Source organism: Pelistega sp. MC2 (genome assembly GCF_900099475.1).
GTDB classification, from domain to species: Bacteria; Pseudomonadota; Gammaproteobacteria; order Burkholderiales; family Burkholderiaceae_B; genus Taylorella; species Taylorella indica.
In genome coordinates this window covers 57,672-115,342 of the sequence record NZ_LT628274.1, presented here as the reverse complement: position 1 = coordinate 115,342, position 57,671 = coordinate 57,672, and the positions used below count along the sequence as shown (strand labels likewise).

Genomic DNA, 57,671 nt, shown 5'->3' with positions numbered 1-57,671 from the left:
GCTACTATTAATGCCTAGCAATTTGTCTATAGTTTGACAACCAGCTAGAGAAACAACAATACCTGAAATCAGGAACAAACGATTTAAACGCATAACTCTTCCACATTAAGAAAAATTAAAAACAGTATGATAATGTCAAATTTATGAAGGAACTACAAATTTAACATTTTATTAGCTTTTTAAGACTTATTTTATGAAAATAAGCAACACTTGGCTATAGAAAACGTTCAAATGGTTTCAAATAACGCCACTGACCTTGTGGTAAATCAGCTAAAGCCACATTGCCCATACGTACACGTTTTAGACCTACAACCTTCAAACCAACCATCTCACACATACGACGGATTTGACGTTTCTTGCCTTCCCACAAAATAAATCGTAGTTGATCATCATTAATCCATTCTACCTCAGCTTCTCGCAAGGGTTGCCCATCCAAACTTAATCCGTGATTGAGTAACTTTAGACCATTACTAGATGTTTTACCCTCAACACGAACAATATATTCTTTTTCAACATCAGAGTCCTCACCAATTAACTGCTTGGCAATACGCCCATCTTGAGTCAATACTAATAAGCCTTGAGACTCAATATCCAACCGTCCAGCAGTAGCTAAACCTTTTAGATGCTGAGGATCAAACTTATTGTGAGCCTTGTCAAATTGTCGATCAGGTGTAATTAACGACACCGCTGCTTTATAGCCTTTTTCTGCTTGCGAAGATACATAACCAACAGGCTTATTAAGAATAATAGTGGCCTGTTGTGATTGTCGTGCCAAGGCTTGTTTATCTAGCGTTATATTTTGATAAGGAAAGGCCTTATCACCTAGACCCACTACCTTGCCATCAACACGCACCCACCCTCTTTCGATAAATGCATCTGCTTCACGGCGAGAGCAAATCCCCTGTTCACTTAATAATTTTGAAACTCTACTTTTTTCCATGCTTGTTTTTTATAATTAAAAAAATTAAGATAAGTCACTGTCTTCTAACGAATCAAAAAAATGTCACTTTCTATCTATTCTAGTATATGGCGTCCTCAGCCACCAGCCTCGTTAAGTAATTTACAACGTTATTGGCTCAAACGCCCAGGTATTTTAACAAAAGGCCTTAGACAAGTAGGCTCTTTAAAAATCAACGTATTAAAAGAATGTATAGAGTCTTTATCATTAGAAGAAAGTTTGGCTATTAATCAACCAATCAATACCCCTGTTTGGGTCAGAGAAATTGTAATGACAATAGACGATATCCCTTGTGTCTGGGCAAGAAGTCTTACGCCTCTTACTGCTTCACATTCTACATGGAAAGGTATTCGCCGTCTAAATACGCGTCCTTTAGCAGAAATTATTTATCATGATCCAACAATTCAACGTTCAGCATTTGAAGTAGCCAGCATTTATCGCTCAACACAAATTGCTCGCTCACAGCGAAAATACTTTCCTACGAATAAAGAACTATCATTAAATTATGCGAGGCGATCTATTTTTTATAAAAAGCACCAACCACTTATGGTAATTGAGTGCTTTTTACCTGCTTTTTGGCAATTATTAGAGCATCGCCCAAATTTGGCTTACTACTAAAGCTCACACACTAATCGTATAGTCTATGAGCCTTTTATAGTGCCTCATCATTAAGCTCACCCGTTCTAATACGAATAGCCTGCTCTACTGGTGTCACAAAAATTTTACCGTCACCTATTTTACCAGTTCGAGCAGCGCGTACAATCGTTTCTATAGCGGTTTCAACCAATTCATCTTTTACCACCATTTCAATTTTTACTTTAGGTAAAAAATCAACTGCATATTCAGCACCCCGATAGAGCTCAGTATGGCCTTTTTGACGTCCAAACCCTTTAGCTTCTGTGACAGTTAAACCACTAATACCAACTTCACTTAGTTCTTCACGAACTTCGTCTAACTTGAACGGTTTAATAATCGCCGTAATTAATTTCATCAACTTCTCCAAAAACTTATATGTTAATAACGATAACCATTAGTAATTGGCGCTCTCCAATCACGTCCAAAAGCTCTACGAGTTATTTTTGGGCCAGGAGCACCTTGACGACGTTTGTACTCATTAATCCGAAGTAAACGAGCCACTTTTTCCACTTCTTCTGGATTAAAGCCGGCTTCGATAATCTCATCACTCGATTGATTAAGTTCCATCATGCGCTCAAGAATATCATCAAGTACGGCATATTCAGGCAAGCTATCCTGATCTGTCTGATTATCACGTAACTCAGCGCTTGGTGGGCGAGTAATAATACGTTCTGGAATAACACGACCAAGTGTATTACGCCATTTAGCCAAACTGAATACCAATGTTTTAGGAATATCTTTGATAACTGCAAAGCCACCTACCATATCACCATATAGAGTGCTGTAACCTGTTGCTAACTCAGATTTATTGCCTGTATTTAAAATCAAATAACCAAATTTATTGGAAAATGCCATTAGAAGGACACCACGAATTCTCGCTTGAATATTCTCTTCAGTCGTATCAATAGGTAAATCATGAAAGACAGGAGCCAAATTACTTAAAAATGCCTCAAACATCGGAGCAATAGCAATTTCATCGTATTTTACCTTCAGTATTTTTGCCATTTCAGCGGCATCATTAACAGAAATATCTGCTGTATAACGTGAAGGCATCATCACCGCATGTACATTATCAGCACCAAGAGCATCTACGGCTATAGCCAATACAACAGCAGAATCTATCCCGCCAGATAAACCTAAAGCTACTTTTTTGAACCCATTTTTTTGGCAATAATCGCGAGTCGCCATCACTAAAGCTCGCCATACTTCTGACTCAATCCCTTCACTTAGATTTTTTTGCAAAGGTACGTCAATTACTGAAAAACTATTTGGGGCTAATTCAACAATGTCTTTTAACTCAATGCTGTCATTTTCTAACGAGTAAATGCCTAATGCATCCACAAAAGCATTTAACTCACCTGCACTTTTTCCTGTCTTATCTAGTGCAAAAGAGTTGCCATCAAAGACTAATTCGTCTTGTCCACCCAAATTATTACAGTAAAAAATATTCATCTCATGGCTAGAGACATTTTGACGAACAATTTCAATTCGCTGTTCGTCCTTGTGCATAGTATAAGGTGATGCATTGAGTACTAATAGTGTCTGTGCACCTGCTTTTTTTGCATTAGCCGGCGCTTCGGCTAACCATACATCTTCACAGATAACAACACCAAATTTATGACCATTAAGCTCAAAAACACAGGCCTCATCACCTGAGGTGAAATATCGATGCTCATCAAACACACCATAATTAGGTAAGGCATCTTTGTAATATGTACAAATTTTATTACCATTAACAACAACAGAAGCAGCGTTGTACAAAGCGTCTTTTTGCTTATCTAGATGTCCAACAAGAACATATAAATCCTTGAACTCGGCTAGTTGCTTCATCAATAAGACTAAAGCGGCATCATGGTCATTGATAAATTTATTACGATACATCAAGTCTTCTGGTTGATACCCTGTTAATGCAAGTTCAGGTAAAACAAGAATATTAACGCCCTTTTCTGCAGCTTTTCTGGCTGCATTGATAATTAACTCGATATTATGCTGGAACGCACCAACAACAGGATTAATTTGTGCTAAACCAATGAGAAATGAAGACATGAAGACTCACTTAAAAAATAATAGTAACTGCGAGAATTATCACACATTAGCACTATTTTTGCCTTGAATTTATTATAATCAAAAGGAAATTTTTAATATTTAAATCTTTAGGCATAACCCTATTTCTAACCTATCACTATGAGTCAAACACAAAATCAATTCGATAAAAAAAGTGAAGCTTGGTCTGCTCGTTTTTCTGAGCCTGTTTCTGAGCTAGTTAAACGTTATACAGCCTCTGTTTTTTTTGAAACTCGCCTTGCTCCTTTCGACATCCAAGGGTCATTAGCCCATGCAGAAATGTTAAGTCATGTGGATGTAATTTCTCCCAAAGATTATGAAGATATTCAAAAGGGAATGAAAGTTATTCTTGAGGAAGTCCAGTCTGGTAAGTTCTCATGGCAGTTGGATTTAGAAGATGTTCACTTAAATATTGAAAAAAGACTGGTAGAGTTAATAGGTGATGCAGGTAAGCGCTTACACACTGGTCGATCACGTAATGACCAAGTAGCAACGGATATCCGTTTATGGCTACGTCATGAGATTGATATTAGCGCTGATTTATTGAAGCAATTACGCAAAGCTTTAGCAACAACAGCTCTAGAGCATTATGCGACTATTATGCCCGGATTTACTCATTTGCAAGTAGCTCAACCCATTACGTTTGGTCATCATCTATTGGCCTATGCGGAAATGTTTGGTCGTGATTACCAACGATTAATAGATTGCCGTAAAAGAGTAAATCAACTCCCTCTTGGTGCCGCTGCCTTAGCTGGTACCTCATACCCTATTGATAGAGAACGCGTAGCGAAAACACTTTCTTTCGAAGGTATTTGTCGTAACTCTTTAGATGCTGTTTCAGACCGAGACTTTGCTATTGAGTTTTGTGCAGCTACAAGCCTTGTCATGACGCATATTTCACGTCTTTCAGAAGAATTGATTTTATGGATGAGCCCTCGTGTTGGCTTTATCAACCTTGCTGATAGGTTTTGTACTGGTAGCTCTATTATGCCTCAAAAGAAAAACCCGGACGTACCTGAACTTGCCCGTGGTAAAACTGGTCGCGTGAATGGTAATTTGATTGGCTTATTAACACTTATGAAGGGTCAGCCTTTAGCGTACAACAAAGATAATCAAGAGGATAAAGAAGGCTTATTCGATTCTGCTGATACCTTACGAGATACCTTAACTATCTTTATCGATATGGTAAGTGGTATTAAAGTTAGAGCAGATAATATGCGCCAAGCCGCTTTACAGGGCTTTTCTACAGCAACAGATTTAGCTGATTATTTAGTTAAAAAAGGACTACCCTTCCGTGATGCTCATGAAACAGTTGCGTTGGCTGTCCGTGAATGTGAACAAAAAGGGATTGATTTAGCCGATTTAAGCTTAGAAGAACTTAAAGCCTTCAATCAAGCGATTGATAAAGATGTCTTTGAGGTACTTACATTGGAAGGATCCGTCTCAGCCCGTAATCACATCGGTGGTACAGCACCTGAGCGAGTTAAGGCAGAAGCCGAACGTATCTTAGCTGAGTAGCATTGATTAATTAATTTAAAAAAGCTTGTTTAGATTGGTCATTATCTAATATAAACTAAGCTTTTTTTATTTCAATATTCGATCTAAAAAAGTTAATAAGGAAGGTAATACATCGTTGGCAATTGAGATGCTTGTCAAATCATCCTGAGTTTCTTTAGTTTTATTAGGCGAAAAAGCTAAGCGTTTCTCTTCCTCATTAATGGTTTGCCAACGTAAAGGAGTAGCCGATCGTTTACTGGGATAAAATCCTACCGTGTAATTATTTAAGGCACCAGCAATATGCAACGGCCCTGTCGATCCTCCGATAAACACGCTAGCACAAGCAATAGATCGAGCGAAATCTACCATTCCCTGATTTTTATCATAAATAAAAACCCTCTCTACATTTTTTTGGATAAGCGTTTTTAACGTATATGCCTTATCAGCTTCTGCTGGCCCCGCTGTCAATACGACTTGAGCATCATAATGATAGAGAATATGCTCAATAAGATTAGCATATTGATTAAGACTAAGATTATTTGCTGACCCCCCTGTTCCGGCATGCACAAATACCCATGGGGTATTACTATCTAGCCCTAATGCTGACACCAAGTGTGCTTTTTGATGGTCAAGTAAATCAGTGTCGAATTGCCAATATGGTGCTAATACTTCTTTAGGATGAACTTTTTCTAACTGTAAAAAATATTGCACCAATGCTATATTGTAAACATACTCTGGTTGTTTCGATTGGGAGCGTCGTTGCCATAAACGTTGGTTATAAAGGAATTGGAATAATTTTGTCGCTGGCGCTACTCTAGTGGGAATTCCTGCTTTGAATACCAAAGAAGCACTATAAAAGTCAGAAAAAAAATTAATACTTGCATCAAAATGATGTTGTGTAATCGTGTCTAAGAGCCGATTTTTAGCTTCTTTAGGTGCATTTTTACCTGAATCAATAATAATGTCATCCAGATATGGGCAAGCACGTGCAATTTCTGATGTATAAGCAGGTACCAAAGCGGTTAAATGACACTTAGGCAATGAGGCTTTAAGCATAGCCAATGCTGGCCATATCAGCATAAAATCACCAAGCTTATCATTACGTATAATTAGAATTTTTTTCATGGTTTATCAATAAGCAATTATTAATTTAAGCTCTATTTTAAATGACTGCAAACTCAAATAGCATTAGAATGACACTAAATTTTCGCAAAACAAAAGGATTATACTCATATGCCAAGCTTATCTGTAGCGATGATTGTCAAAAATGAAAGTTATCATCTTGCAGCCTGTTTAGACTCAGTCAAAGATTGGGTAGATGAAATTGTTATCCTCGATTCTGGTAGTACAGATGATACACCACTAATTGCTGAAAAATATGGAGCTAAATTCTATCAAAACACTAACTGGCCTGGTTTTGGTAAACAACGGCAACTTGCACAATCATATATAAGTAGTGACTATGTCTTATGGCTTGACGCAGATGAGCGTATTACACCCACTCTGAAAAAATCTATTTTAGAAGCAATACAGGCTGATAAAGACAACGCTATTTATCAAATGCCTAGATTAAGTGAAGTATTTGGTAAAAAAATATATCATTCAGGTTGGTATCCTGATTATGTTCGCCGTCTATATCGAACTCAAACAACACGTTATAACGATAATCTGGTGCATGAAAGTGTGATTATTCCTAAAGGTGTTGAGCTTATTAATCTCAAAGGAGATATCGATCATATTACGTATACCAGTCTACATCAATATTTAGTTAAATCGGCTAATTACGCAAAGGCTTGGGCTGAACAACGACACGAGCAAAACAAAAAAGCGACTCTCTTTCAGGCTGTCACTCATGCAATAGCAACTTTTGGCAAGATGTATATGTTAAAAGCTGGTTTTTTAGATGGCAAGCATGGTTTCCTATTAGCCGTCTTATCTGCCCATTCGACTTTTATTAAATATGCTGATTTATGGTTACGAAACCAACATAACACTAATAAGCAATAAATCTAATATAAAAAAAATTGTGTCTATCACAGTACAATTTTACGAATAACCTCACTACTAAAGCCACGACTACTTAAGAAACGAATTTGTTTTGCTTTTTCCTGAGGTGTTTGAGCTTTTTGGCCATAGAATTTTTTTTCCCATACAGCTAATGCTCTACTCATCTCTGTTTCTTTAAGTGTTTCTCTCAGATCATTCAAACTTTCAGAAGAAAGTTGATGTGTTTTTAAACATTGTAATATTTTCAGATTGCCCCATTTCCCTTGCCGAAAACTAACAAAATTATCGATGAAACGTTGATCAGACTGCCAATTTTCTTTTTGAAGGCGCTGAATCACTTCTTCAATTTTGTCACTATCAACACTATAGTTTGATAGTTTTTTACGCAACTCATGTGCTGAATACTCACGAGAGGATAATAGTGTTACCGCTTTTGTTAATAAATTTACTTCTTTTTGAGGGGGGGTGTCAGAAATAGAACGCTGAGCTCGTGCCCTTTGTTGTCGTTGATTATCACTTTGTGAACGTTGATTATCATCATCAGAACAGTTATTCATCGTAACCTAGTTTATCCTTATGACCATGGTAGATACAAAAATGATGGTTGGCACATAAATCTTTGCTTTACGAGAGAAAGTCTTAACCCACTATCCAGTGTTACTGAGTAAGTTGCTTATTGCCTGTGTATCATAAGGCATTTAATTTATGAGAGAGCTGATTAGTAAAAGCTATTAGATTTCATTTATAGTGCCGCTTGACCTTATCAACAAAGCTTTAGCCATCTAGCATAACACTCACTTTCATCACAATAAAGTGAGTGTTATGCCCTAAAAAATTACACTACTCTTCGACAAAATCCTCGTCTGCATCATCAGCATCGGTATCTGAACTATGAGCAAGCTCAATAATACCTAAATTTTGGCGAATTTTGTTTTCGATTTCACGTGCCATTTCTGGATGTTCACGTAAATATTCACGCACATTGTCCTTTCCTTGACCAATACGTGTACCGTCATAGCTAAACCACGCCCCTGCTTTATCGACAATACCAGCTTTAACGCCTAAATCAATAATTTCGCCCTCTCTAGAGATACCAGAACCATACATAATATCAAATTCAACTTGTTTGAATGGTGGCGCTACTTTGTTTTTGACTACCTTGACTCGAGTCTCATTACCAACAACTTCATCACCTTTTTTGATGGAGCCAATACGGCGAATATCAAGGCGTACAGATGAGTAGAATTTTAAGGCATTACCACCCGTTGTAGTCTCTGGGCTGCCAAACATTACACCAATTTTCATACGAATTTGGTTAATAAAAATCACCATACAATTTGTACGTTTGATGGATGCTGTTAATTTACGTAAAGCTTGACTCATAAGGCGTGCTTGTAAGCCTGGTAAATTATCCCCCATTTCGCCTTCAATTTCGGCACGTGGCACCAATGCTGCCACTGAGTCTACGACGATTAAATCTACTGACCCAGAACGTACAAGAGCATCTGTAATCTCTAGTGCTTGTTCACCAGTATCTGGTTGGGAAATCAATAAATCCTCAAGATTAACGCCTAATTTTGCCGCATATTGCACATCTAATGCGTGTTCAGCATCAATAAAAGCACATGTACCACCAATTTTTTGCATCTCGGCAATAACTTGTAATGTTAGTGTTGTCTTACCACTGGATTCTGGACCATAAATTTCAATGACACGACCTCTAGGAAGACCACCTACGCCTAAAGCAATATCTAAACCTAAAGAGCCTGTTGATACTACTTGTAAATCATGTGCTACTTCATTATCACCGTAGCGCATAACAGAACCTTTACCAAATTGTTTTTCGATCTGGGCTAATGCCGCACTCAAAGCCTTGGCACGTTCTGCAGAGGTCGCTTTTGATTGTTTGTCATCCATAATTAGGGTCCTATGAAATAATAAGTTAACTGCGATTTGTTAGAATATATGTTATTATTACATTAATAATACTGTATGTCTATACAGTGGATGTAAATATCCTACAAATTTATATTTCTACTGAAAGTAGATTCACTTAATTGCTTTGTATTCTAACTTTTTTCAGTAGTAGTTAGTTAAAATAATCCCCTTTCTTTATATAAATTGAGAGCTTTTTATGTGGTTTAAAAATCTAAAAGTATTTCGCCTTTCCCCCTCTTGGAAACCCTCTGCTGACGAGCTAGAGACTCTCTTGGACAAACAACGCTTTGTTGAAGGACAATTCTCAGGGGAACCACTTAATATGGGCTGGGCTCCTGTTTTTGAAGAAGAAGATACGCTAGTACACAAAGTTGGACACGTTTTTTTATGCCGTTTACTCATTGAGAAAAAGTTACTCCCTGCTTCTGTTATTACTCAATTTGCTAAAGCCAAAGCTGCCGAAGTTGAAGAACAGCAAGGCTATAAAGTAGGTCGCAAGCAAATGAAAGAAATTAAGGAAAATGTAGCCGCTGCTCTTAAACCGAAAGCTTTTAGTATTTATAGAGAGACGCGTATTTATTTTGATTTAGATAATCACTGGTTAATTATCGATGCTGGTGCTAGTAGCAAAGCCGATGAAATCATTGGTATGCTAGCCAAAGTATTAGAGCCATTACCTATTCTAAGCTTTATGACTGAAAAATCACCTACTAGCTGTATGACTGAATGGCTCATTAGTGATGAAGCCCCTGCAGATTTTTCGATTGATCAGGACACAGAGCTTAAGTCTATGTCTGATTCCCGTATTAGTGTGCGCTATGCTAACCATTCTCCTGAACAAGATGAGCTGAATAAACATATTACATCAGGTAAAACGTGTACAAAACTTGCGATGACATGGAATGATCGTGTTTCATTCGTCCTCAATGATGCGGGTGATATCAAAAAAATAGCCCCTCTTGAGGTATTAGCAGAGTCTCGTGAAAATGTTGGTAGTGATGATATTATTGAGAACTTTGATGCTGAAATGGCCTTGATGGTTGGTGAGTTTAATGGTTTATTAGTGAGTTTAACTGATGCGTTAGGTGGTGAAAAAGTCTCTAGATAAGCCCAATAACTTGCCTAAAACATAGGCCAACTAGTTATAATATTGTTCGTGTTAATCTTTCAGTAAATTCAAATAGGAGCATCACATGAAGGGACATTGCCAATGTAAGGCTGTTACATTAGAAATAGCTGACACAAAAAAACTACATGCTTGTCATTGTGGCATATGCCGTCGTTTAAGTAATGGTGGTCCTAGTTTTACCATTACGTGCGACAAAAATCCTATTAGTCAAGGTCACGATATGGTTCAACACTATGCTTCTTCGGAATGGGCTGAGCGTGGATTTTGCCAACAATGCGGTACGCCACTTTACTACCATTTGCTTGGAACAGAACAATATTTTGTCTCTGTAGGATTATTTCAAGAGAACCAAGAGTTTGAGATTAATTCACAAATTTTTATTGATGATAAGCCAGACTTTTATACTCTAGCCAATCAAACCCCAATGCTAACCGGCGAAGAAGTGATGGCGATGTATAGCAACGATACACCCATTTCCTCTTCTTCACTCACCAACTCGTAATCACAGCAAAACTCTTTTGTTTATCAATACCTATTCAATGAATGTAGTCAAAGGAGTTTTACTATCATTACTATTACTAGTCTACATATCTTTGCAAATCAAAGCCCTCTGTACTAATTTCTGGTGTTTGGTGAGTAATCAAATCAGAAATATACTTAGCTGATCCACAACTCATCGTCCAACCTAGAGTGCCATGCCCAGAATTAATCCATAAATTAGGGTAAGGTGTTTTACCTACAATAGGTGTCCCGTCAGGAGTCGCTGGACGTAATCCTGTCCAGAATGTTGCCTCATCTAAATTGCCTGCACCTGGAAATACATGATTAAACACCTCATGCAAAGTATCTCTATAACGTTGCTTTAAACTTAAATCAAAACCATTAACACCAGCCATACCACCCATTCGAATTCGATTATCAAAACGAGTTAAAGCAACCTTATAACTTTCATCCAAGACCGTTGATTGAGGAGCTTTTGATTCATCCGTAATGGGAATTGTCAGTGAAAACCCTTTTAAAGGATAAATAGGTACATTAATGCCAACAGACTTTAGCATCGCTGTACTATAAGATCCCAACGATACTACGTAAGCATCAGCTATTTCTAGCTCACCATCTATCCAAACCCCTTTAATTTGATTATTTTGTAATTCTAATTTTTCAATATTTTTATTAAAACGGAAATTAACACCGATATCTTTGGCCATTTGTGTTAATTTCTGGGTAAATAAAAAACAATCCCCAGTTTCATCATTAGGTAAGCGTAAAGCCCCCACAAATTCATTAATTTTGTCCTTTAGACCTGGCTCATACCGAAGAATACCTTCCCTATCCAATACTTCATACGGAGTTCCCATTTCTTTAAGAACATCAATATCCTTGCTAATACCATCTAATTGCTGTTGTTTACGGAATAACTGGATTGTCCCCTTTTGGCGATCCTCATAAGTAATGCCCGTATCCTGACGTAACTGCTGAATACAATAACGACTATATTCAGACATCCTCACCATCCGTTCTTTATTAATAGAATAGCTTTGCTCGTTACAGTTTGCGATTAACTGAGCTATCCATTTGTATTGGGTAATATCTGACGTTAATTTCATAATCAACGGAGAATGCTTTTGAAACATCCATTTGATAGCCTTTAATGGCACGCCAGGTGCAGCCCAAGGGGAAGCATAGCCCGGGGAAATCTGACCTGCATTTGCAAAACTTGTTTCTAGCGCTGAGCCGTCTTGACGATCAATAACGGTTACTTCACACCCTTTTTTAGCTAAATAATATGCGGTAGTCACACCAACAACACCACTTCCTAATACATAAATATGCATTTAGTATCCCCACAAAATAACTAATATCTTTCTTATGTTGAACAATACGGTATTTTAAGAAATGAAACAATAGGTTTTATCAAGTATTGTAATAAAATAATAAGCGAATTATTTTATTTTTAAAGCGGTTAGGTTTATAATCTTCATTCCATTGAAAGAAGGATTAGGTAATTTATGCAGTTGACGTCAAACTCCAAAAAACTCATTATAGCAATTGCAGCAGTAACAGTATTAGGAGTAATTTTGACTCAACCCTCTGCTGATAATTCATCCGAACAACCTTCAGAATCAATTGCCAATACAAGTGGACAGAGTCTAAACCAAAATAATGCTCTAGATCCGACCACTATTAAATCTTTAACCAACCTAACGCAACATGTTGAGTTCTTAGATCATCAGACAGCAGTTCAATATCGTGGCTATATTCAAGGCGTAGGTTATTCTTCTTATCAATTCTTAGCAGAGCAAGGCCAACAGCTACTGATTGAGTTAGAAGCATCAGATAAAATTGAATTACTATTGTATGGAAATACTATCGCACCAATTAAAAGTGGTGTGCCATATACTATTCCAGATAATGGTCTTTATGATTTGCGTGTCCTCTATAAGCCTGATATAGAAGCGGCACAGGCTCAAAAAGCAACTTCACCAGAGATGTATCGTATCTCATTTACCCTAAAAGCAGCACCAAATACCTCTGCAACAGAATCACTGAAACAACCACAATCTTAATACTTACGTTGATTTAAAAAATCACAATTAAGAATGAATTAAGGCTCTCTTCGCAAATGCTTGGAGAGCCTATCACTTATATTAAAACTCTGATTAATCGTATTTGATTAATTTTTTGGCGCTCTATGCAAGAACACTGCTTTACAAATTTCTAGACCAGCAGATAAACCACCGATAATAAAGAGCACGTCAGAAATAGTACGAATCCAACGTAAATTCTCTAAAAAGTCTTGTTGTAAAAATTCTTCACTACGAGCAGACCATAAACCTACATTCACACTTTCGTGGAATTGGAATAAACCGATAGGTAATAAACTAGACAATACCATACCAGCAAGACCTAAGTTTAATGCCCAGAAAGCTAATTTCATTACGCCATTGCTAAATACAAAATTAGGACGTAAATAACGAACAACTAATAAAACGAAACCTAGTGCTAAGAAACCATATACACCAAATAAAGCAGAGTGTGCATGTACTGCCGTTGTATTCAAACCTTGTAGATAGAATAAAGCAATTGGCGTATTAATCATAAAGCCAAATACACCTGCACCTATCATATTCCAGAAAGCAACTGCTACAAAGAACATTAATGGCCAACGTAATTTTTCCATCCATGCAGCTCTTGTACGTAAGCTCCAATGCTCATAAGCTTCATAGCCTAATACGACTAAAGGCACCACTTCTAATGCTGAGAAACTTGCACCTACAGCAACGATTGGAGTTGTTGCTCCAGTAAAATACAAGTGATGGAAAGTTCCTGGTACGCCACCAAGCATAAATAAGCAAGCAGAAACTAAAGAAGCTGTTGTTGCTGTTCTCAATGAAACCAAGCCCATTGAACTAAAGATAAATGCCATTGCTGCTGTCGCAAATACTTCAAAGAAGCCTTCCACCCATAGATGAACAACCCACCAACGCCAGTATTCCATTACCGCGATATTAGAACGTTCACCGTAAAATAGACCACTACCATAGAACAGACCAATAGCCACAACTGATGCTGTAAATAAGGCTAATAAGTTTTTATCGCCACCTTGTTTGAATGCACCAACTAAGCAACGAGCCATTAGGAACAACCAGAAAGCAATTCCTAAGAATAACGCAAATTGCCATAGGCGACCTAAATCAAGATATTCATAACCTTGGTGACCTAACATAAAGTTAAGTTCAGCAGGCATTTGACCCGCAATAGCCAGATAGTTACCAATAAATGAGCCTACAGTCACCACGAGTAAGGCAACAAATAATACATTAACACCTAACGCCTGACCTTTTGGATCTTTACCACCGTTCACAATAGGTGCCAAGAATAAACCAGCTGTTAAGAAACCAGCGGCAATCCATAGTACGGCACTTTGTAAATGCCATGTACGAAGTAATGAGTAAGGGAACCATTTTGATAGCTCAATACCATAGAAAGTCTGACCTTCTACCGTATAGTGAGCAACAGCACCACCCATAAACATTTGGAAGGCAAATAAAGCTACTGTTAAGAAAGCATATTTACCCAATGCTTTTTGAGATGGTGTTAATTTAAATGTTGAAATAGGATCAATTGTAGGTGCTACAGGTTCTGTTTCATGTTTAGTTGAGAATGCCCAGCCCCAAACAAGTAAACCAATACCAGCAATTAATACGACAACACTGATGATTGACCACATTACATTTTCAACAGAAGGCACATTACCAATAATTGGCTCATGTGGCCAGTTATTGGTGTAAGTCACTTCTTTGCCGGGACGCTCTGCTGAAGCAACCCATGTACTCCAGAAGAAGAAGTTTACTAATTTATCACGACGTGCAGGATCAGCTAAGGTATTGCTTTTCATTGCATAGCTTTCACGTGTTGAATTTAAAGAAGCATCATCTCCATATAAAGCATGGTAATATTTAGCCACTTCTTTCATCGCTTGTGCTCGACGTGGTGAAATGGTAATTGCCTCGTTACTATCAATTGTATTAGTACGATATTCTTTTTTTGCTGCCGCTTCTAGAATAGCTTTTTGCTCTTCATTAGCTTTATCAAAAGTAATACCAAATTTCTCTTGAGAAGCCAAATTTAACCACGTGATTAACTCACGATGTAACCAATCGGCAGTCCAATCAGGTGCTTGATAAGCACCATGTCCAAATATCGAACCGTTTTGCATACCACCAGTACTTTGCCAAGCAGATTGACCTTGAAGAATGTCTTCTCGGGTCATTAGTACTTCACCTGTTGTCGCTACTTTTACCTCTGTTGGTATAGGAGGAGCATTTCGGTAAACATCAGATCCCAAATACCCTAATAGGGTAAAAGTCACTAATAAAATACCGAGAAGCCAGTACCACAGCTTTTTATAATTTCCCATAACTTTTCCTAAATTTTTTTAATAACCATATTCATAAAAGAATCTATGAATGCACTTTCGAAGGTAACCTTGATGCATGTCAAACCTAGTCAAGACAACTATCTCAGCTACCGCTACAACTCACCAAGCAAAATTCATGCCAGTTTTATATTTAGAGGGCAAGCAATACAACTTATTCATTAATGGTAATTTTTACCTTATAATTTTAGGTATTATTTACCTACTGGGTTAAAAATACCGTGATTGATAGCCGCATTATCGAAGACCTAACAAAAGAATTGTCTCCCAACATTCGTTTATATCGACTTGTCTCGGTTATTAAGTCAGAGTTTAATTGTAGTGCCGTCGGCCTATTGCGGCTGCAGCAACAAACATTACACATGGTCGCGGCTATTGGACTTAGCCATGACACATTAGGTCGTCAATTCAAAGTTGATGAACACCCTCGATTAAAACATATTATTGCTGCTAACGGACTCGTCCATTTTGATCAAAACTCCCCTCTTCCTGATCCTTATGACGGCCTCATTGATAGCTTAATGGAAGATAGTACAAGCACAAAATTACATGTCCATGACTGTGTAGGGGTTAAACTTCATATCAATAATCAACTGTGGGGAGTGCTAACATTAGATGCCATGGAAAATTCTTTTAATAATGAATTAAAAGAACGGCTACTGGCAAATATTTGGTGGTTTGAAACAAGTATTCATATAGCTGAGTTAGAGAGCTTATTAGCAAGCCGCTATACTGTTAACCAATTTGAAATGACTATTGAGCATAGAAACTCAGCCAAAGATATTATCGGTAATAGCCCTGCCATACTAAAGCTGTTTGATGAAATGAATATTATTGCTGATGCTGAATTGCCTGTACTTATTATGGGTGAAACTGGCGTTGGTAAAGATTTGGTCGCTCATTATATTCATGCACAGTCTAAACGTAAAAACAAACCAATGGTCGTGGTTAATTGTGCTGCCCTTCCTGATGCTTTAGCAGAAAGTGAATTATTTGGTCATGTTAAAGGGGCATTCTCTGGCGCTATTCAAGAGCGTGCTGGTCGTTTTGAGGTGGCTAATAATGGCACTTTATTCTTAGATGAAATTGGTGAACTAAGCCTACCTATTCAAGCCAAATTATTACGAGCTATTCAAAATGGGGAGATTCAACGCTTGGGCTCTGATACTGTCCATCGTGTTAATGTTCGAATCATTGCTGCAAGCAATCGTAATCTTTTAAAAGCAGCAGAAGATGGGATTTTCAGAATGGATTTATTTCATCGTCTCTCTGTCTATCCTATTGAAGTCCCCCCTCTTCGAGAAAGAGAGAAAGATGTCTTACTCTTGGCAGGACATTTTCTTGAGTTAAATAGAGCACGTTTTGGTTTACGCGGATTACGCCTAAGCCCCCAAGCGAGTCATTTATTGACCAGCTATCATTGGCCTGGGAATGTTCGAGAGCTCGAGCATGTAATCAGTAGAGCAGCTCTCAAAGCTATTAGCGCTGGCTATAACAACAACACAATTGTGACCTTAGGTAGTGAGCATCTTGACTTAATTGACGGTCATCACTTATATACTGACTCCGCTAGTGCTAGTGTCAATACAATAGCAGCAATTCCCTTGTCAGCCCAATCTTCAACTAGCCAAATGCAAACTCTAGGGCCGTTAAAACTATTAGTGCAACAATTCGAACACGATTTGATCAAAAAAACATTAGAGAGCACTCAATATAACTGGACACAAGCAGCTAAAATTCTGGAGATTGATGCGAGTAATCTTCACAAACTAGCTAAAAAGCTTGGCCTAAAACAATAAATATCAATTAGTCTGCATTGATACTGCCCATATCAGGCGTAGCCTATTTGCTAAGAGCTAATTTACAACGCCAGACTGTCACTCTCTATTTTCAGTTATGTCTTTTATTTCATGGTATACGCTCATAAATTGCGTAATATGAGTACAAGAAAATTTAGACATGATTTCTGAACGATGTACTTCTACTGTGCGAGTAGAAATACATAACTCATCAGCAATTTCTTTATTTGTCACCCCTTCAGCCATTAGATGAAATAGCTGCTGCTTTTTGGGACTTAATTGCTCATAAATACGCATTAATTCTTGCTGACGATATTTAAGACAAGTAAAGTGAATTGCTACCTCAATCGCCAAAAGCAACTTATCCGCTGAAATTGGTTTTTGCAAAAAATCAATCACGCCATTTTTTAGCAAATGAACAGCCGTATCAATATCGCCATGACCTGTGATAATAATTTGAGCGATCACACTATTTTTTGCGTTTAATTGATGACATAATTCTTCCCCTGAAATATACGGCATACGCAAATCAATTAATGCTACTCCAGGGCTCTTTAAATCAACATGTGCTAAAAAATTTCTAGCATCTGACCATAGTTGATATGAATATCCTAGTGACTCAACAAAAAAAGCACAGGCATTTCTCACTGATGCCTCATCATCAATGATATGAATAGGATAATTTAATTTTTTTTCATCAGATAAATGAGGTTTATAAGCTACATTTTCCATCTTTTACTCAGTTGGCACCCAACTCAATATAATTTTTGCACCTTGTTGATTAGATAAATTTTCTAGTTTCATACTCATATTCATACTCTTAGCCATTCGTTCACAAACAACTAAACCAATTCCCAAACCATCTGGCTTAGACGTTCTAAATGGAATAAAAGGAAAATTCAATTGTTCTGTCGTAAAACCAGTTCCATCATCTATGATTTCGATGGTAGATGAGTTTGCTCTCAAAATAATCGTTTGAGCATTAGCTTGAACACTATTTAGCACACAGTTAACTAAAATTTGTTTTAACTTTACTTCGTCTGCCATTACATAATCTTTGGGACTACCCTCAATTGTAATGGATAGATGATGATTATGCTGCTGAATAAAAAAGTTAACCTCTTCAAAGACTTTTATGATCTGTAGCTTTTTCATCTCATCACTAGGGTGAAGCTTACTCCAACGTCGAATATTTAGAATTATTTGCTTAGATGCCTCAATTTCTTTAGCCATATTATCTAAAGCAGTCGTCAGTTTATCTTCTGTTAATTTTTGTGCTTTTAATTGTAATTTAAGACCATCCACATAATAGGCCATGCTAGCCAGTGGCTGATTAAGTTCATGAGCAATACCAGATGTCATCTCGCCTAATGCATAAAGCCTATCCGCCTTATACATCATCTGCTCCGTTTTAAGTAATGCTTGGTTTGCCTTCTGATAATCATGCAAACGCCTTCTGGCTAGATAAATCGCCACTATATGATTTACCGCCATCAATGCACTAATCAGTCCCAACAACAAAAACCATAGCCAATATTTACTAATAAAGATTTTTAGGCTATCCCACATATTATGCTGATAAGGGTGACGCCCTAACTCAAATAAAATCTTTTCAGCCTCTTCAGTTGCTTGTGGAACTTGCCAATGAGGTAAGTCGTCAGGAACCTCTTCTGAAAGCAAAGCACGCACAATTTTTTTATTAAGTGCAGATGGCGTTTGTGACATTGCTACAAGTAACCAATTTGCTTTAAAAATAATATTACCTCTACATTTTGCATTAGGCACATTAGGTTGTAATAGTTTAAAGTCTTGGCTAATTCCTTCTCTTACTTTTTCTTCTAATTCTTCCATTAAACAAAAAGGCATAATAGCGGCATCTACTTCGTGGTTTGCTAATAAAGATAACACTTTACTTACAGGATACTCGGTAAAGCGTATGAGTAGGTCGTTTTCAGTAACACCTTGTTGTTGTAAGGCGGCTAACCCTGCTAAAAAACCACCAAATACCAATGGAGAAACAGCGGCAATTTTCTTATGTTTAAGCTCTTTTAATTCATTAATTGAACTCTCTTTATTTACCCAAATCGCACTACCAATTTGATAATCATTGAATGACTTCATCGTAGGATGATTCTCAAGGCTCGCCAATCGTTGAAAAGCAATAGGCTCTGGTAAGAGTAATAATTGCATAGGTTGAGCAATGACAAAATCTAAACGATTACTCTGTAAGGATTGTTGAAAATCATTAGTATTTAGCGCCACCAAACTAAAATCATCATCGACAAATAGTGATGATAACCAATCAATCCATGGTTGCCATTCTTGTTGCGTACTACTTGCACCATTGGGTGCTTGAATACCAACTAACCATGTCTTAGCATAAAGCGGCGTGGCAACGCACATCAACCATGCTATAGTCAGAATCGTCTGCACACATCGTTTTACATTTGGTCGCAAATTTTTGATAAAAATCAACATTTATGGGTAAATGTGGTGAACCACAATATCATTAAAAGACTCAACTTAGGATAATAACATTGATATATCCAAACGTTGAGATGAATATGATGAAAAAAAGATACATAGCTCTATTGGGCGTTGCTTTTGCTGGATTAGCAGCATACGCTGGTTCACACCTGATAATGTCTTCACGTCAACAAACACTACCCAATGCAGTAACCGATGCTGTTTCTCCTATTGATAGTGCGTTCTTGGCAGAAGACTCTTTAGTCATCAAGGGAGAATATATTGCCAGAACGGCAGACTGTATTGCCTGTCATACTGCTCCCGGTGGTAAAGAATTTGCAGGCGGTCTCGCTATGCAAACACCTGTAGGGGCAATTTACTCAACAAATATCACCCCTGAAGCAGATACTGGTATTGGTAATTATTCATTATCTGATTTTGTAAATGCTGTAAAACATGGGGTTAGAAAAGATAAATCACCTCTCTACCCTGCTATGCCTTATCCCTCTTATACGCTAATGCCAGACGAGGATATCAAGGCTTTATATGCTTATTTCATGAAAAAAGTAACGCCTGTTCGCCAAGCCAATCCGAGTAATACACTACCATTCTGGATGAGTATGCGTTGGCCTGTCGCTTATTGGCAAATGCTTTTTTCACCACAACGAGAATTCGTTCCTGACTCTACCAAAGATGCCAAAATTAACCGTGGTGCCTACCTTGTAGAAGGACCTGGTCACTGTGGTGCTTGTCATACGCCTAGAGGTCTTGCTTATCAAGAAAAAGCCTTTAATATGCAAGATAATGATGAATTTTTATCAGGTGCTGTTGTAGATGGATGGCGTGCCAAAAGTTTACGTGGCGAAGGTAATGGTTTAGGCGAATGGACAACTGATGAATTAGTCATGTTTTTTAAAACTGGGCGTACGGACAAAACAACTGCTTTCGGTGCCATGGGTGATGTGATTGAACATAGTACCCAATATATGACCGATGATGATTTAATGAGTATGTCTATGTACTTAAAATCACTACCCCCTGTCAAAGGTCGTGCTATAGAACGCCCTCGTCAAGAAGACAAAACTACCGACAAATTATTAGCTGGGTCTGATTTAAGCCGTGGTGCATTGTTATATACAGAATACTGTATGACATGCCATCGAGCAGACGGTAAAGGCGTTAGCCGTATCTTCCCTGCCCTAGATGATAATACGGCGGTTGTCGCTAACAATGCACAATCAGTCATCCAAGTTACGTTAGAAGGTAGCCGTATGGCAGATACTAAACATGATCGCATGGCATTTACAATGCCTGGCTTTGAATACTTGGGCGATAACGATGTAGCTGAAATTGTGAATTATATCCGTACATCTTGGACCAATAACGCGCCAAAAGTAAATGCTCATGACGTTAATAAAGTCCGTCGGTTTATCAATAGCAAATCAGCTCATTATGTAGGAGAAAAATAATGAAATATCATAAACTTTTAGTTCTCTCTATGCTATCAGCTGCTTTAGCACTAACCGCTTGCTCTGATGAGGTAGCTCCTGCAAAACGCAAAAATTATGCTGTTCAGGTGAAAGAAGATATTGTCAAAACAGACTATCAAGCCCCTGTATTAGCTAATGTTGTTGGACATAAGAATGCTGATTTAATTATTTATGGTTCACGTTTACTAAACGAAACTAAGCGCCTATTACCTGAAAATGTAGGTGCAAGTATGAACTGTAATAGTTGCCATATTGCTAGTGGTAAAGAAGAAAAAGGTGCTCATTACCTAAACTCCTTCTATGCTTATCCTAAAAAAATGCCTCGAGCAGGAAAAGTTATCGACTTAAAAGCCCGCATCAACGGCTGTTTCCAACGCTCCATGAATGGCAAGCCACTTGACCCTAATTCAAAAGAAATGCAGGCAATGATTGCTTATATGGAATGGTTAAGCGAAGGATTGCCCAAAGGAGCAAAAATCAAATCTGATATTGGTGGTCAAATAAATACTAAGCTCGTTCCTGACACAATCAGAGGAGAGAAACTATATAGCCAACATTGTGCCGCTTGTCATGGAAACAATGGTGAAGGGTTGAATGATAGTCGTGGTAATATCGTATTCCCTCCTCTATGGGGCGACCATTCATTTAACATCGGCGCTGGTATGGCTCGTACTTATAAAGCAGCCGCTTTTATTCGTGATAATATGCCCATGTCTGTGCAAAAACATGGCGGCTGGGGTCAAGGTGCTGTACTAACAGACCAAGATGCTGTGGATATTGCTGAGTATTTTACTCATCAACCTCGACCAGACTTTGCAGGTAAAGTTAATGACTGGCCAAATGGCAATAAACCGAAGGATGCACGTTATTAATTAAACGTCTCTTTTATCCCTCTAAAAATAAAGCTTTGAGTAAAAGCAAGGCTTTATTCACTTTAGTCAAATTATTCAGATTATTAACAATAAAATTTATATCCAAATTTGCCATACAAATTTCGAGTTTAGAAACCCAAAACAGTCAAAAAATTACGCCTTATTCAAAATAGTAGAGATTAAGAAAAAAGCATTTTTTCTTTAAGTTTTTGGATACGATTTCTGATTTGTGCCGCTTGTTCAAACTCTAAGTTTTTCGCATGGTCTAGCATTTGTTTTTCCAATTTTTTCAATAATTTTGCCGTTACTTTTTCATCTGAAACATCTGCTTCAACAATTTCTGTTGGTATATCTTCCGCCTCTGGAGAGCTCGTTAAAACACCGTCAATTAATTCTTTAACGGCTTTTACCACCCCTTTAGGTGTAATACCATGCTCTTGGTTAAAGAGTAATTGTTTTTGACGACGTCGCTCTGTCTCGTCTATTGCTTTTTTCATAGAGTCGGTAATATTGTCTGCATATAAAATAGCTTTACCATTTAAATTACGAGCGGCACGTCCAATGGTTTGGATAAGACTACGTTCAGAACGTAAGAAGCCTTCTTTATCTGCATCTAAAATAGCCACTAAAGAAACCTCTGGAATATCCAAACCTTCACGTAGCAAGTTAATCCCTACTAACACATCAAAAACGCCTAGTCGTAAATCGCGAATAATTTCTACCCGCTCTACGGTATCAATATCAGAATGTAAATAACGAACCTTTAACTGATTTTCTGCTAAATAATCAGTCAAATCCTCAGCCATTCTTTTGGTGAGTGTAGTCACTAATACACGCTCCCCCTTAGCAATACGTAATTTGGCTTCACCTAATAAATCATCTACCTGTGTCAATGCAGGCCTTATTTCCACGATTGGGTCTAATAAGCCCGTAGGGCGGACTACTTGCTCTGCAATATTATCGGAATGTTCTTTTTCGTATTCAGCCGGTGTGGCTGAAACAAAAATTGATTGCCGCATTCTTGCCTCAAACTCTTCCATTTTAAGTGGCCGATTATCAAGAGCACTAGGCAATCTAAATCCAAACTGTACAAGCGTCTCTTTACGCGATCTATCTCCCCTATACATCGCTCGAAGTTGCCCCATCATGACATGACTTTCATCAAAAAACATAATCGCATCTTTTGGCAAATAATCAATTAATGTTGGTGGAGCTTCTCCTGGTGCAGCTCCGGATAAGTGCCTTGAGTAATTTTCAATCCCCTTGCAGAACCCCAATTCTTGTAGCATTTCCAAATCAAATCTAGTTCGCTGTTCAATACGCTGTGCTTCTACTAATTGATGGTTATCTAAAAAAAACTGTATGCGTTCTTTTAATTCAGCTTTAATTGTCTCAATAGCCCTCAGTATCGTATCTCTTGGCGTAACATAATGTGAACTAGGATAAATAGTAAAACGAATAACCTTTTGTCTTACCTTGCCTGTCAGTGGATCAAATAATTCTATAGACTCCAACTCATCATCAAAGAGGCTAATCCTAACCGCTAATTCTGGGCTTTCAGCCGGGAACACATCTATCGTATCTCCTCTCACACGGAAATGTCCACGCGTAAACTCTACATCATTTCGCTCATATTGCATGGAAACCAGTCTAGCCAATAACTCTTGCCGACTAATTGTCGCCCCTTCACGTAGAATTAAAATCATTGCATGATAATCACTAGGATTACCAATACCATAAATGGTAGAGACCGTTCCTACAATAATCGTATCCCTTCGTTCCATAAGGCTTTTTGTTGCCGATAAACGCATCTGTTCAATGTGTTCGTTAATGTTTGAATCTTTCTCAATAAACAAATCTCGGCTAGGTACATACGCTTCTGGTTGATAATAATCATAGTAAGAGACGAAATACTCAACAGCATTTTTAGGAAAAAACTCGCGCATTTCCGCATAGAGTTGTGCAGCTAGCGTTTTATTAGGAGCTAAGATTAAAGCCGGACGACCTAATCTAGCAATCGTATTTGCCATGGTAAACGTTTTACCTGACCCCGTCACTCCCAATAATGTCTGAAACATCAACCCATCTTTTACACCATCAACTAAACTATCAATGGCTGTTGGCTGATCCCCAGAGGGAGGATAAGGTTGATAAAGTTGAAAGGGACTATTGGGAAATTCAACGAATTGACCTGCACTCATGCTATTATTTTATTATCCTGTTAATGCGAAAATCTTTAGAATTTTTCTAAGAACTAACCATTTTAACAAGTAATCATTTTTTTTACTCTTTTTTCTATCTTGGATTATTATGTCTTCTCTATTTGCAAATGTTGAGTTAGCTCCTCGTGACCCAATTCTTGGCTTAAATGAACAATACAATGCCGATACAAGAGCGACCAAAGTTAATCTTGGCGTAGGTGTTTATTATGATGATGAAGGTCGTTTACCTGTTCTAGAAGCTGTGCGTCTTGCTGAAACAGAACGTGCTAAGCAATCAGCACCTCGTGGTTATTTACCCATCGAAGGGATTGGTACTTATGATAAAGGGGCTCAAGCGCTATTATTAGGAAAAGATAGTGACATTACCAAAGAAGGGCGTGCCTTAACTTTCCAAGCGCTAGGTGGAACTGGTGCCCTAAAAATCGGAGCCGACTTCTTAAAACAAGTCAACGGTAATGCTACTGTTTACATCAGTAATCCAAGCTGGGAAAATCATCGCGCTCTATTTGAGCGTGCTGGCTTTAAAGTTGAAAACTATCCTTATTACAATGCGGAAACTCATGGTTTAGACTTTGATGCTATGCGTGATTTTTTCAAAACCTTACCAGAAAAAAGCATTGTCGTTCTTCATGCCTGTTGCCATAACCCAACAGGCGTTGATCCAACCATTGAGCAATGGAAAGAGATTACAGCTATTGTTAAAGAGCGTCATTTAGTGCCATTCCTTGATATTGCTTACCAAGGTTTTGGAGCTGGTCTACAAGAAGATGCTCAAGTGGTGAAATTATTTGCTGAACTAAATATGCCTATGTTTGTTAGTTCATCTTTTTCAAAATCATTCTCTTTATACGGTGAACGTGTTGGCGCATTAACTATTGTATGCGAATCTAAAGATGAAGCAGATCGTGTATTAAGCCAAGTAAAACGTACTATCCGTACCAACTACTCAAACCCTCCTACACATGGCGGTACGATTGTCAGCATGGTTCTTAATAATGATGAATTATTCGCATTATGGGAAAAAGAATTAGCTCAAATGCGTGAGCGTATCCGTACTATGCGTGCTCAATTAGTGGCTAAGCTAAAAGAATATGGCGTGAAGCAAAACTTTGATTTTGTTTTATCTCAACGTGGTATGTTCTCATACTCTGGTCTTACTAAAGAGCAAGTAGAAAAATTACGTAATGAGCATGGTATTTATGCTGTCAATAGTGGTCGTATTTGCGTAGCCGCACTTAATTCTCGTAATATTGATGCCGTAGCCAAAGCTATTGCTGCTGTTTTACAAAACTAAAAATATCAAGTCTGTTTTGTGAGAAATCGGGTAGATGTAAGCTAATATCTACCCGTTTTTTTGATAATTACTTCTTTAATTTTAGTTTTATCACTATATAACTGAAATATCATTCAGATAACATTTATTTTCAATAAAAAAATCACTTTACCTACTTGCTTTTTTCTTAATAATCGCTAAAATAAACTGTATATTCATACAGGAATGATTATGACGATTAAATTAACGCCACGTCAAGAAGAAATTTTACACTTAATTCAATCCACTGTTGAAAAAACTGGTTTTCCTCCTACACGTGCTGAAATTGCCAAAACACTAGGATTTAAATCTCCCAATGCTGCCGAGGATCATATCAAAGCACTTAGCAAAAAAGGGGCAATTTTCTTAAGTCCGGGAGCCTCTCGTGGTATTCGTCTTAATCCTGATTTTTTAGCTGCCAATACCTCTGCTACATCGACACTTGATAAAATCAGCACAAAAGTTGTGGATTCGATTAAAACAGGGATTGATGAGGCTGCCTCACTACTCAAGGATAATCGTTTACTTTTACCCATTATAGGTCGTGTTGCAGCTGGCTCACCAATCAATGCTATAGAACATCACGAGTCTACGCTACAATTAGACCCTGCTCTTTTCTCTGCCACCCCCGACTACTTACTAAAAGTCAAAGGGGAAAGTATGAAAGATATTGGTATTTTTGATGGTGATTTACTCGCTGTCAAAAAAACATCTCAGGTACGTAATGGACAAATTGTCGTGGCACGGATTGATGATGATGTCACCGTCAAACGATTCCATAAAACAGGTTCCAATATTGAATTACTACCTGAAAATAGTGACTTTTCACCTATCGTCGTCGATCACACTTCCTCATTTGAAATTGAAGGAATTGCGGTCGGTCTAATTCGCCCAGGTGTCTTTCAATAACAACGATTTCAGCTTTTTTCTTAAAAAGTCGCCTTTATTATGTAATTTTTAATGGTAATAATTTTCATTTAGATGTAATATCTAACACAATACATAATTACATTGACAAAGGTTTTTGCCATGAAAAAGCTTCTTTTAGCAAGTACTATTCTCGCCTCTTATGCCCAGATGGCCAACGCGGAAACATCCGTTAATTTATATGGCATCGTAGATACTGCTGTTAGTTTTAACCAAATCAAAACGACAAGCTATGGAGCAACAGGGAACCAATTAGCTAGCTACAAAGAACGCTCTGTAGGCGTTGATAATGGTTTAGCTGGTGGTAGCTATTGGGGGTTACGTGGTTCAGAAGAAATTGGCAATGGCTTACATGCTATTTTTGCTTTAGAAGGCCATTTCAATGCCTCCAATGGTGCATTTGACGAAGCTGGACGCGTTTTTAATCGAAATGCTTTTGTAGGCTTTGCGAATGAAGCGTGGGGACAATTAACATTAGGTTATCAAAAAAATATTGCCGATGAGTTTATGCCTAATGCTGATCCTTTTGGTACTGATTTTGGACAAGCGGGAGCTGGCTCTGTCTTTGGTGATTCTCTCAGCTCTTCCTTGGAAAAGTCTGTTAAATACCTAAGTGCTGAAAGCAATGGCTTCCAATTTGGTGCTGCTTTTTCCTATGATCGCATCAAAAAAACGGTAAACGGTGCCACTACTAGAGAAGGTAATAAACAACTTAGTCTTGGTCTGAAATATTCCCGTGATGCCCTATTCCTAGGTGCTGTTTATGATACAGCCAAAGAAGTTGGCGGCATAAAAAGTAAGTCATGGGCCATCGGTGGCAGTTATGACTTTAATGTTGTCAAACTTTATGGTGCTTTTGGACAACAGCGTAACGGTATGTTCGGAGAGATTCTTTCTTTAACAGCTTCCGAAGAAATTAATGGTGAAACCATTCCTACCGCATGGAATCGTAAAGGTTATCGTCAAAATTCTTGGCTTGCTGGCTTAAGTGCTCCTGTCTCTGATAATGGTACCCTACTTTTCTCTTATCAAGGCATTTCCGCTAAAAATACACAGATTGACTCTCCAATTAAAGCAAGTGGTCATATTTTTAGTCTTGGCTATACTCATGAACTATCAAAACGCACCAGTCTCTATGGTGTTGCTTCTTATGGCAAAACAACCATAAAAAATTATGATGGCACTGCTTTTACGGGTAAAGAGAAAATTAAGTCTACCCTTGTCGCTATTGGCTTACGCCATGCATTCTAAGAAATATATATTGATTTAAACAATATTACTTAGTAATCATTTTTCTTTTTTGTTAAGGAGAATTATTTATGATGCGTCTTTCTGCACTTGCGTTAACTATTGCAGCTAGTGGGTTTAGCTTATCTACAATAGCAGCACCTGATTTATCTAAAGAAACAAGTAGTTATCGTGAATTTATTATTCATCAAATAGATCAATTAGTGACTGACACAGAAAAGTTTGTGCAATATCTTGATAACGGTGATGTTGCAAATGCAAAAAAACTCTATCCCATTTCACGTATGGCTTATGAACGTTCAGAACCTCTTGCCGAAAGTTTTGGTGATTTAGATCCTCGCATTGATGCTCGTCTCGCCGATTTAGAGGGTGAAGGCAAAGGTGAGAAAGATTGGACTGGCTTCCATAAAATTGAAAAAATATTATGGGAAACGAACTCTACACAAGGAACAAAAGAGTTAGGTGTTCAATTACTTAAAGATATTAAAGAATTACGCGCTAAAATACCTACAGCAGAAGTCACACCTGAATTAATGATTTCTGGTGCAGTTGATTTATTAAATGAAGTTTCTACCTCAAAAGTAACTGGTGAAGAAGAAATTTTCTCCAAAACAGACCTTTATGACTTTAAGGCTAATATTGAAGGTGCGGAGAAAATTTATGAACTATTCAAACCTAGGTTAGAAGAGAAAGATAAACAATTATCAGCTGAAATTGCACAACGATTTGAAGCAGTAAATAAACTTTTAGCTTCTCATAACAATGCCAAAGAAGGTTTTGATTACAAACCTTACAACCAATTAAGTAAAGATGAAATTAAAACTCTAGCTGAGGCTGTCAATAAGCTTGGGGAGCCACTCGCACAAATGGGCGTTATTCTTGAATAAGAATAATCTCTAATTATACGTTATATAAGCTAGGTTTCTCTTTTTATACAAGTGACCCTAGCTTTTTACTTTTTACCCAAAGAATTATAAAGGTTAGTCATGAAAAACTTAAATCGCCGTCACTTTGTTAAACAACTAGGAATGTCGAGTGCTGGTCTAATGCTTGGTTCCTCTATTAATTCCGTTGAAGCAAAGACGCCCTGCGATCATAATACTACGCCTATCATCCCTTTCGTTGGTACACATCAGGCTGGCATTACCACACCAGGACAAAAGCATATCTATTTTATTGTCCTAGATCTGCATACAGACAAACTAGAAGACATCAAGCAAATGTTCAAGGTTTGGACAAGTTATAGCAAAAACTTGACTCAAGGAAAAAATGTTAAAGAATATAGTAAAAATCATTTTATCCCCCCTGCGGATACAGGGGAAGCCGATAGTTTAAGTGCCCATAAACTCACCTTAACGTTTGGAGTAAGCCCAAGTTTTTTTACTAAGCTAAATATAAATCACCTCAAACCAGCTGAGTTAACTGACTTACCTCACTTTCCTAGAGATCAATTAAAACCAGAATACATTGGAGGTGATATTTGTATACAAGCCTGCGCTGATGATCCACAAGTAGCCTTTAATGCCGTGCGTAACTTAGTCCGTGTTGCTCGTTCAACGATAACCATGAAGTGGAGCCAATCAGGATTTACATCTTATGATGACTTGCAAACACCACGTAATCTTTTTGCCTTTAAAGACGGTACAGCCAATTTTTCTGGTCAAAAGTTAGATGAGGTTGTTTGGGTTCAACAAGATAATTGGTTAAAAAATGGATCTTATCTTGTTGTTAGACGCATCAAAATGTTCTTGGAAACTTGGGATAGAACAAACGCTGCCGAACAAAATAATACTTTTGGTAGATATCGTGACAGTGGTATCGCTTTTGGGCATAAAGATGAATTTGATACGCTTGATTTGAAAAAAATGGATGAAAAAGGTAAACCTATTTTTCCCAATACCTCTCATGTCAAACTTGCTCATCAAACGGGACTCAATATACTGAGACGATCCTATTCATATGCTAGTGGTATTGATGACCATGCTCAATTTGATGCTGGTCTCTTATTTATTTCCTTTCAAAATGATCCTAAAACATTTATTACTATTCAAAATTCTCTAGGTAATACAGACAAAATGAATGAGTACGTTACCCATATTGGAAGTGGACTTTTTGCCTGCTTCCCAGGTATAGTTGATGAACAGGATTATCTAGGTAGGAGTTTATTTGATGCTATCTAAGTTTTTATGGCGATTCTTGTTTGTCCTCTCCTTAACGATAGGACTACAAATAAATGTCCTTGCTAAAGTAAATACTAGCCCCTTATTTGTACAAATCTCTGATGCAATGAGTCATGTAAAAAAAGGAGAAAACCAACAAATACTCCCTATTCTACAAAATATCAAAAAAGATTTTGTAGCTCTCCAAAACCATGATTCAATAGCAGGAAAAACAGTAAGCGACACCATTGAACAAGCACTTAAACAACAAGACCTTCTTTCTCTAGAAAGCTTATCAAAAGCTTTATATACATTTGAAAAAGAGCAAAATCCTGTAGATTATGAGGCGAAACGACAGCAATTCAGCAAACGAGTTATCCCTGTCTATGAACAACTCAATAAACATATTCTCGAAAAAAATCTAGATGCTGTTATAGAAGACTATAAACGTTTCAATACCACATGGACATTAAATGAGAAAGCTGTTCGAGATACCAGCATTGGGCATTATGGACAAATTGAAACAGCAATGACTTTGATGCGTATTGCCATGTTAGCTGATCCACCCAATTATTTAGAAATGGAAAAGCAATCTGCTCAATTGAAAAATACACTAGATGACTTCAAGGCAGGTAATACAGCCACCATTAAAGTAGATACAAATGCACCTACAGATTTAGCCTCAGGTATAGGTCTACTATCTAAAAGTTATGATGACTTCGCAAATAAACGCATTGAAGAAGGTCAAGCAAAAATACGTACATTTATTCAACAATGGCCTATTTTTGAAGGAGAGGTACGCACACGTAATGGTAGCCTTTATAGCAAAGTAGAAAGCCTACTTCCTGTTATTTTGGTCAAGGCAGATGAGCCTGCCAATCTACAAAAATTTACCCAATTAATTACAGAGCTCAAACAAATCAATGTTAATGCTGCTTATGGTCCTATTGACGCAACCTTAGTCCTTTTGCGTGAAGGTGTTGAGGCATTATTAATTGTTATGGCACTTGTCACTACACTAAATGCAGCCAAACAGATTACTGCCAAGCGTTGGGTGTATGCAGGGGCTATTCTTGGCGTGTTTGCTAGCCTTCTGGGGGCAATTGCGCTCCAACAACTATTCCCAACCATTGCTGCTGGCACAAATCGTGAAATTCTCGAAGGAAGTATTGGTATTATCGCCGTTATCATTATGCTTTTTGTAGGTGCATGGTTACATAGCAAAGCATCTATTACAGGGTGGAGAAAATTTGTTGATAAGCACGTAAATACAGCGTTAGCTACTGGTAGTCTTTTCTCAATGCTAGCACTAAGCTTTCTTTCCGTATTTCGTGAAGGAGCAGAAACAATTTTATTCTATGCAGGGATGCTACCTCGCATTGAGCTACAAGATTTATTGTTAGGTATCGGCATAGCACTCATAGCATTACTCGTTATTGCTATTTTGATGATTACCTCAAGTAAACGCTTGCCTATGCATCATTTATTTAAAGTAATGACATGGCTAATTTATGCACTGGGTTTCAAAATCCTTGGTGTCAGTATCCACTCTTTGCAATTAACTAATATCCTACCTGAACATTTACTTGCGAACGTACCAAGTATTCCATTGATTGGATTCTATGCTAATTGGGAATGTATAGTAGCACAGGTACTATATTTAGCATTGATACCCCTAGTCAATAAGTTATTTAAATAAATGATCTAATTATTAATGATTGCCCTCTTCTATGTTTGAAGGTAGTCATTAATAAACATAAAAAAACGCATTCAATTAAATATTGAATGCGTTTTTCTTTGAGTCTACTAAAACTTTTTGTCTTATTTTCTACAGAGAACTTTACTAAGTAATTTCCCCTCTTTTACGCATACGACGACCTTGGAGAATCCAAATAGCCGCAATAATCAGTAAGCCAGGAATAAACATTAGTATTTCTGTTGGTCTATCAGGGTTTGGAACCATAACATCAGCTACATCCCAACCTTGCTCCCAACTAGAGCGTGCAGCAGGACTACCAAATTTCACATTAGCCACTTGTAGCGTATCACCTAAGCTCATAAAACTTAATCCAGCTCGTTGTAAACGCTCACGACCAATTTGTTTAGCATCCTTTCCTTCTGTCGACTCTAACGCAGGCAAGTTCACTGCTACTAGTTTTGTCAGCTCTTTACCTTCAAAATTCATTCCTTTAATTTCGGCAACAAAACGACCATCTTCAGGAATATTGGCAGCTACGCTATACACCTCTGTAACAGGACGAGCAACATATTCAGGGGCAATTCGATTCATATACCAATCAGGACGGAAAAGCATAAAAGACGCAATTAACAGAATCAATGCCTCTAGCCAAGTACATTTATCACGGAACCAACGCAACGTTGATGCAGCGAATATAAGAGAGGCAATGGTTGCACCAATAACCACCGCTAATAAATGCCACCATGTATCCACGCCAATTAATAGTAATAATGGGTTGAATACAAAAATAAATGGTAATACCGCCGTTCTTAATGCATAGGTTACCCCTTGAATACCCGTCTTAATAGGATCTTCACCAGAAATAGCGGCTGCGGCAAAGGTTGCCAAGCCTACTGGAGGGGTAATATCCGCCATAATCCCAAAGTAAAAGACGAAAAAGTGCACCGCGATCAGGGGAATAATTAAGCCACTCTGTGCGCCTAACTCTACAACCACAGGTGCCATTAACGTAGCCATTAGAATATAGTTAGCCGTCGTTGGCATACCTAAGCCTAGAATTAGGCATACAGCCGCCGTAAAGAATAGCATAACTAAGACATTACCCATTGACACCAACTCAACAAAAGCAGTCATCCGTAAGCCTAAGCCAGTTAAAGTAATCGCCCCAACAATCAGACCTGCTGTACCACATGCAATCGCAATACCAATCATATTGCGAGCACCCTCTTCTAACCCTTGAATAGCTTCACTAAAGCCACGCTTCATCTCTGGCACAGTATCTTGTTTTCTAAAGAAAGCAATAATTGGACGCTGCGTAATCATCAAGAATAATAAAGCAAGCACAGAATAAAATGCCGATAGACCAGCCGATAGCATTTCAACACTTAAACACCATACCAAAATGCCAATTGGAATTAAGAAATATAAGCCAGAGCGTACAGTAGGCCAAATTTCTGGTTTTACAGGATTCGTAATATTGATATCTGTCGGTAAATCTGGATGTTTTGCAGATAAGGCTAATAAATAAACATACACCACTAGTAGCAGTGCTAATAAAATCCAAATAGCGGCTGAACCTGCAAATGCTTGAACACCTGTACCAATATAGTAGAATGCTGCCATGACGAGGAAAGTACCAGAAATACCCATCCCCCAACCAGCTAATTTTTGCATTGGTGTTTTAGGTGCGCCTGCTGACATCATAGGCGTAATACCTAATTTTAATGCCTCTAAGTGCACAATATAAAACAGCGATATGTACGAAATTGACGCAGGCAAAATAGCATTTCGAATAATCTCTGTATATGGAACACCCACATACTCAATCATTAAGAATGCAGCGGCACCCATAACAGGAGGCATAATCTGACCATTAACAGATGAGGCTGTTTCAATCGCACCTGCTCTAATTCCTCCATACCCAGATTTTTTCATCAGTGGAATAGTAAATATCCCTCCTGTAACTACATTGGCTACTGAAGAAGCAGACACAAGGCCATTCACGGCAGAAGAAACAACAGCAACTTTAGCTGGGCCTCCACGTAGGTGACCTAACATGGCAAAAGATACTTGCATCATATAGTTCCCTGCACCACAACGATCGAGCAAAGAACCTAATAATACAAAAATAAAAATATAAGATACCGAAACGCCTAAAGCCACCCCAAAAGTACCTTCTGTCGTTAGCCACATATGCGATACCAAACGCTCTAAAGAAGCGCCTCGGTGTGAAATCACTTCTGGTAGATAAGGTCCTAAGAATGAATACGCTAAGAAGACAATGCCTAATATTGTCATCGGTAACCCTAATGAGCGACGCGTAATTTCAAGCAATAATACAATACCAATCACACCTGTCACCACATCTAACGTTGTTGGGATACCAGGTCTTGATGATAGTTGTTGATAAAACAAATATAAATAGGCTCCGCAAAAACCAGCCAAGATAGCAAATACCCAATCATAAATAGGCATTTTATTAGCATCTTTTTTGAACATAGGATAGGCTAAATAGCCAAGGAACATGGCCAATCCTAAATGAATAGAGCGAGCCTCAGTATCATTAAAAATACCAAGATTAAAACTAAATGGAAGTGGTGAGGCAAACCATAGTTGAAAAAAAGACCAAAGCAAGGCGCCTGCTGCCAATATCACACTCACAAGCCCCGTCGCTTTACGTCCACCACGATCAACATCGGCAACCAGTTTCTCTAACTCTGCAATTTTTTTTGCATCTGCATCCATAGAGTAAATTCCTTTTTTACGCAATATAATTTATTGCTTTTATAAAACAACAAATGGGTAAGATGATTACCCACAAAATTTTTAGAAATATGCTTTAACGTGCAAGTCCCTTTATTACTCAAGAAATCATCTTAAAAAAGGAAAATGCACGTTATACTCCAACCATAGTTGAGTTATACCAATATGGTATAAAGATTGAACATTTAAAGTCGACTATTTAAGCAAACCAACTTCTTTGTAGTATTTCTCCGCGCCTGGATGCAATGGTGCAGATAAACCATTTTTGATCATACCTTCTTTCGTCAAATGCGCTAAAGCTGGATGTAGTTTTTTGAAATCTTCAAAGTTTTCAAATACAGATTTGACGATTTGATAAACCACGTCATCTGGTGTTTTTGTAGAAGCAACAACAGCTGCTAACACACCATATGTTGGTGTATCATCTGGGTTGTTTTGATATAAACCACCAGGAATAACAGCTTTAGCATAGTATGGATACTTAGCGATAAGTTTGTCTACTACGTCACCTGTTAATGGCATTAACTTAGCACCGCAAGTTGTAGTAGGGTCTTGAATGTTAGCTGATGGATGTCCAACACCAAAGATAAAACCATCAATTTTACCGTCACATAAAGCCGTACCATGCTCATCAGAACGTAATTCTGATGCTAAAGAAAAGTAAGATAAGTCTAAACCACTTTCTTGTAAGTATTGCTCAAGTGAAGCTCGAGAACCAGAGCCTGGATTACCTACGTTAAAGCGTTTACCTTTGAGGTCTGCAAAACTTTTAATATTAGCTTCTTTACGAGTCAATACTGTTAAAGGCTCTGCATGTAAAGAGAATACTGAACGTAACTCTTTGAATGGGCCAGCGTCTTTAAAATTACCTTCTCCATTGTACGCGTTGTAAGCAACGTCAGACTGTGCAAAACCTAAGTCTAACTCTCCTGCTTTAATTGTATTTACGTTGAATACTGAAGCACCAGTTGATTCTACTGAGCAACGTAGCCCATGTGCTGCTCTATCTTTGTTAACGATACGACAAATCGCACCACCAGCCGCATAATAAACGCCTGTTACACCACCAGTACCAATACTAACAAATTTTTGTTGGGCTGCTACTGTACCTGGTGTAGCAAATGCAGCGATCATTGCAAAAGCACCAGCTGCCAGTGATAATTTTTTAGTCAATTTCATAAAAACTCCTTAATGAAAATTCTACTGCGACAGAAATAGTCCAAACAAATTATGTAATAATTTATTATTAAACTAATTAAAGGTATAACAAATTTTCGGCTCAAAGAAAATACAGGGTTTTCCTTATATAGTTGCTATCTTTTGTACTATATTAGTGTTTTTAAAGAAAAAAACACTAATAGTAACAACTATATAAAATACAGATTTATCTAAAAAAGCACCAATTTAGTGCAAAACAACAAGTTTAGCCATTTTTTATTAATGTCGCTTTTTTACAGTTTTTATAAAGACTTTTGGTCTCTATTTCCCACTTACCCGTTATTAGTTACTATAAATTTAATGTATACAACTTAGTAACGGCATTGTGCATATTGAGCACCATACTGCTCTGCACGTGTTTTGACCTTATTAGCAACATTCATCAGCCAGTTTTTATTCCGATATGTTTGTCGAGAATAACCACCCCAGCCTTCATGATAATTTAAGTATTGACCATAAGCATCCCATTTAGAGGTACCATTAATTTTTTGTGCTTTATCCGTGTACCAACCAATAAAATCAACCGCATCCGCAAAATCAGAACGACTGGCACTCCAAATATTATTTTGTTTTTTATAGTCATCCCATACTTCATCTTTAGCTTGAGGATAACCATATGCAGAGCTTACCCTTCCCCAAGGAATGATTCCCAATAAATAATCTTTAGGCGGTTGTGCATCATGTTTAAAACTAGATTCTTGATAGATGATGGACATAATCACCTGAGGGGGTGTCCCCCATTTTTCGCGAGTTTTTTCTATCGCTTCTTTCCAAGATGGCTTTTCTGCAAAGATTTCACAAATATTCTCTGGCTGTCTTGGAGGTGTTGTAGAAGTTGCACAAGCTGTTAGCACTAGAACCGATAATGCACAAATATAAGGTCGCTTCATGTATTTAAATAAATTAAAAATATCGCTTATATAACTGTCCATTGTATAATGAAACAACTTTGCTATAAAAGTCAAATTTTTTAAAAATTTTAGGATTCCTCATGCAGAATAAGAATCGTGTTTATTACGCCTTTTATATAGGCTTTTTACTACTGATTACAGTGGGTTTTGGTTATTTACTATCTCCATACTTTACCGCTATTTTTTGGGGAATTATCTTTGCGGTATTATTTCGCCCAATTTATAATTATCTTCTCAAATTAATGCCGGGGCGTCGTAACACAGCAGCTTTATTGACTGTTTTCTTAGCCATCTTAATTGCTTTTATTCCTCTGAGCCTGATTACAGCATCACTTGCTCGTGAAGGTGTTGGCTTATATGAACGAGTTCAGTCAGGACAACTTAATTTAGGTATGTACGCTGATCATGTTTTCAATAACTTACCTCCTTTTATTAAGGAAATTCTCGAAAAATTTCAGATTACGGATGTCTTTGGTATCAGAGACAAATTAATGGTTGTATTTAATAATGCTAGTCGACTGTTAGCCAATGAGCTCGTCCAGCTTAGCCAAAATACCTTTTCGTTCATTATTTCCATGGGTATTATGGTTTACTTATTGTTTTTCTTATTACGCGATGGTTCTAGCATTCAAAATAATTTCAAACGCTTAGTGCCTCTCAGTTACGATCATAAAGTCCATCTATTTGAAAAATTTATTACTGTTGTTCGTGCCACTGTCAAAGGAAACCTATTGGTCGCTATTGTACAAGGTGCTTTAGGTGGGTTTATTTTTAGCTTATTAGGCATCCAAGGGGCTTTACTCTGGGGAGTCATTATGGCTTTCCTATCATTATTACCAGCCATCGGTGCTGCTATTATTTGGTTCCCTGTGGCTATCTATTTCTTAGTCTCAGGGGACTATTGGGAAGGTGCTGCATTAATCGTCTATGGATTTTTTGTGATTGGTTTAGCCGACAATATTTTACGCCCCATACTTGTAGGTAAAGATACAAAATTACCGGATTACCTTGTGCTTATCACAACCTTAGGCGGTTTAACTGCATTTGGTATTAATGGTTTTGTGATTGGTCCTTTATTAGCGGCTTTATTTATCGCATTTTGGGATGAACTCCCTAATGCTATAGGTTTACTTGACGGTGAGAAAAAAGAAACTACTGAGACCACAGTATCACTGGTGGAAGAAATGCCTGAGGAACTCCCTTCAACTCAACTTGTCGAAAAATTACTGAGCGACGAAGAAAACGATATAAAATAGTTTGTTTTTTGCAACAAATATTTTTTCTGAACATCAAATTTTGGGGGAGCGTGTATTTTTTTCTTGCCAATCAACAAACAACTAGGTATAGTTATATTCTTACAGCGAGCGTGGCGGAATTGGTAGACGCACTGGATTTAGGTTCCAGCGCCGAGAGGTGTAAGAGTTCGAGTCTCTTCGCTCGCACCATATACTTGAAAGGATTTGATGACATAGTCTCAAATCCTTTTGTTTTTGTGCTTACTTTTGTGCATTTTTCGCATTTTTCGTGTAAAAGTTAAACTATGTTGACTTTTAGCTCTCCTCTCCTACAATACCCATAAAGATAAAAGTTATCTTTTCTTTAAAACAAACTTTATTTAATAAATTTTTCTCATCATAACCATCAATACCACATACTTTATCCACTCTTATTCCTTTTTTGCCGATAAAGCATGGAATAGTTTAGAATGGTACGTTACGCGTATCGGTACGTTACGCGTATCGACAACGATAAAGCATCGTCATTTCTTGTCTAGAAAGATATTTTTATTCATTAATTTGTTATTGCAGAATAGTTCTTGCTATGAATCCCAATCTTAACCTATTACAGCCCTATCCTTTTGAGCGCTTACGAGCATTATTTGCTGGTGTTGAACCTATTCATTATCAACAGCAGCCTATTAATTTATCGATTGGTGAACCTAAACATGAAACACCTCAACTTATCAAACAAGCCATTATCGATAATTTAACTGCCTTATCCGCTTACCCAGCCACCAAAGGTGATGTGACATTAAGACAAGCGATTTCAGCATGGATTGCTAGACGTTACAATATCCCTGCCCCAAATCCTGAGACAGAAATATTGCCATGTTTGGGCTCAAGAGAGGCACTCTTTTCATTTACACAAGTCGTGATTGGAAATACGACCGGTAATTTAGTTGTATCACCCAATCCTTTTTACCAAATCTATGAAGGCGCCGCCTATTTAGGTGGTGCACAGCCTTATTTCGTGAATTCAGACCCAGCACGAAATTTTGCACCTAATTGGGCATCAGTACCGGAAGACGTGTGGAAAAAAACCAAATTATTATTTGTCTGCTCCCCTGGTAATCCAGCAGGCAATGTGACACCGTTGGAAGAATGGCAATATTTATTTGAACTCAGTGACAAATACGGCTTTGTGATTGCGTCAGATGAATGCTACTCTGAAATTTACTTCAATGAAAAACCGCTTGGTATTCTACAAGCTGCACAACTCAGTGGTCGTACAGATTATAAAAATATGATTTGCTTTTCTAGTCTATCTAAACGATCTAATGTCCCCGGTATGCGCTCTGGCTTTGTGGCAGGTGATAAAGACTGGATGGCATTATTTTTAAAATATCGAACCTATCACGGCAGTGCCATGAGTGGGGTCATCAGTGCAGCCAGTGTGGTAGCCTGGAATGATGAAAGCCATGTCGAAGAAAATCGTCGTTTATATCAAGAAAAGTTTACTAAAGTCTTCCCTATTCTCGCCCCCGTGCTGGATGTCAACATGCCTGATGCATCTTTCTACCTATGGGCAGGCACACCAATTGATGACACCGAATTTAGCAAATCCTTATTTAAGCAAGCAAATGTCGCCTTATTACCGGGTAGCTTTTTAAGTCGTCCAGGATCAGCCGATGGCATTAACCCAGGATTTAAGCGTGTACGCATTGCCCTTGTTGCACCTGTGGAACAATGCGTGGAAGGTGCGGAAAGAATAGCGGAATTTGTGAGGAAGTGTTGTTGATGGCTTAATGGCAAATAAATTTGAAACAACAAAAATTGAACTAAATCAAATCTGACAGATACCGCTTCTCAAATAGGAAACTGTCAGATGAAATCCAAACTCTTACAATTTATGTCTCCGATATAAACTATCCCCTATTTTTATTCCCACATTCTAAATTTTCCTATAGACAAATTCATCCACCTTCCTTGTCTTATCCCTCTTTCTTTAGCCACAATAAGCACTCATTCTCATCAACAATTCTCTTCAAATCAAGATTGACAATATAAACATTTTTGATTGCTATCATAGACATACCAATGAAACAAAGCGAGTTTTTAAGATAGCTCATTAAGCAAGGTGTCACAACATCTAATGGATCTAATCACATCAAACTTTATTTCAAAAATAAGCAATCCGTCATGCCACGACACCCTGCTAAGGAAATAGCTAATGGCACCATTGAAGCAATCAAAAAACAACTCGGTCTTAGATAAAAAAGGAAAAATATGCTCTATCCTGCTATATTTACCAAAGAAAACACAGGTTATAGTGTGACTTTTCGTGATATTCCTGAAGCGATTACTTGCGGAGACAATTGGAATGATGCACTACATATGGCAAAAGATGCGCTCATCACTGCTCTAGATTTCTACTTTGAAGATCAACGAGAAGTACCTAGTCCTAGCAAAGCACAGGAAGGTGATGTGCTTATTGAGTTACCCTCTAGTCTTTATGCAAAAGTTTTATTACTCAATGAAATGGTCAAACAACACGTCTCCAATGCTGAGTTGGCTCGTCGTATTGATGTTAGACCCCAAGAAATGCAGCGTATCACTAATCTAAACCATCCCACCAAAATTGATACCATTGCTAAATCACTGGCTGCATTAAATAAGCAATTAATCTTAACGCTTGCATGAATCAGCCGTTCATATGGTCTCTCATGCTAAAATCATCCCTACCTTTATCGTCACACATTTGCGATAAAAAAGCTATTTCGTCCATTTAAGGCTAGTTTGTCCTAGCTAAAACTGTCCAAGAGAGCAATTTATTATGACCCAACAACTTCAATCTCTATTAGAACAAGCATGGGAAGACCGTGCAAACATCTCTATTGACACAGCCTCTGCAGAGCTTAAAGATGCCGTAAATACCGCCATTGCTGGTCTAGATGCCGGTACTTTCCGCGTAGCCGAAAAAATTAATGGTCAATGGCAAGTAAATCAATGGCTAAAAAAAGCTGTTTTATTATCGTTTAGATTAAATGACAATGCCATCATTAATGGTGCTCCTCTTCAGTTCTACGATAAAGTACCTCTAAAATGCCAAGACTATACTAGTGAAGACTTCAAAAAAGCAGGCTTCCGTGTTGTTCCTCCTGCTGTTGCTCGCCGTGGTGCTTTTATCGGTAAAAATGTAGTACTTATGCCCTCTTACGTCAATATTGGTGCTTATGTTGATGAAGGCACAATGGTTGATACATGGGCAACGGTTGGCTCATGCGCTCAAATTGGTAAAAACGTTCACCTATCAGGGGGTGTCGGTATTGGTGGCGTATTAGAGCCATTACAAGCTAACCCTACGATTATTGAAGATAACTGCTTTATCGGTGCTCGCTCAGAAATTGTAGAGGGTGTGATTGTAGAAGAGAACTCTGTTCTTGCTATGGGCGTATTTCTCTCTCAAAGCACTAAAATCTATAATCGTGAGACAGGTGAAATTACCTATGGTCGTGTACCGTCTGGCTCGGTCGTAGTCCCCGGCTCTTTACCTAGTGCTGATGGTACTCATAGCCTTGCTTGCGCTGTTATTGTAAAACGTGTTGATGCACAGACTCGTTCAAAAACAAGTATTAATGATTTATTAAGAGCCTAATACAATGACGATGACTAAACCAACTGTTTTAGAATTAGCAATTGATTTAATTAATCGTGATTCCATTACGCCAGAAGATAAGGGCTGCCAAGAGCGAATCACCGAAATTCTTGAAGAGGTAGGTTTTCAGGCTGAATATCTACCGTTTGAAGACGTACAAAACTTATGGATTCGTAAAGGAACACAACATCCTGTTGTGGTTTTTGCCGGTCATACTGATGTTGTGCCTACTGGTCCAGTTGATCGTTGGTCATCACCGCCGTTTGAGGCAACTGTAAAAGATGGTTTGCTTTATGGCCGTGGGGCAGCTGATATGAAAAGCTCAGTGGCTGCCTTTACCTTAGCTTGTCGTGAATTTGTGGAAAAACACCCTGATCACAAAGGCTCGCTTGCTCTACTCATCACGTCTGATGAAGAAGGTCCTTCTATCAATGGCACCGTTAAGGTATGTGAAGTATTAAAGCAACGACAAGAAACTATTGACTATTGTATTGTTGGAGAGCCAACGTCAAGTAAAGCATTTGGTGATACGATTAAAAACGGTCGCAGAGGTTCGCTAACAGGTACCTTAACCATTAAAGGTAAACAAGGTCATGTCGCTTATCCAGAAAAAGTCCGTAATCCAATTCACTTAAGTGCACAGGCCATCGCTGATTTAAGCGCTCAGGTGTGGGATAACGGGAATGATTATTTTCCACCGACCACCTTCCAAATCTCCAATTATCACTCTGGTACTGGTGCAACAAATGTTGTTCCTGGCACTGCAACAGTTATTTTTAATTTCCGTTTTTCTACCGCTAGCACACCTGAAAGTTTGAAAAAAACGGTACACTCTATTTTAGATAAGTATCATCTAGACTATGACTTAGATTGGGTTTTGGGTGGGGAGCCATTCTTAACTGAAACAGGTAACTTAACTAAAGCGATTCAACAAGCAATCCTAGATACAACAGGTATTACCGCGGAGTTAAATACGGTGGGTGGCACATCAGATGGGCGTTTTATTGCTAAAATTTGCCCACAAGTGATTGAGTTTGGACCGATTAATGCCTCTATTCACCAGCTAAATGAGCATATTGCTGTTGATGACTTAGAGCCATTAAAAGAAATTTATAAAAAAACCTTGAGCAATCTTCTACTCTAATCTGCTAGTCTTTTTTATGAAAAAGGATTGAACCATGAGTTCTACTGAAAACTTTGAAGAATTAACGACAATTCGTGATGTAATTCGCTATGCAGTTTCCCAATTTAATGAACATAAACTGTTCTTTGGGCATGGTTCTGATAATGCATGGGATGAGGCTGTTTATTTAACGCTTTTTGCTCTAAATTTGCCCTTAGATGAGTTAGATGTTTATATTGATGCACATATCTTGAAAAAAGAGAGAAAACGTTGCTTAGATCTCATCCATGAACGCGTTAAAAAAAGAGTTCCCCTAGCTTACTTAACAGGTGAGGCTTGGCTACAAGGTTATCGCTTTATTGTCGATAAGCATGTTATCGTTCCTCGCTCCCCTATCTCAGAATTACTTGGACAACAATTAAGCCCATGGGTCATTAATCCAGACGCAAGATTAAACATTCTCGATATGTGTACTGGGTCTGCTAATTTGGCTATTTTAGCGGCAATTAACTTCCCTCATGCGCATGTTGATGCTGTCGATGTCTCTGAAAAAGCCCTTAAAGTCGCTAAGCAGAATGTTGAGCTTTATCAGTTTGCTCATCAAGTAAGTCTATACCAAAGTGATTTATTCACTGACTTACCTGAAAAACAATATGACATCATTATTTGCAACCCACCTTATGTCAATGAAACCTCTATGCAAGCTCTTCCTGAAGAGTATCAAAATGAGCCTAAGATGGCACTTACAGGTGGTGAGGATGGCATGGATCTAATCCGTAAAATCCTACATGATGCCCCCCGTTATCTTCGTGATGAGGGCTTTATTGTCTTGGAAATTGGTCATGAATATGAAAACTTCTTGACTGCTTTTCCTTCTATCAACCCAACACTACTAGAAACAGAAACGACTACAGAAAGCATTCTTTTACTCACCAAAGAAGATTTGCTCATGTTGGATTAATTGATTTATTTTAGCTATTTTAGTTTACGTTAAATGATTCGTGCTTCACATCTTAGCCTTCGCCGAGGAACAAAAGTCCTATTAGATAATACTGATTTTGTTGTTCATCCCGGAGAGCGTGTTGGTATTGTTGGTAAAAACGGAGCTGGAAAATCCAGTTTATTTGCACTAATACTCGGTGAAATTGATCAGGATGCAGGCGATTTAGAAATCCCTGCTTCTTGGCGAATTGCTCATGTAAAACAAAATACACTCATCGGCAAACAGTCTGCTAGAGACTTTGTGATAGACGGTGATACACACCTTAGAGCACTTCAAGAGCAACGTCTACATACAGCTGACAATGATGGACAACGAATTGCCGAACTAGAACATGAGCTGACTGAAGCCGGGCATTGGACAGCAAAATCACGAGCTGAACAGTTATTAGCAGGTCTAGGCTTTACCCCTGAGCAATGGGAAGAAGCTATTGAGAATTTTTCTGGTGGATGGCAGGTAAGACTGGCATTAGCTCGTGCTTTAATGATGCCTTCAGATTTATTATTACTGGATGAGCCAACTAACCATTTAGACTTAGATGCTATGCTGTGGCTAGAAAAATGGCTACACAGCTATCCGGGTACTGTTCTCTTAATCTCTCATGATACAGAGTTTCTTAATGCGGTTGCAAAAACTATTTTAAATTTTGACGGTCAGCAATTGGTACGCTACAAAGGTGACTACGACAGTTTTCTAACACAAAAAGCCGAACGCCTACGTCAACAACAAGTCGCTATTGATAGACAGGCAAGAGAGACGCAACGTTTGCAAAGCTTTATTGATCGTTTTAAAGCCAAAGCTACCAAGGCAAAACAGGCTCAAAGTCGTGTTAAAGCACTAGCACGAATGCAAGCACTATCCCCTATTAAAGTAGAATCTTCCATTGACATAAAAATTCCATCGCCTGATCATATGCCTGATCCTTTATTGGTGATGGATAAACTCTGTGTGGGATACCACACTGATCAAGGTGATAAACCTATTCTTAGCCATATCAGCTTAATGCTTCGTGGTGGTGCTCGTATTGGCGTACTGGGTGTTAACGGTGCTGGTAAATCCACACTTATCAAAACAATTGCCCATGAAATACCTCCTTTATCAGGAACATTCACGGCATCTAAAGGCTTATCTATAGGCTATTTTGCACAACATCAACTGGATATGTTGGATATGCAAGCTACTCCTTTGATGCATTTACAGCGTATTGCTGATCCTGCTATCCGTGAGCAAGAGCTAAGAAATTATTTAGGTACGTTTGGTTTTAGTGGTGACACTGTTAATTCAGTTATTCTGCCTTTTTCAGGTGGTGAAAAAGCCCGTCTCGCTTTATCATTGATTGTATGGCAAAAGCCAAATTTATTATTACTGGATGAGCCTAGTAATCACCTTGATACCGATACTCGTGAAGCATTAGCAACGGCATTAGCTGAATTTGAAGGAAGTGTACTGTTAGTTTCGCATGATCGTCATCTATTGCGAACAACTGTGGATAGTTTTTGGATTGTTGCCGATGGCTCTGTTATTGAATTTGACGGGGATTTAGAAGATTATCAAGCATGGCTAAATAATCGCCAACAGCAACAACGCAAAGAAGACCGTCAAGTCAATTCCTCTGATATTGTCATAGACAGAAAGGAACAAAAACGTTTAGAGGCTGAAGAGCGTCAACGTAAATCTGCTTTACGTAAACCATTAGAAAAAAAGGCGATTGACTTAGAAAATAAAGTACAGCGTATTCAGCAACGTATTAGCGAAATTGATGCTTTTATTGCGGATGAAAGCTTTTACTCCGATGCTAGACGAGATGAGCGGATAAAATTACTCGAAGAACACGGTAATCTTAGCCGTCAAGCAACAGAGCTTGAAGAAGAATGGCTTAATACTCTTGAAGAAATAGAAGCCATTAATCAGCAAGGTGTTTAAATACAAGCATTTCTTTGACTGGAGAAAAGCTCCTACGGTGAGCTATACAGGGACCATATTGCTTTAATAAAGAAAGATGCTGTGCTGTGCCATAGCCTTTATGTTGATTGAATGCATATTGTGGAAATTGTTGATGCAACTCAACCAAAGAGGCATCACGTGCTGTTTTAGCGAGAATAGACGCGGCAGAAATGCATTGCTCTTTTAAATCTCCCTTTACAATAGCTCTAGCAGGTATTCTTAATTCCTTTGGCACCCTATTTCCATCAATAAGTACCAGTTCTGGTTTGATAGACAATCCTTTAACGGCTCTTATCATCGCTAACATCGTTGCTTGTAATATATTAAGCGTATCAATTTCTGTCACACTCGCACTGGCAATACACCAAGCTAATGCTTTTTGTTTAATTTCTATCGCTAATTTATCACGTTTAGCTTCGGATAATTTTTTTGAATCTGTTAAACCTTCTATGGAATAATTGCCATCTAAAATAACAGCTGCCGCAAAGACATCACCAGCTAGAGGCCCTCTTCCTGCTTCGTCAACACCAGCAATCAGCTGATAGTTTTCTACGTCAAATAGTGATAAATTTTCCACTCGCTATGCCATCCTAACGATTCGCCAAAGATAAAATCACCTCTGCTGCTTTTTGTGCTGTGTCTTGTTTTAAGGTTAAATGAAGTTGGTGAAATTTTTGTTTTAAATCTGAAATATATTCCACATCTTCAAGTGCCTTAATACACGCTTGGCTTAATTGGTTTGGATTGGCCTCTTCTTGTAATAGCTCCGGCACAGCAAACTCATTTAATAATACATTTGGTAAACCCACCCAGGGGACATAAGGCTTTTCTTGACCTGATTTCCACTCCATTATTTTTCTCACTAAGGGCGAGAGTTTATAGGAGATAACCATAGGTTTTTTGAATAAAGCTGTTTCTAATGTCGCTGTACCACTAGCCACCAATGCTGCATCACAAGCTTGCATAACATTCCATGAAATAGGCCAATCAGAGACTTTTTTATCGTAAATATGTAGATTGGGTACGGGTATATCTTTAGCAATGGTATTGAACTGAGTCTTGCGTTTTTCATTCACCAAAGGCACAATAAAATGTAAATTTGGATCCCGCTGTGCAAGCAATTGAGCTGTTTTTAAAAAAGGCTCTGCGAGGAGTTTTATTTCTGAACTACGGCTGCCAGGAAGTATCGCCAACACTTTAGCATCTATAGGCAATCCTAAAGCCTGTTTTGCTTGTTGAATATCTGTATCAAGAGGAATTTGTGATGCTAAAGGATGACCCACAAAAGTAACAGGTATTCCTTCTTTTTTATAAATAGCTGTTTCAAAAGGAAAAAGCACCAACATATGCGATACAGCTTCGCGTATTTGGTGAATCCGCTCATATCGCCAAGCCCAGATTGAGGGGCCTACAAAATGAACCGTTGGAATACCATTAGCTTTAAGTTTATGCTCTAAACGCAAATTAAAGTCAGGCGCATCTACACCAACATAAACATCGGGTTTGTTCATTAAAAGACGTTTTTCCAGCCCTTTATAGGTAGCAATCAGCTTAGGTAAAGACTTCAACGCATCTACATAACCAAATACTGTCAGCAAATCCATAGGATAGTCAATATGCATCCCCGTTGCTGCCATATTTGGACCACCAATACCATTAAAAGACAAGTTAGCTTGGTGATCTTGCATACCCTTAATAATACGTGAGGCCAGTAAATCCCCTGAGGGTTCACCGGCCACTATCGCTATTTTCTTACTCATAGACAATTAATGATTATTACGACCAATACCACGACCTGATGTCGAGAAAAAGTCTAAAAATACTTGCAAGTGATCTGCGCAGTCTGGGTGTTGCCCTTGTAATCGTTTTAATTCTGTGATGGCATCAGGCAGTGGTAATTGACGCAAATAAATTACCTTGTAAGCTTCTCTAAGAACTTGAATCTGTTCAGCCGTAAAACCACGACGCTTTAACCCTTCGGAATTAATCCCTGCAGGTTTATAAGGTTGCCCTGCTCCTAACACATAGGGAGGAATATCCTGACGAATGGAAGACATGCCTCCTGTCATTGAATGAGCGCCAATATGGATAAATTGATGTGCTGCAGACATACCACCAATAATCGCCCAATCACCCACATGGATATGTCCTGCTAATTGAACCGTATTAGCAATAATGGTATGGCTACCGATTTGGCAATCATGTGCGATATGGACATAAGCCATAATCCAGTTATCATTACCTAATCTTGTCACACCAACATCTTGAGACGTACCAGTATTAATAGTCACATATTCACGGATGGTATTATTGTCACCTATTTCTAAGTAAGTGATTTCATTATTATATTTTTTATCTTGAGGAATACCACCAATAGAGCAGAATCGATAGAAAACGTTGTTTTTTCCAATCGTTGTATGCCCATCAATTACACAGTGCTCACCAACGATTGTTCCCTCACCAATCTTTACGTTCTCATGAATCACCGCATATGCTTTGACTTCTACGCTTTCATGAAGATCAGCACCTTCATGTACAATTGCTGTTGGATGTATCTTGGCCATATTATTCACCTATATCACGGATAGCACACATAATTTTGGCTTCTGCAACCACCTGCCCATCTACGAGAGCTTTCGCATCATATTTACACATTACTTTACTGATTCGAATGGCTTTCACTTCTAATCTTAATTGATCACCAGGTACAACCGGTTTACGGAATCTGGCTTCATCCACACCAACTAAATAATAAGCTGTTGTTTTGCTATCGAGTGTCGTTTCACCGTCAGGTTTTGAAAACGAAAAAATGGCGGCAGCTTGTGCTAGAGCTTCAATAATTAATACACCAGGCATAACTGGTAAATGGGGGAAATGTCCTACAAAAAAAGGCTCATTAATTGTCACATTTTTAATCGCAACAATACTTTCCCCCGGTACCATCTCAATAACCCTATCCACCAATAGCATTGGATAACGATGAGGGATGTGTTCCATAATACCACGAATGTCTATTTCCATAATTCTTCCACTATTCGATACAAATTTATTCTTTACTATCCATATTATCGATGAATTGTTCTACTTTTTGTAAACGACGGCGTAATTCATACAATCCCGTTAGCGCAGCAGCATTTCTTTGCCAATCTCTATGTTCTTGAATTGGCCACGCACCTGTATATCTTCCCGGTTTTGTAATACTTGACATGACTCCCGTAGCACCAGAAATATGGACATCATCACCTAATTCTATATGGCCAGCCATCATCGCTGCACCAGCTAAAGTACAACGTTTACCTATTTTTGTAGAACCAGCAATCCCCACACAAGCCGCCATGGCTGTATGTTCACCAACCTCACAGTTATGACCAATCATAATTTGGTTATCTAGTTTAACCCCTCTATGAATAACTGTATTGGCTAATGCCCCACGATCAATCGTTGTATTAGCACCGATCTCTACATCGTCTTCAATGATAACAGTGCCCAACTGAGAAATCTTAGACCATGCTCCTTGCTCCTTGGTTGAGTCAGGAGCAAAACCAAAGCCATCTGCACCGATTACAGCGCCACTATGAATAATACAATGACGACCAATTTCTACGCCATGGTATAAAGTCACGTTAGGATAAAGCTTAGTTCCTTGACCGACCTTACATCCTTCACCGACTACAGCACCAGCCTCAATGACGACATCATCCTCAATCACAGCATTGGCTTCAATAACAGCTAACGCTCTGATTGTAACGTTTTTACCTATTTTAGCCGTACTATCAATTGATGCTTTTTCATGTATTTGTGCTGTATGGTGAGAAAATTTTGCTTTCTCAAACCATTGAGTAATGCGAGCATAAAGTAAATAAGGCTGTTCACATTCAACAATAGTAAATGGCACATCAGCAGGCAAAGCATCAATCGCTTTTTTAGGAAGAATGACTGCACCAGCTTTAGTCACTTGCAACAAATCAAAAAATTTTGCATTGGCCAAAAAACCAATTTCCTGCTCTGTTGCATCTACTAATGAACCAATGCCCCTTATAGTAGGCATACCTTTAGCATTAGTTTTAATAGTATAATCAATGCCAGAAGTATCTACTTGGGAAAGTAAATTATCTAAGCATACAGCTTGATTTGTTGCAAGGATTATTGTCATAGATTATTTTTTCGCATCTAATGCTTTAATAACACGGTCAGTAATATCAACTCGTGGGCTAACAGTTACCGCATCTTGTAAAATTAAATCATAATCTTCTTTTTCAGCAATATCTTTAATAGCTAAGTTAGCTTTTTCAACGATAGTTGCAAACGCATCGTTACGTCGACGGTTAAAGTCTTCCTGAAACTCCCGACGTTTACGTTGTAAGTCCGTATCTAAATCAGTAAGTTCTCGCTGTGCTTTTGCACGATCACTATCTGACATTACTGGTGCATTTTTGTCAAATTTCTCATATTTTGCACGTAAATCACCTGCCAATTTTTGTAAATCAGCATCACGTTTTTTGAACTCTTCTTCAATTTTCGCTTCAGCTGCTTTTGCTGGGCTAGACTCACGTAATAATTTTTCAGTATTAACAAAACCAATTTTGATAGCTGTTGTAGCTTCCGTTGCTGCAGGAGCAGCTTTTTTCTCTTCAGCTGGTTTGATTTGTGCAAACACACTAGTAACACTTGATAAGCCTAAAACTGTTACTAAAAGAGCTTTTGTAAATTGACTCATTTTCAAAACCTTTAAAATAATTTATCTCAATAAAAAAATCGTTAATTAGAATGATGTACCAATTTGGAATTGGAATTGTTGTTTATCATCACCTTGTTTGGCATTTAATGGACGAGCATATGACAATTGTAATGGACCTAATGGTGAGTTCCATGATAGACCAATACCTGCAGAATAACGCCATCCGCAAGGGTCTGTAACCACTGAGCCATAGGTAGAAGAGCCCGCAGTACACTTTTGTCCTCCAGTCACCCCTACTTTACCCGCATCTGCAAACAAGAACCATCTCAAAGAGCGATCATTTTGTGTGCCCGGGAATGGTAAAAATAACTGTGCATTCGCTAAGATACGTGTATTACCCCCTAAATAGTCACCAGAAAGGGTATCTCTTGGACCCAATGATGATCCCTCATAACCACGAACAGAACCAATACCACCTGCATATAAATTTTTAATCACAGGGAAATTATTCTTTGTACCATATGTTCTTCCCCAATCGGCTGCCACATTAAAGGCTAGCGTATAGTCTTTGCTTAATGGTAGATAATACTGCTGTTGCGCACTTAAGATATAGTACTTCAAATCACCTACACTACCAACAGCATTTAAAGACGTTAGATAACCTTTTGTCGGAGCAATCGCACTATCTCTCGTGTCTTTCGTCCAACCAACGTTAAAAATCACAGAGTTAGTTTTTGCACCATATTGATCCACAAAGTCACGATAGGCTTGAGGGAATACATATCCAGCTGGCGGAAGCGTAATTTTGTTTTGTTCAAATGTGGCTCCCATAAAAATACGATCATTTTCAGAAATTGGGACACCAAAATTCATTCCAAAACCAATAGAACGAATTTTATAAGTATCCTCATCTTGGTCCAGAGATGAATTATAGGGTTTATCTAAACGATAATAGGCTGTTGTGGTACGGCTAATTCCACTGGTTGTCCAATATGGATCTGTATGTGTTAATACAATATTACGATTATATTTAGACGTATTGAACGTTAATCCTAAATCTGTACCTGATCCGAAAATATTATCTTGACTAATCCCTGCTTGGAAAGATAATTTGTCCGATGAACCATATCCAACACCTAAGTTAATCATGCCTGTTGGTTTTTCTTTGACATCCACTTGAATATCTACCTGATCATCAGACCCCTCAACAGGGACTTGAGAAATATTGACATCATTAAAATAACCTAGACGATCTATCCTATCTCGAGATGTAGCAACACGCGTACCGTCATACCAAGCCGCCTCAGCTTGGCGCATCTCACGACGAATCACCTGATCTCTCGTGCGAACGTTACCACCTATATCAATACGACGAACATATATGCGTTTACCCGGCTCAACAAAGAAAACCAAATCCACTTCTTGAGTACCTGCGACTGGTTGAGGAACAGGATTCACTTGTGCTAACGCATAACCAAGCTCGGCCAAACGCATACTTATCGCATTGGCTGTTTGACGTGCCTTGGTAATATTAAATAGCTCCCCTGGTTTATTTTCAATCAAACCTTTCAGCTCTTCATTCATCCCTAACAAATCGCCTGCTACATTAACCTTACGAATCGTATATGGCTTTCCTTCACTCACCGTCATATTGATACCAATATCTTCGAGATTTGGAGAAATACTCACCTGAGGGGTATCTACCTTAACATCAAGGTAGCCATGATCCATGTAATAATCACGAATTCTTTCCACATCAGCATTTAATGTTTCGCGTGAAAATTTATCTGTTCCTGTAAACCACGTCATAAATCCAGGAGTTGTTAAATTCATTTCGTCTTCTAGATCAGAAGATGAAATCGCCTTATTCCCAACAAAGTTAATCTCTCGAATTTTGGCAACTTTACCTTCATTAACAAGGAAACTCACTCCAACACGATTATTTGGTAATGGCGTAATTGTTGGTTGAATATCAACACTATAATTACCTTTTAAAACGTATTGATTGCGTAATTCTGTTTTGGCTTTGTCTAATAGTGCTGGATCAAAGGCACGCCCTTCACCAAATCCAACAGCGCTTAAAGACTTAACGATATCATCACTTTTAAAAGCATTCATACCTTCAAAAATAACCGATGAAATAGTAGGACGCTCATCAACGGCAATATTAATCACCCTACCTTGAGTTGATATTTTTACATCATTAAATAAACCAGTGGCATATAATCGACGTAAAGAATCTGTTGCCATTTCTTGGGTAAACGTTTGCCCTACTTTGGCAGGAATATAACTAAACACCATACCCGGTTCAGTACTTTTCAGACCAGTCACACGAATATCTTGAACGACAAAAGGTGAAAAGGCTGACGCCGTCATCGGAAGTGCTATAGCCGATATCAATGAGGCTAATACTGTTTTATTTAATTGTTTTAAGTGGCGAATAGTCATTCGTACTTTCCTTGAAGATGAGTATCCATAGTTTAAGCAAGATATTTTAAGTCATAACAGCGATGTTTGTCAGTAAATTCAGTACTAATACCTAATAAACCTCTATGCAAAAGCCTCTAAGTAAAAATCCTTAAAATATCATTTGTAAAAGCAAAAATCATTAGCATGAGTAAAAAGCCATATCCAATTCTCATTAAACCCTCTAAAACGGCGTCTGATAATGGCTTTCCACGTACTAATTCTACAAAATTGATTAGCATCTGTCCTCCATCTAACGCAGGTATTGGTAGTAAGTTTAACACCCCAATACTAATGCTAATCAGCGCAATAAACTGTATAAAATTCAATAAACCATTTTCAGCTACTTTACCTGAATAATCCGCAATGGTTAAGGGACCGCTAATATTTTTAAGAGACGCTTGCCCTGTCAACATTTTGAACATCATCTTTAATGAGAACCAAGCCGTATCCCATGTTTTATTCATTGCCTTAGTAAACGCTTCTATTGGCGAATAAGCTACTTTAACTAATGGAAAATCTGCTCTAAATTCAGCATTAATTCTACCTTTAACCCCACCATCATTGACTTGTGGATTATCACTCTCAACAGCCACTGGAGTGATCGCCATAGAAATTTCCGTGCCATTTCTATTAACGAGTAAATTTAAAGTTTGATTAGGAGATTGCTGAATTTTTCCAATAACCTCATTAATTCCTAACTGATATTGTCCATCAATACCAATAATTTTATCACCTTGCTTTAAACCCGCTTTTTCTGCAGGACCGTCAGGAATAATCCGTTGAATGGTAGGTGGAGGAGATAACAACATTAACCCCTGCTCTTTCAGCCAATTGACTTCTTCCAGATTTCCTTTAAAAGCAGTGGGATGTAACGTAATTGTTTTGATCGTATCTTGTTTAGTGTTGATAGTTAATTCTACTACTTGGCCTAGCGTAAAAGGACCAATCAACTCGTCCACAGCCTCAACCCAACTCTTAATAGCTTGACCATTAACAGCCACAATTTTATCTCCCTCTCTAATTCCACCTTGATAGGCAATTGTGGATTGTTGAGGATTCGCTAAAATAGCTTCAGGTTGGTTTTCACCAACCATAAAAACACCTGTATAAAGAATGATGCCTAGTAAAAAACTAAAAAAAGGCCCCGCTGCATAAATGACTATTTTTTGAAACGCAGATTTTTCAGCAATAGACTCACCAATAGGATTATTAGGGATACGAGGCTCAGCTAATGGTTTTACATAACCACCTAAAGGCAACATAGAAATCACCCATTCCGTTCCCTTTTTATCTTTTTTCTTAAATAAAACTTTGCCAAAACCCAACGAAAATCTTTCTACATAAACATGATAGAAACGGGCCGCAAAATAATGTCCGAATTCATGAAATACCACTACCACACTAATCGTAATGATAAACATTAATAAACTAAACAATACTATCCCCTCATGCTAGATTGTAAATGATGTCGAGTTTTTTCTCGCACTACCTTATCAAAAGCAATCACCTCATCAATATGATTTAAAGAAGGGATGGTAATTTGCTCAAGCATGGTTTCAATTGTTTTTGCAATATCCGTAAATCTAATCGATTTTTGCAAAAAATTTTCCACAGCTATTTCATTTGCTGCATTAAGAACAGTACATGCCCCTCCACCCTCTTTCAGGGCGTCAAAAGCCAATCGTAAACAAGGATAACGATTAAAATCAGGTGGCATAAAATCCAGTCTAGATAACCCTAGCAAATCAAAACTAGCTGCATTATGTGAAATTCTCTCTGGATAGGCCAATGCGTATGAAATTGGAATACGCATATCATGGTGTCCCAATTGTGCCAATAAAGAACCATCAATAAACTGCACCATTGAATGCACAATACTTTGTGGATGAATGACTACATCAATTTGCTCCACCGATAAATCAAAAAGCCATTTCGCTTCAATAACTTCCAGACCTTTGTTCACCATCGTAGCAGAATCCACAGATATTTTTCTTCCCATTGACCAATTAGGATGCTTACACGCCTGTTCAGGGGTAACACTTTCTAACTCTGCAAGCGTTTTCTCTCTAAAAGGACCACCAGATGCCGTAACAATCACTTTTTGTAAGTATTTTTTAGGGTTTTCTGCTGGTAAACATTGAAAAATAGCATTGTGTTCACTATCTAATGGCAATAAGGTGGCGTTATGCTGTACAACTGCATCCATAAATAATGCCCCAGCACTGACTAAAACCTCTTTGTTAGCTAATAAAATACGTTTACCAGCACACGCTGCCGCATAAGCACTTTTTAAACCAGCCGCTCCTACAATAGCGCATACAACCGTATCAACTTCATTGTCCTGTGCTGTTGTACACAATCCCTCTTGTCCTAATCTAATCTCTGGCTGACAAGACTTACCTGCATGAATTTGTTTAAATGTTCTTAATGCATTTTCATCAGGCAATATAAGCACTTTAGGGCAAAATTTTTGCGTTAATAAACTAAGTTTTTCTAATTGCGAAAAGGCACTTAACGCATAAATCTTATATTTTTCTGGATGACTGGCAATAATATCCAAGGTACTATCACCTATAGACCCTGTAGCACCAAAAACAACAATAGATTGCATAATTTAGATTACATAAAAAATAAAAATAAACGCCATTGCTATTGGACTTACCGCCAAAACAGAATCCAATCTATCCCAAAAACCACCATGACCAGGCAATAAATGACTTGAATCTTTAACACTAGCACGTCTTTTTAATAAAGACTCGTATAAATCACCAAAAATAGATAACACAGCCATAGCAAGCCCCACACCTACAGCACCAATCAGCCCTATATGTTGAGTAATAAGCGAAGAAAAAGTATTGTCGATATAGGCACTGACGAGCATCCAAATAGCCGCACTTGACACACCACAAATGGCTCCAGAACGTGTTTTTCCTGGACTAATAGCTGGGGCTAATTTAGAGCCGCCAAAAAATCTTCCCCCAAAATAGGCAAAAATATCGGTGCACCAAATAATAATTAGAAAACTGAATAAAAACCACGCCCCAAAAAACAAATAACTTAATAAGATACTCGCCCACGTAGTAATTACGGCAAATACAGCAAAAACACTATGAAATATACTATTATTCACCACTTGTGTTTTAGCTTGATATAACACCATAGGAATGATGAATAGCCATGCAAAACTCACAAAAAAAGGCAACATCATCAACACAGAAAAAGTGACTGTAGGCCATGGATTTGCTTGAAAAGATTTGATATCAGTGAGAGAACTCAAAAGATTTTCATCACCATTTTGCAATAATACAAAATACATGAGAATAAACAAGACAAACACTATAAACGATATAGCGCCTGCTATTGTTTTTTTAGATTGATTGTTTAAAGAAATTCGTAACCACTCATACAATGTTATCGCAGAAGCAATAGAGATAAATAAAGCAAAATACAATGGGTTGCTTAGCGACATAACTGTTGCTAAAAGTGCAATCAGCACAATTGCGGTAATAATTCTAGGAATTAACATAATTATGAGTCTAGTTGAGCCGAGGTACGTCCAAAACGTCGTTCGCGTTGAGCATACCAAGTGATAGCCGCTTCAAAATCAGCCGTTGAAAAATCTGGCCAGTAGGTATCCGTAAAATACAGTTCGGTATAAGCTAATTGCCAAATCAAAAAGTTTGAGATTCGAATCTCTCCCCCTGTTCGAATAAATAAATCAGGCTCAGGAGCATAAGACATTGATAAGAAAGGGGTTATTTCATTTTCAGAAATAACATCATCGAGTGCAACTTGCTTAGCAAGTCTCGTTTTGATCACTTGTTGCATCGCTTGCAAAATATCCCATCTACCACCATAGTTGGCACAAATAGTCAAGGTAAGCCCTGTATTTTGATGTGTCAAATGCTCAGCTTCTTGAATAAGCTTGCCTAAATTATCCCCGAATGGTTCAAGATCTCCAACCACTTTTAAACGGATATTATGCTTATTGAGCTTCACTACTTCTTTTTGCAAAGCCTTTACAAATAGCTTCATGAGAAGGCTAACCTCCTCTTCTGGGCGACGCCAATTTTCTGAACTAAATGCAAACAAAGTTAAATATGGAATATTTTCTCTCGCACATAATTCCACTGCTCTACGCACAGCTTGTACACCTCGTATATGACCTGCCGTACGAGGAAGTTTGCGTGAGGTCGCCCAACGACCGTTGCCATCCATAATGATGGCAACATGTCGTGGTTTTGCAGAAACCTCCGGAACGTTTTGAGTAGAGCTAACTATCATTAAGGCTTATACCTTCATAATTTCAGCTTCTTTTTCTGCCACTAACTTATCAATTTCTGCGACATATTTATCCGTCATTTTCTGAATAACATCCTGTGTACGACGCTCATCATCTTCAGAAATTTCTTTGTCTTTTAATAGACGCTTTAACGCATCATTGCCATCACGACGCAAATTACGAACAGCCACTTTTGCATCTTCACCTTCTGAACGCACAACTTTCGTCAAATCACGACGTCGCTCTTCCGTTAACGGTGGCATTGGCACACGGATAGACTCACTCATGCCAACAGGATTTAAACCTAAATCAGACTCACGAATCGCTTTTTCAATTGGACCAGCCATGTTTTTTTCCCATGGTTGAACATTTAATGTCCTAGCATCAATCACTGTAACATTAGCAACCTGTCCGACTGGCACCATAGAACCATAATAGTCCACTGTTACATGGTCTAAAATACCCGCATGTGCACGTCCTGTACGGATTTTTGAGAGATTACCCTTAAGATTTTCAATCGATTTACCCATACGAGTTTCTGTTGATTTTGTAATTTCAGAAATACTCATTATTAACCTTTCAAGTTTAAATTGATTTATGTTTAAATTAAATATGAACTAACGTACCTTCATCTTCACCTGCTACTGCACGTTTTAGTGCACCAGGTTTGTTGATAGAAAATACATTGATTGGTAATTTTTGATCACGACACAAAGCAAAGGCTGTAGCATCCATCACTTCAAGACGTTTACTAATCGCTTCGTCAAATGTGATACGAGAATAACGTGTTGCATTTGGATCTTTTTTAGGATCTGCTGTGTAGATACCATCAACTTTAGTTGCTTTTAGAACGATTTCAACACCCATCTCAGCACCACGCAAAGCAGCAGCAGTATCAGTTGTAAAGAAAGGATTACCTGTCCCTGCCGCAAAAATGACTACTTTTTTCTCTTCTAGATAACGTAATGCTTTCGGGCGAATATATGGTTCTACTACTTGATCAATATTCAAAGCAGACTGAACGCGCGCTACGACACCATGATTTT

At 38.1% G+C, this 57,671-nt stretch carries 51 protein-coding genes and 1 tRNA gene (2 of these 52 cut by a window edge); 24 read left to right on the top strand and 28 right to left on the bottom strand.

What is annotated here, in order from left to right; all coding sequences use genetic code 11:
- Both BQ4443_RS02300 and BQ4443_RS02295 read right to left on the bottom strand, forming a co-directional pair.
- Positions 1 to 93, bottom strand: partial view of a SecDF P1 head subdomain-containing protein gene (locus BQ4443_RS02300; RefSeq protein ID WP_023948714.1) — the start only. Its footprint begins 453 nt before the window's first position; the window shows 93 of its 546 coding nt (coding positions 1–93); it begins with the start codon at positions 91 to 93; the stop codon falls past the left edge of the window.
- Positions 94 to 214: 121 nt separating this feature from the next.
- Positions 215 to 940 (bottom strand): pseudouridine synthase, encoded by a 726-nt coding sequence (locus BQ4443_RS02295; protein ID WP_071057933.1) that lies wholly within the window; start codon positions 938 to 940, stop codon positions 215 to 217.
- Positions 941 to 1,000: 60 nt separating this feature from the next.
- On the opposite strand from BQ4443_RS02295, the gene BQ4443_RS02290 reads away from it, so the two are divergent.
- The gene (locus BQ4443_RS02290; RefSeq protein ID WP_071057932.1) at positions 1,001 to 1,576 is read left to right on the top strand and encodes a chorismate--pyruvate lyase family protein; all 576 of its coding nucleotides are present in this window, start codon (positions 1,001 to 1,003) and stop codon (positions 1,574 to 1,576) included.
- Positions 1,577 to 1,610: 34 nt separating this feature from the next.
- On the opposite strand, the gene BQ4443_RS02285 is transcribed toward BQ4443_RS02290, so the two are convergent.
- A complete protein-coding gene (locus tag BQ4443_RS02285; RefSeq protein WP_023948709.1) occupies positions 1,611 to 1,949 on the bottom strand; it encodes a P-II family nitrogen regulator in 339 nt (112 codons plus the stop codon).
- A gap of 23 nt (positions 1,950 to 1,972) precedes the next feature.
- The gene (locus BQ4443_RS02280; protein ID WP_071057931.1) at positions 1,973 to 3,640 is read right to left on the bottom strand and encodes an NAD+ synthase; all 1,668 of its coding nucleotides are present in this window, start codon (positions 3,638 to 3,640) and stop codon (positions 1,973 to 1,975) included.
- Positions 3,641 to 3,778: 138 nt separating this feature from the next.
- Here BQ4443_RS02280 and argH point away from each other — a divergent pair, with 138 nt between their 5' ends.
- Positions 3,779 to 5,176, top strand: coding sequence for an argininosuccinate lyase (gene argH / locus BQ4443_RS02275; RefSeq protein WP_071057930.1), 1,398 nt, complete (start codon positions 3,779 to 3,781; stop codon positions 5,174 to 5,176).
- A gap of 66 nt (positions 5,177 to 5,242) precedes the next feature.
- Here argH and BQ4443_RS02270 read toward each other — a convergent pair whose 3' ends face one another.
- Positions 5,243 to 6,280, bottom strand: a complete 1,038-nt coding sequence (locus tag BQ4443_RS02270; RefSeq protein WP_071057929.1) for a glycosyltransferase family 9 protein — start codon at positions 6,278 to 6,280, stop codon at positions 5,243 to 5,245.
- Positions 6,281 to 6,388: 108 nt separating this feature from the next.
- Here BQ4443_RS02270 and BQ4443_RS02265 point away from each other — a divergent pair, with 108 nt between their 5' ends.
- Positions 6,389 to 7,162 carry a glycosyltransferase family 2 protein gene (locus BQ4443_RS02265; protein WP_071057928.1) on the top strand — a complete coding sequence of 258 codons (774 nt, stop codon included), beginning with the start codon at positions 6,389 to 6,391 and terminating at the stop codon, positions 7,160 to 7,162.
- Between the two features lie 26 nt (positions 7,163 to 7,188).
- Here BQ4443_RS02265 and recX read toward each other — a convergent pair whose 3' ends face one another.
- Complete coding sequence (gene recX / locus BQ4443_RS02260; RefSeq protein WP_083331828.1) at positions 7,189 to 7,719, bottom strand: recombination regulator RecX; 531 nt, start codon at positions 7,717 to 7,719, stop codon at positions 7,189 to 7,191.
- Between the two features lie 283 nt (positions 7,720 to 8,002).
- On the bottom strand, positions 8,003 to 9,079 hold the full coding sequence (gene recA, locus BQ4443_RS02255; protein ID WP_023948701.1) for a recombinase RecA: 1,077 nt from the start codon (positions 9,077 to 9,079) through the stop codon (positions 8,003 to 8,005).
- Between the two features lie 217 nt (positions 9,080 to 9,296).
- Here recA and BQ4443_RS02250 point away from each other — a divergent pair, with 217 nt between their 5' ends.
- Positions 9,297 to 10,208: a recombination-associated protein RdgC gene (locus BQ4443_RS02250; RefSeq protein WP_071057927.1), complete on the top strand. Its 912-nt coding sequence runs from the start codon at positions 9,297 to 9,299 to the stop codon at positions 10,206 to 10,208.
- A gap of 85 nt (positions 10,209 to 10,293) precedes the next feature.
- Positions 10,294 to 10,731 carry a GFA family protein gene (locus BQ4443_RS02245; RefSeq protein ID WP_071057926.1) on the top strand — a complete coding sequence of 146 codons (438 nt, stop codon included), beginning with the start codon at positions 10,294 to 10,296 and terminating at the stop codon, positions 10,729 to 10,731.
- Between the two features lie 76 nt (positions 10,732 to 10,807).
- Here BQ4443_RS02245 and BQ4443_RS02240 read toward each other — a convergent pair whose 3' ends face one another.
- Complete coding sequence (locus BQ4443_RS02240) at positions 10,808 to 12,064, bottom strand: D-amino acid dehydrogenase (RefSeq protein ID WP_071057925.1); 1,257 nt, start codon at positions 12,062 to 12,064, stop codon at positions 10,808 to 10,810.
- A gap of 174 nt (positions 12,065 to 12,238) precedes the next feature.
- Between BQ4443_RS02240 and BQ4443_RS02235 the strand changes: the two genes are divergently transcribed.
- Positions 12,239 to 12,796 carry a hypothetical protein gene (locus tag BQ4443_RS02235; protein WP_023948697.1) on the top strand — a complete coding sequence of 186 codons (558 nt, stop codon included), beginning with the start codon at positions 12,239 to 12,241 and terminating at the stop codon, positions 12,794 to 12,796.
- A gap of 107 nt (positions 12,797 to 12,903) precedes the next feature.
- On the opposite strand, the gene BQ4443_RS02230 is transcribed toward BQ4443_RS02235, so the two are convergent.
- Positions 12,904 to 15,150 (bottom strand): nitric-oxide reductase large subunit, encoded by a 2,247-nt coding sequence (locus BQ4443_RS02230; protein ID WP_071057924.1) that lies wholly within the window; start codon positions 15,148 to 15,150, stop codon positions 12,904 to 12,906.
- Positions 15,151 to 15,389: 239 nt separating this feature from the next.
- Here BQ4443_RS02230 and norR point away from each other — a divergent pair, with 239 nt between their 5' ends.
- Entirely contained in the window at positions 15,390 to 16,967 is a 1,578-nt protein-coding gene (norR, locus tag BQ4443_RS02225) for a nitric oxide reductase transcriptional regulator NorR (RefSeq protein ID WP_071057923.1), read from the top strand.
- A 78-nt stretch (positions 16,968 to 17,045) separates the two neighbouring features.
- Here norR and BQ4443_RS02220 read toward each other — a convergent pair whose 3' ends face one another.
- Both BQ4443_RS02220 and BQ4443_RS02215 read right to left on the bottom strand, forming a co-directional pair.
- Positions 17,046 to 17,699, bottom strand: a complete 654-nt coding sequence (locus BQ4443_RS02220; RefSeq protein WP_023948690.1) for a response regulator transcription factor — start codon at positions 17,697 to 17,699, stop codon at positions 17,046 to 17,048.
- A 3-nt stretch (positions 17,700 to 17,702) separates the two neighbouring features.
- Entirely contained in the window at positions 17,703 to 19,370 is a 1,668-nt protein-coding gene (locus BQ4443_RS02215; RefSeq protein ID WP_023948688.1) for a sensor histidine kinase, read from the bottom strand.
- Between the two features lie 164 nt (positions 19,371 to 19,534).
- Between BQ4443_RS02215 and BQ4443_RS02210 the strand changes: the two genes are divergently transcribed.
- Positions 19,535 to 20,902 carry a cytochrome c gene (locus BQ4443_RS02210; RefSeq protein ID WP_031273893.1) on the top strand — a complete coding sequence of 456 codons (1,368 nt, stop codon included), beginning with the start codon at positions 19,535 to 19,537 and terminating at the stop codon, positions 20,900 to 20,902.
- Positions 20,902 to 21,795 (top strand): c-type cytochrome, encoded by an 894-nt coding sequence (locus BQ4443_RS02205; protein ID WP_023948684.1) that lies wholly within the window; start codon positions 20,902 to 20,904, stop codon positions 21,793 to 21,795. Before BQ4443_RS02210 ends, BQ4443_RS02205 begins: the two co-directional genes overlap by 1 nt.
- Positions 21,796 to 21,974: 179 nt before the next feature.
- On the opposite strand, the gene uvrB is transcribed toward BQ4443_RS02205, so the two are convergent.
- Complete coding sequence (gene uvrB / locus BQ4443_RS02200) at positions 21,975 to 23,996, bottom strand: excinuclease ABC subunit UvrB (RefSeq protein ID WP_071057922.1); 2,022 nt, start codon at positions 23,994 to 23,996, stop codon at positions 21,975 to 21,977.
- A gap of 109 nt (positions 23,997 to 24,105) precedes the next feature.
- On the opposite strand from uvrB, the gene BQ4443_RS02195 reads away from it, so the two are divergent.
- The 6 genes from BQ4443_RS02195 (at position 24,106) to BQ4443_RS02170 (ending at position 31,362) form a co-directional block, all read left to right on the top strand.
- Entirely contained in the window at positions 24,106 to 25,311 is a 1,206-nt protein-coding gene (locus BQ4443_RS02195; protein WP_071057921.1) for an amino acid aminotransferase, read from the top strand.
- A gap of 210 nt (positions 25,312 to 25,521) precedes the next feature.
- A complete protein-coding gene (lexA, locus tag BQ4443_RS02190; RefSeq protein WP_023948682.1) occupies positions 25,522 to 26,238 on the top strand; it encodes a transcriptional repressor LexA in 717 nt (238 codons plus the stop codon).
- Between the two features lie 120 nt (positions 26,239 to 26,358).
- The gene (locus tag BQ4443_RS02185) at positions 26,359 to 27,507 is read left to right on the top strand and encodes a porin (protein ID WP_071057920.1); all 1,149 of its coding nucleotides are present in this window, start codon (positions 26,359 to 26,361) and stop codon (positions 27,505 to 27,507) included.
- Between the two features lie 68 nt (positions 27,508 to 27,575).
- Positions 27,576 to 28,391 (top strand): iron uptake system protein EfeO, encoded by an 816-nt coding sequence (gene efeO, locus BQ4443_RS02180; RefSeq protein WP_218118012.1) that lies wholly within the window; start codon positions 27,576 to 27,578, stop codon positions 28,389 to 28,391.
- A gap of 99 nt (positions 28,392 to 28,490) precedes the next feature.
- Positions 28,491 to 29,684: an iron uptake transporter deferrochelatase/peroxidase subunit gene (gene efeB, locus BQ4443_RS02175; RefSeq protein ID WP_023948676.1), complete on the top strand. Its 1,194-nt coding sequence runs from the start codon at positions 28,491 to 28,493 to the stop codon at positions 29,682 to 29,684.
- Complete coding sequence (locus tag BQ4443_RS02170; protein WP_071057919.1) at positions 29,674 to 31,362, top strand: FTR1 family iron permease; 1,689 nt, start codon at positions 29,674 to 29,676, stop codon at positions 31,360 to 31,362. Before efeB ends, BQ4443_RS02170 begins: the two co-directional genes overlap by 11 nt.
- A gap of 144 nt (positions 31,363 to 31,506) precedes the next feature.
- Here the strand turns inward: BQ4443_RS02170 and BQ4443_RS02165 are convergent, their stop codons facing one another.
- The 3 genes from BQ4443_RS02165 to BQ4443_RS02155 form a co-directional block, all read right to left on the bottom strand.
- Positions 31,507 to 34,107 carry a TRAP transporter permease gene (locus BQ4443_RS02165; RefSeq protein WP_071057918.1) on the bottom strand — a complete coding sequence of 867 codons (2,601 nt, stop codon included), beginning with the start codon at positions 34,105 to 34,107 and terminating at the stop codon, positions 31,507 to 31,509.
- 213 nt (positions 34,108 to 34,320) lie between these two features.
- A complete protein-coding gene (locus BQ4443_RS02160) occupies positions 34,321 to 35,304 on the bottom strand; it encodes a TAXI family TRAP transporter solute-binding subunit (RefSeq protein ID WP_023948674.1) in 984 nt (327 codons plus the stop codon).
- A gap of 350 nt (positions 35,305 to 35,654) precedes the next feature.
- Positions 35,655 to 36,233 carry a transglycosylase SLT domain-containing protein gene (locus BQ4443_RS02155; RefSeq protein ID WP_143000528.1) on the bottom strand — a complete coding sequence of 193 codons (579 nt, stop codon included), beginning with the start codon at positions 36,231 to 36,233 and terminating at the stop codon, positions 35,655 to 35,657.
- A gap of 101 nt (positions 36,234 to 36,334) precedes the next feature.
- On the opposite strand from BQ4443_RS02155, the gene BQ4443_RS02150 reads away from it, so the two are divergent.
- The 9 genes from BQ4443_RS02150 (at position 36,335) to BQ4443_RS02115 (ending at position 45,175) form a co-directional block, all read left to right on the top strand.
- Positions 36,335 to 37,510 (top strand): AI-2E family transporter, encoded by a 1,176-nt coding sequence (locus BQ4443_RS02150; protein WP_023948673.1) that lies wholly within the window; start codon positions 36,335 to 36,337, stop codon positions 37,508 to 37,510.
- 104 nt (positions 37,511 to 37,614) lie between these two features.
- Positions 37,615 to 37,699 (top strand) — tRNA-Leu (locus BQ4443_RS02145).
- Between the two features lie 376 nt (positions 37,700 to 38,075).
- A complete protein-coding gene (gene dapC / locus BQ4443_RS02140; protein ID WP_023948671.1) occupies positions 38,076 to 39,272 on the top strand; it encodes a succinyldiaminopimelate transaminase in 1,197 nt (398 codons plus the stop codon).
- Between the two features lie 329 nt (positions 39,273 to 39,601).
- On the top strand, positions 39,602 to 39,748 hold the full coding sequence (locus tag BQ4443_RS12100) for a type II toxin-antitoxin system HicA family toxin (RefSeq protein WP_256330905.1): 147 nt from the start codon (positions 39,602 to 39,604) through the stop codon (positions 39,746 to 39,748).
- A gap of 12 nt (positions 39,749 to 39,760) precedes the next feature.
- Entirely contained in the window at positions 39,761 to 40,174 is a 414-nt protein-coding gene (locus tag BQ4443_RS02135; protein WP_023950025.1) for a type II toxin-antitoxin system HicB family antitoxin, read from the top strand.
- A 133-nt stretch (positions 40,175 to 40,307) separates the two neighbouring features.
- On the top strand, positions 40,308 to 41,129 hold the full coding sequence (gene dapD / locus BQ4443_RS02130; RefSeq protein ID WP_023950026.1) for a 2,3,4,5-tetrahydropyridine-2,6-dicarboxylate N-succinyltransferase: 822 nt from the start codon (positions 40,308 to 40,310) through the stop codon (positions 41,127 to 41,129).
- Between the two features lie 10 nt (positions 41,130 to 41,139).
- Entirely contained in the window at positions 41,140 to 42,273 is a 1,134-nt protein-coding gene (gene dapE / locus BQ4443_RS02125) for a succinyl-diaminopimelate desuccinylase (protein WP_071058279.1), read from the top strand.
- 34 nt (positions 42,274 to 42,307) lie between these two features.
- On the top strand, positions 42,308 to 43,213 hold the full coding sequence (gene prmB / locus BQ4443_RS02120) for a 50S ribosomal protein L3 N(5)-glutamine methyltransferase (RefSeq protein ID WP_071057916.1): 906 nt from the start codon (positions 42,308 to 42,310) through the stop codon (positions 43,211 to 43,213).
- Positions 43,214 to 43,246: 33 nt separating this feature from the next.
- Complete coding sequence (locus tag BQ4443_RS02115; protein WP_071057915.1) at positions 43,247 to 45,175, top strand: ABC-F family ATP-binding cassette domain-containing protein; 1,929 nt, start codon at positions 43,247 to 43,249, stop codon at positions 45,173 to 45,175.
- Here BQ4443_RS02115 and rnhB read toward each other — a convergent pair.
- From rnhB to pyrH, 13 genes are all read right to left on the bottom strand, one after another.
- Positions 45,156 to 45,773 carry a ribonuclease HII gene (gene rnhB, locus BQ4443_RS02110; RefSeq protein WP_023950030.1) on the bottom strand — a complete coding sequence of 206 codons (618 nt, stop codon included), beginning with the start codon at positions 45,771 to 45,773 and terminating at the stop codon, positions 45,156 to 45,158. The genes BQ4443_RS02115 and rnhB overlap by 20 nt on opposite strands.
- A gap of 13 nt (positions 45,774 to 45,786) precedes the next feature.
- Positions 45,787 to 46,956, bottom strand: a complete 1,170-nt coding sequence (lpxB, locus tag BQ4443_RS02105; RefSeq protein ID WP_023950032.1) for a lipid-A-disaccharide synthase — start codon at positions 46,954 to 46,956, stop codon at positions 45,787 to 45,789.
- A gap of 6 nt (positions 46,957 to 46,962) precedes the next feature.
- Positions 46,963 to 47,760 carry an acyl-ACP--UDP-N-acetylglucosamine O-acyltransferase gene (gene lpxA / locus BQ4443_RS02100; RefSeq protein WP_023950034.1) on the bottom strand — a complete coding sequence of 266 codons (798 nt, stop codon included), beginning with the start codon at positions 47,758 to 47,760 and terminating at the stop codon, positions 46,963 to 46,965.
- Position 47,761: 1 nt separating this feature from the next.
- The gene (gene fabZ, locus BQ4443_RS02095; protein ID WP_023950036.1) at positions 47,762 to 48,217 is read right to left on the bottom strand and encodes a 3-hydroxyacyl-ACP dehydratase FabZ; all 456 of its coding nucleotides are present in this window, start codon (positions 48,215 to 48,217) and stop codon (positions 47,762 to 47,764) included.
- Positions 48,218 to 48,242: 25 nt separating this feature from the next.
- Complete coding sequence (gene lpxD / locus BQ4443_RS02090) at positions 48,243 to 49,349, bottom strand: UDP-3-O-(3-hydroxymyristoyl)glucosamine N-acyltransferase (protein ID WP_023950038.1); 1,107 nt, start codon at positions 49,347 to 49,349, stop codon at positions 48,243 to 48,245.
- 3 nt (positions 49,350 to 49,352) lie between these two features.
- A complete protein-coding gene (locus BQ4443_RS02085) occupies positions 49,353 to 49,913 on the bottom strand; it encodes an OmpH/Skp family outer membrane protein (RefSeq protein WP_071057914.1) in 561 nt (186 codons plus the stop codon).
- A gap of 45 nt (positions 49,914 to 49,958) precedes the next feature.
- Entirely contained in the window at positions 49,959 to 52,322 is a 2,364-nt protein-coding gene (gene bamA / locus BQ4443_RS02080) for an outer membrane protein assembly factor BamA (RefSeq protein ID WP_071057913.1), read from the bottom strand.
- Positions 52,323 to 52,438: 116 nt separating this feature from the next.
- The gene (gene rseP, locus BQ4443_RS02075) at positions 52,439 to 53,779 is read right to left on the bottom strand and encodes an RIP metalloprotease RseP (protein WP_256330847.1); all 1,341 of its coding nucleotides are present in this window, start codon (positions 53,777 to 53,779) and stop codon (positions 52,439 to 52,441) included.
- A gap of 2 nt (positions 53,780 to 53,781) precedes the next feature.
- Positions 53,782 to 54,954, bottom strand: a complete 1,173-nt coding sequence (gene ispC, locus BQ4443_RS02070) for a 1-deoxy-D-xylulose-5-phosphate reductoisomerase (protein ID WP_071057912.1) — start codon at positions 54,952 to 54,954, stop codon at positions 53,782 to 53,784.
- A gap of 3 nt (positions 54,955 to 54,957) precedes the next feature.
- Positions 54,958 to 55,869, bottom strand: coding sequence for a phosphatidate cytidylyltransferase (locus tag BQ4443_RS02065; protein ID WP_083331827.1), 912 nt, complete (start codon positions 55,867 to 55,869; stop codon positions 54,958 to 54,960).
- A 2-nt stretch (positions 55,870 to 55,871) separates the two neighbouring features.
- Positions 55,872 to 56,627 carry a polyprenyl diphosphate synthase gene (gene uppS, locus BQ4443_RS02060; protein WP_071057911.1) on the bottom strand — a complete coding sequence of 252 codons (756 nt, stop codon included), beginning with the start codon at positions 56,625 to 56,627 and terminating at the stop codon, positions 55,872 to 55,874.
- A gap of 6 nt (positions 56,628 to 56,633) precedes the next feature.
- Positions 56,634 to 57,194 (bottom strand): ribosome recycling factor, encoded by a 561-nt coding sequence (gene frr, locus BQ4443_RS02055; protein WP_023950042.1) that lies wholly within the window; start codon positions 57,192 to 57,194, stop codon positions 56,634 to 56,636.
- A gap of 37 nt (positions 57,195 to 57,231) precedes the next feature.
- A protein-coding gene (gene pyrH, locus BQ4443_RS02050) for a UMP kinase (protein WP_023950043.1) crosses the window boundary here: on the bottom strand, positions 57,232 to 57,671 show its 3' portion. The gene runs 274 nt beyond the window's last position; the window shows 440 of its 714 coding nt (coding positions 275–714); the start codon falls outside the window, past its right edge; it ends in the stop codon at positions 57,232 to 57,234.

Coding starts and splice junctions, on each gene's coding strand:
- BQ4443_RS02240 (WP_071057925.1), bottom strand. CDS start 12,064: ATGCATATTTATGTATTAGGAAGTGGTGTTGTTGGTGTGACTACCGCA.
- BQ4443_RS02165 (WP_071057918.1), bottom strand. CDS start 34,107: ATGGATGCAGATGCAAAAAAAATTGCAGAGTTAGAGAAACTGGTTGCC.
- BQ4443_RS02195 (WP_071057921.1), top strand. CDS start 24,106: ATGTCTTCTCTATTTGCAAATGTTGAGTTAGCTCCTCGTGACCCAATT.
- BQ4443_RS02115 (WP_071057915.1), top strand. CDS start 43,247: ATGATTCGTGCTTCACATCTTAGCCTTCGCCGAGGAACAAAAGTCCTA.
- BQ4443_RS02210 (WP_031273893.1), top strand. CDS start 19,535: ATGAAAAAAAGATACATAGCTCTATTGGGCGTTGCTTTTGCTGGATTA.
- BQ4443_RS02185 (WP_071057920.1), top strand. CDS start 26,359: ATGAAAAAGCTTCTTTTAGCAAGTACTATTCTCGCCTCTTATGCCCAG.
- BQ4443_RS02290 (WP_071057932.1), top strand. CDS start 1,001: ATGTCACTTTCTATCTATTCTAGTATATGGCGTCCTCAGCCACCAGCC.
- BQ4443_RS02170 (WP_071057919.1), top strand. CDS start 29,674: ATGCTATCTAAGTTTTTATGGCGATTCTTGTTTGTCCTCTCCTTAACG.
- efeB (WP_023948676.1), top strand. CDS start 28,491: ATGAAAAACTTAAATCGCCGTCACTTTGTTAAACAACTAGGAATGTCG.
- dapE (WP_071058279.1), top strand. CDS start 41,140: ATGACTAAACCAACTGTTTTAGAATTAGCAATTGATTTAATTAATCGT.
- ispC (WP_071057912.1), bottom strand. CDS start 54,954: ATGCAATCTATTGTTGTTTTTGGTGCTACAGGGTCTATAGGTGATAGT.
- dapD (WP_023950026.1), top strand. CDS start 40,308: ATGACCCAACAACTTCAATCTCTATTAGAACAAGCATGGGAAGACCGT.
- recX (WP_083331828.1), bottom strand. CDS start 7,719: ATGAATAACTGTTCTGATGATGATAATCAACGTTCACAAAGTGATAAT.
- BQ4443_RS02270 (WP_071057929.1), bottom strand. CDS start 6,280: ATGAAAAAAATTCTAATTATACGTAATGATAAGCTTGGTGATTTTATG.
- BQ4443_RS02235 (WP_023948697.1), top strand. CDS start 12,239: ATGCAGTTGACGTCAAACTCCAAAAAACTCATTATAGCAATTGCAGCA.
- BQ4443_RS02230 (WP_071057924.1), bottom strand. CDS start 15,150: ATGGGAAATTATAAAAAGCTGTGGTACTGGCTTCTCGGTATTTTATTA.
- uppS (WP_071057911.1), bottom strand. CDS start 56,627: ATGATAGTTAGCTCTACTCAAAACGTTCCGGAGGTTTCTGCAAAACCA.
- fabZ (WP_023950036.1), bottom strand. CDS start 48,217: ATGGAAATAGACATTCGTGGTATTATGGAACACATCCCTCATCGTTAT.
- efeO (WP_218118012.1), top strand. CDS start 27,576: ATGATGCGTCTTTCTGCACTTGCGTTAACTATTGCAGCTAGTGGGTTT.
- BQ4443_RS02135 (WP_023950025.1), top strand. CDS start 39,761: ATGCTCTATCCTGCTATATTTACCAAAGAAAACACAGGTTATAGTGTG.
- BQ4443_RS02250 (WP_071057927.1), top strand. CDS start 9,297: ATGTGGTTTAAAAATCTAAAAGTATTTCGCCTTTCCCCCTCTTGGAAA.
- BQ4443_RS02215 (WP_023948688.1), bottom strand. CDS start 19,370: ATGTGCGTTGCCACGCCGCTTTATGCTAAGACATGGTTAGTTGGTATT.
- BQ4443_RS02295 (WP_071057933.1), bottom strand. CDS start 940: ATGGAAAAAAGTAGAGTTTCAAAATTATTAAGTGAACAGGGGATTTGC.
- dapC (WP_023948671.1), top strand. CDS start 38,076: ATGAATCCCAATCTTAACCTATTACAGCCCTATCCTTTTGAGCGCTTA.
- BQ4443_RS02150 (WP_023948673.1), top strand. CDS start 36,335: ATGCAGAATAAGAATCGTGTTTATTACGCCTTTTATATAGGCTTTTTA.
- BQ4443_RS02245 (WP_071057926.1), top strand. CDS start 10,294: ATGAAGGGACATTGCCAATGTAAGGCTGTTACATTAGAAATAGCTGAC.
- argH (WP_071057930.1), top strand. CDS start 3,779: ATGAGTCAAACACAAAATCAATTCGATAAAAAAAGTGAAGCTTGGTCT.
- uvrB (WP_071057922.1), bottom strand. CDS start 23,996: ATGAGTGCAGGTCAATTCGTTGAATTTCCCAATAGTCCCTTTCAACTT.
- prmB (WP_071057916.1), top strand. CDS start 42,308: ATGAGTTCTACTGAAAACTTTGAAGAATTAACGACAATTCGTGATGTA.
- BQ4443_RS02280 (WP_071057931.1), bottom strand. CDS start 3,640: ATGTCTTCATTTCTCATTGGTTTAGCACAAATTAATCCTGTTGTTGGT.
- BQ4443_RS02160 (WP_023948674.1), bottom strand. CDS start 35,304: ATGAAATTGACTAAAAAATTATCACTGGCAGCTGGTGCTTTTGCAATG.
- lpxD (WP_023950038.1), bottom strand. CDS start 49,349: ATGACAATAATCCTTGCAACAAATCAAGCTGTATGCTTAGATAATTTA.
- BQ4443_RS02285 (WP_023948709.1), bottom strand. CDS start 1,949: ATGAAATTAATTACGGCGATTATTAAACCGTTCAAGTTAGACGAAGTT.
- BQ4443_RS02085 (WP_071057914.1), bottom strand. CDS start 49,913: ATGAGTCAATTTACAAAAGCTCTTTTAGTAACAGTTTTAGGCTTATCA.
- bamA (WP_071057913.1), bottom strand. CDS start 52,322: ATGACTATTCGCCACTTAAAACAATTAAATAAAACAGTATTAGCCTCA.
- lpxB (WP_023950032.1), bottom strand. CDS start 46,956: ATGAGTAAGAAAATAGCGATAGTGGCCGGTGAACCCTCAGGGGATTTA.
- BQ4443_RS02205 (WP_023948684.1), top strand. CDS start 20,902: ATGAAATATCATAAACTTTTAGTTCTCTCTATGCTATCAGCTGCTTTA.
- BQ4443_RS02065 (WP_083331827.1), bottom strand. CDS start 55,869: ATGTTAATTCCTAGAATTATTACCGCAATTGTGCTGATTGCACTTTTA.
- frr (WP_023950042.1), bottom strand. CDS start 57,194: ATGAGTATTTCTGAAATTACAAAATCAACAGAAACTCGTATGGGTAAA.
- recA (WP_023948701.1), bottom strand. CDS start 9,079: ATGGATGACAAACAATCAAAAGCGACCTCTGCAGAACGTGCCAAGGCT.
- lexA (WP_023948682.1), top strand. CDS start 25,522: ATGACGATTAAATTAACGCCACGTCAAGAAGAAATTTTACACTTAATT.
- BQ4443_RS02265 (WP_071057928.1), top strand. CDS start 6,389: ATGCCAAGCTTATCTGTAGCGATGATTGTCAAAAATGAAAGTTATCAT.
- BQ4443_RS02220 (WP_023948690.1), bottom strand. CDS start 17,699: ATGGAAAATGTAGCTTATAAACCTCATTTATCTGATGAAAAAAAATTA.
- lpxA (WP_023950034.1), bottom strand. CDS start 47,760: ATGGCCAAGATACATCCAACAGCAATTGTACATGAAGGTGCTGATCTT.
- BQ4443_RS02155 (WP_143000528.1), bottom strand. CDS start 36,233: ATGAAGCGACCTTATATTTGTGCATTATCGGTTCTAGTGCTAACAGCT.